The organism is Mediterraneibacter massiliensis (assembly GCF_001487105.1).
In the GTDB taxonomy this organism is placed as follows: domain Bacteria; phylum Bacillota; class Clostridia; order Lachnospirales; family Lachnospiraceae; genus Mediterraneibacter; species Mediterraneibacter massiliensis.
The window spans coordinates 57,672-113,004 of record NZ_LN913001.1 but is presented as its reverse complement, the minus strand read 5'-3'; the positions used below and the strand labels follow the sequence as shown (position 1 = coordinate 113,004).

The 55,333-nt window shown below is 41.0% G+C and carries 60 protein-coding genes and 1 tRNA gene (1 of these 61 running past the window's edge); 36 read left to right on the top strand and 25 right to left on the bottom strand.

The genetic code is table 11. From position 1 onward, the window contains the following. Positions 1-490: GDSL-type esterase/lipase family protein (locus tag BN3282_RS04805; RefSeq protein WP_082667474.1), on the top strand; the 490-nt coding region annotated here is incomplete at its 5' end. A gap of 153 nt (positions 491-643) precedes the next feature. On the opposite strand, the gene BN3282_RS04800 is transcribed toward BN3282_RS04805, so the two are convergent. After that, complete coding sequence (locus BN3282_RS04800) at positions 644-1,249, bottom strand: HD domain-containing protein (RefSeq protein ID WP_059067058.1); 606 nt, start codon at positions 1,247-1,249, stop codon at positions 644-646. A 734-nt stretch (positions 1,250-1,983) separates the two neighbouring features. Next, positions 1,984-2,928: a DDE-type integrase/transposase/recombinase gene (locus BN3282_RS04795; protein ID WP_059067056.1), complete on the bottom strand. Its 945-nt coding sequence runs from the start codon at positions 2,926-2,928 to the stop codon at positions 1,984-1,986. 823 nt (positions 2,929-3,751) lie between these two features. On the opposite strand from BN3282_RS04795, the gene BN3282_RS04790 reads away from it, so the two are divergent. Continuing rightward, a tRNA-Arg gene (locus BN3282_RS04790) sits at positions 3,752-3,825 on the top strand. Positions 3,826-3,988: 163 nt separating this feature from the next. Here the strand turns inward: BN3282_RS04790 and BN3282_RS04785 are convergent. The 3 genes from BN3282_RS04785 to BN3282_RS04770 all read right to left on the bottom strand — a co-directional run bounded on the left by BN3282_RS04785 (position 3,989) and on the right by BN3282_RS04770 (position 6,327). Further along, positions 3,989-5,386, bottom strand: coding sequence for a site-specific integrase (locus BN3282_RS04785; RefSeq protein WP_082667473.1), 1,398 nt, complete (start codon positions 5,384-5,386; stop codon positions 3,989-3,991). Positions 5,387-5,397: 11 nt separating this feature from the next. Next, entirely contained in the window at positions 5,398-5,610 is a 213-nt protein-coding gene (locus BN3282_RS04780; RefSeq protein ID WP_059067054.1) for a helix-turn-helix domain-containing protein, read from the bottom strand. Positions 5,611-6,015: 405 nt separating this feature from the next. Then, positions 6,016-6,327, bottom strand: a complete 312-nt coding sequence (locus BN3282_RS04770; RefSeq protein ID WP_055158141.1) for a helix-turn-helix domain-containing protein — start codon at positions 6,325-6,327, stop codon at positions 6,016-6,018. 190 nt (positions 6,328-6,517) lie between these two features. On the opposite strand from BN3282_RS04770, the gene BN3282_RS04765 reads away from it, so the two are divergent. The 12 genes from BN3282_RS04765 to BN3282_RS04715 all read left to right on the top strand — a co-directional run bounded on the left by BN3282_RS04765 (position 6,518) and on the right by BN3282_RS04715 (position 16,833). Then, positions 6,518-6,703: a hypothetical protein gene (locus tag BN3282_RS04765; RefSeq protein WP_059067051.1), complete on the top strand. Its 186-nt coding sequence runs from the start codon at positions 6,518-6,520 to the stop codon at positions 6,701-6,703. Positions 6,704-7,074: 371 nt separating this feature from the next. Continuing rightward, a complete protein-coding gene (locus tag BN3282_RS04760) occupies positions 7,075-8,217 on the top strand; it encodes a hypothetical protein (RefSeq protein ID WP_059067048.1) in 1,143 nt (380 codons plus the stop codon). A 13-nt stretch (positions 8,218-8,230) separates the two neighbouring features. Next, positions 8,231-9,268: a YqaJ viral recombinase family nuclease gene (locus tag BN3282_RS04755; RefSeq protein ID WP_059067046.1), complete on the top strand. Its 1,038-nt coding sequence runs from the start codon at positions 8,231-8,233 to the stop codon at positions 9,266-9,268. After that, a complete protein-coding gene (locus BN3282_RS04750; protein WP_059067045.1) occupies positions 9,268-9,669 on the top strand; it encodes a DUF7768 domain-containing protein in 402 nt (133 codons plus the stop codon). The genes BN3282_RS04755 and BN3282_RS04750 overlap by 1 nt, the downstream gene beginning before the upstream one ends. Then, positions 9,647-11,890, top strand: a complete 2,244-nt coding sequence (recD2, locus tag BN3282_RS04745; RefSeq protein ID WP_059067043.1) for an SF1B family DNA helicase RecD2 — start codon at positions 9,647-9,649, stop codon at positions 11,888-11,890. Before BN3282_RS04750 ends, recD2 begins: the two co-directional genes overlap by 23 nt. Before the next feature lie 92 nt (positions 11,891-11,982). Beyond that, positions 11,983-12,921 (top strand): hypothetical protein, encoded by a 939-nt coding sequence (locus BN3282_RS04740; protein ID WP_059067041.1) that lies wholly within the window; start codon positions 11,983-11,985, stop codon positions 12,919-12,921. A 51-nt stretch (positions 12,922-12,972) separates the two neighbouring features. After that, on the top strand, positions 12,973-14,160 hold the full coding sequence (locus BN3282_RS04735; RefSeq protein WP_205408525.1) for a DNA primase: 1,188 nt from the start codon (positions 12,973-12,975) through the stop codon (positions 14,158-14,160). Positions 14,161-14,208: 48 nt separating this feature from the next. After that, entirely contained in the window at positions 14,209-14,991 is a 783-nt protein-coding gene (gene srtB, locus BN3282_RS04730; RefSeq protein WP_059067039.1) for a class B sortase, read from the top strand. A gap of 2 nt (positions 14,992-14,993) precedes the next feature. Continuing rightward, positions 14,994-15,119, top strand: coding sequence for a hypothetical protein (locus BN3282_RS15400; protein ID WP_278308707.1), 126 nt, complete (start codon positions 14,994-14,996; stop codon positions 15,117-15,119). Positions 15,120-15,166: 47 nt separating this feature from the next. After that, positions 15,167-15,403: a hypothetical protein gene (locus BN3282_RS15300; protein ID WP_242866601.1), complete on the top strand. Its 237-nt coding sequence runs from the start codon at positions 15,167-15,169 to the stop codon at positions 15,401-15,403. Positions 15,404-15,536: 133 nt separating this feature from the next. Then, positions 15,537-16,469 carry a ParM/StbA family protein gene (locus BN3282_RS04720; protein WP_059067037.1) on the top strand — a complete coding sequence of 311 codons (933 nt, stop codon included), beginning with the start codon at positions 15,537-15,539 and terminating at the stop codon, positions 16,467-16,469. A gap of 4 nt (positions 16,470-16,473) precedes the next feature. Further along, a complete protein-coding gene (locus BN3282_RS04715) occupies positions 16,474-16,833 on the top strand; it encodes a hypothetical protein (RefSeq protein WP_059067036.1) in 360 nt (119 codons plus the stop codon). A gap of 133 nt (positions 16,834-16,966) precedes the next feature. Here the strand turns inward: BN3282_RS04715 and BN3282_RS04710 are convergent, their stop codons facing one another. After that, positions 16,967-17,329 carry a helix-turn-helix domain-containing protein gene (locus tag BN3282_RS04710; protein ID WP_055055831.1) on the bottom strand — a complete coding sequence of 121 codons (363 nt, stop codon included), beginning with the start codon at positions 17,327-17,329 and terminating at the stop codon, positions 16,967-16,969. 409 nt (positions 17,330-17,738) lie between these two features. Here BN3282_RS04710 and BN3282_RS04705 point away from each other — a divergent pair, with 409 nt between their 5' ends. Both BN3282_RS04705 and BN3282_RS04700 read left to right on the top strand, forming a co-directional pair. Then, positions 17,739-18,182 carry a sigma factor-like helix-turn-helix DNA-binding protein gene (locus tag BN3282_RS04705; protein WP_059067033.1) on the top strand — a complete coding sequence of 148 codons (444 nt, stop codon included), beginning with the start codon at positions 17,739-17,741 and terminating at the stop codon, positions 18,180-18,182. Further along, a complete protein-coding gene (locus BN3282_RS04700) occupies positions 18,182-18,370 on the top strand; it encodes a helix-turn-helix domain-containing protein (RefSeq protein WP_055055833.1) in 189 nt (62 codons plus the stop codon). Before BN3282_RS04705 ends, BN3282_RS04700 begins: the two co-directional genes overlap by 1 nt. Before the next feature lie 72 nt (positions 18,371-18,442). Here the strand turns inward: BN3282_RS04700 and BN3282_RS04695 are convergent, their stop codons facing one another. Then, entirely contained in the window at positions 18,443-18,637 is a 195-nt protein-coding gene (locus BN3282_RS04695; RefSeq protein ID WP_059067031.1) for a hypothetical protein, read from the bottom strand. A gap of 122 nt (positions 18,638-18,759) precedes the next feature. On the opposite strand from BN3282_RS04695, the gene BN3282_RS04690 reads away from it, so the two are divergent. The 20 genes from BN3282_RS04690 to BN3282_RS04595 all read left to right on the top strand — a co-directional run bounded on the left by BN3282_RS04690 (position 18,760) and on the right by BN3282_RS04595 (position 38,180). After that, positions 18,760-19,401 carry a helix-turn-helix domain-containing protein gene (locus tag BN3282_RS04690; RefSeq protein ID WP_059067029.1) on the top strand — a complete coding sequence of 214 codons (642 nt, stop codon included), beginning with the start codon at positions 18,760-18,762 and terminating at the stop codon, positions 19,399-19,401. A gap of 79 nt (positions 19,402-19,480) precedes the next feature. After that, positions 19,481-20,164: a response regulator transcription factor gene (locus BN3282_RS04685; protein WP_059067028.1), complete on the top strand. Its 684-nt coding sequence runs from the start codon at positions 19,481-19,483 to the stop codon at positions 20,162-20,164. A 59-nt stretch (positions 20,165-20,223) separates the two neighbouring features. Then, positions 20,224-21,198 carry a sensor histidine kinase gene (locus tag BN3282_RS04680; RefSeq protein ID WP_059070280.1) on the top strand — a complete coding sequence of 325 codons (975 nt, stop codon included), beginning with the start codon at positions 20,224-20,226 and terminating at the stop codon, positions 21,196-21,198. A gap of 132 nt (positions 21,199-21,330) precedes the next feature. After that, on the top strand, positions 21,331-21,996 hold the full coding sequence (locus BN3282_RS04675) for an ABC transporter ATP-binding protein (RefSeq protein ID WP_059067025.1): 666 nt from the start codon (positions 21,331-21,333) through the stop codon (positions 21,994-21,996). Positions 21,997-22,008: 12 nt separating this feature from the next. Beyond that, positions 22,009-24,657: an ABC transporter permease gene (locus tag BN3282_RS04670; RefSeq protein ID WP_059067023.1), complete on the top strand. Its 2,649-nt coding sequence runs from the start codon at positions 22,009-22,011 to the stop codon at positions 24,655-24,657. A gap of 52 nt (positions 24,658-24,709) precedes the next feature. Then, positions 24,710-25,396 (top strand): ABC transporter ATP-binding protein, encoded by a 687-nt coding sequence (locus BN3282_RS04665; RefSeq protein ID WP_059067021.1) that lies wholly within the window; start codon positions 24,710-24,712, stop codon positions 25,394-25,396. Beyond that, the gene (locus BN3282_RS04660) at positions 25,386-27,947 is read left to right on the top strand and encodes an ABC transporter permease (protein WP_059067019.1); all 2,562 of its coding nucleotides are present in this window, start codon (positions 25,386-25,388) and stop codon (positions 27,945-27,947) included. Before BN3282_RS04665 ends, BN3282_RS04660 begins: the two co-directional genes overlap by 11 nt. Before the next feature lie 27 nt (positions 27,948-27,974). Next, positions 27,975-30,605 (top strand): ABC transporter permease, encoded by a 2,631-nt coding sequence (locus BN3282_RS04655; protein WP_059067017.1) that lies wholly within the window; start codon positions 27,975-27,977, stop codon positions 30,603-30,605. Positions 30,606-30,792: 187 nt separating this feature from the next. Further along, on the top strand, positions 30,793-31,053 hold the full coding sequence (locus BN3282_RS04650) for a winged helix-turn-helix domain-containing protein (RefSeq protein WP_059067015.1): 261 nt from the start codon (positions 30,793-30,795) through the stop codon (positions 31,051-31,053). Between the two features lie 203 nt (positions 31,054-31,256). Continuing rightward, positions 31,257-31,931, top strand: coding sequence for a response regulator transcription factor (locus BN3282_RS04645; RefSeq protein WP_059067013.1), 675 nt, complete (start codon positions 31,257-31,259; stop codon positions 31,929-31,931). Continuing rightward, positions 31,919-33,097: a sensor histidine kinase gene (locus BN3282_RS04640; protein WP_059067010.1), complete on the top strand. Its 1,179-nt coding sequence runs from the start codon at positions 31,919-31,921 to the stop codon at positions 33,095-33,097. Before BN3282_RS04645 ends, BN3282_RS04640 begins: the two co-directional genes overlap by 13 nt. A gap of 89 nt (positions 33,098-33,186) precedes the next feature. Beyond that, entirely contained in the window at positions 33,187-34,062 is an 876-nt protein-coding gene (locus BN3282_RS04635) for an ABC transporter ATP-binding protein (RefSeq protein ID WP_059067008.1), read from the top strand. Next, positions 34,059-35,132, top strand: coding sequence for an ABC transporter permease (locus BN3282_RS04630; RefSeq protein WP_059067006.1), 1,074 nt, complete (start codon positions 34,059-34,061; stop codon positions 35,130-35,132). Before BN3282_RS04635 ends, BN3282_RS04630 begins: the two co-directional genes overlap by 4 nt. Positions 35,133-35,138: 6 nt before the next feature. Beyond that, positions 35,139-35,600: a winged helix-turn-helix domain-containing protein gene (locus BN3282_RS14595; RefSeq protein WP_205408524.1), complete on the top strand. Its 462-nt coding sequence runs from the start codon at positions 35,139-35,141 to the stop codon at positions 35,598-35,600. 213 nt (positions 35,601-35,813) lie between these two features. After that, on the top strand, positions 35,814-36,473 hold the full coding sequence (locus BN3282_RS04620; RefSeq protein WP_055158072.1) for a recombinase family protein: 660 nt from the start codon (positions 35,814-35,816) through the stop codon (positions 36,471-36,473). Between the two features lie 45 nt (positions 36,474-36,518). After that, on the top strand, positions 36,519-36,740 hold the full coding sequence (locus BN3282_RS04615) for a DUF5348 domain-containing protein (protein WP_055158070.1): 222 nt from the start codon (positions 36,519-36,521) through the stop codon (positions 36,738-36,740). Positions 36,741-36,749: 9 nt separating this feature from the next. Further along, on the top strand, positions 36,750-37,061 hold the full coding sequence (locus BN3282_RS04610) for a hypothetical protein (protein WP_059067004.1): 312 nt from the start codon (positions 36,750-36,752) through the stop codon (positions 37,059-37,061). Positions 37,062-37,063: 2 nt separating this feature from the next. Then, the gene (locus BN3282_RS04605; protein ID WP_059067002.1) at positions 37,064-37,522 is read left to right on the top strand and encodes a hypothetical protein; all 459 of its coding nucleotides are present in this window, start codon (positions 37,064-37,066) and stop codon (positions 37,520-37,522) included. 99 nt (positions 37,523-37,621) lie between these two features. Then, positions 37,622-37,885 (top strand): type II toxin-antitoxin system prevent-host-death family antitoxin, encoded by a 264-nt coding sequence (locus tag BN3282_RS04600; protein ID WP_055158065.1) that lies wholly within the window; start codon positions 37,622-37,624, stop codon positions 37,883-37,885. Further along, a complete protein-coding gene (locus BN3282_RS04595) occupies positions 37,878-38,180 on the top strand; it encodes a type II toxin-antitoxin system RelE/ParE family toxin (RefSeq protein ID WP_118977225.1) in 303 nt (100 codons plus the stop codon). Before BN3282_RS04600 ends, BN3282_RS04595 begins: the two co-directional genes overlap by 8 nt. Before the next feature lie 94 nt (positions 38,181-38,274). Here BN3282_RS04595 and BN3282_RS04590 read toward each other — a convergent pair whose 3' ends face one another. From BN3282_RS04590 to BN3282_RS04510, 18 genes are all read right to left on the bottom strand, one after another. Next, positions 38,275-38,856 carry a hypothetical protein gene (locus BN3282_RS04590; RefSeq protein ID WP_059066999.1) on the bottom strand — a complete coding sequence of 194 codons (582 nt, stop codon included), beginning with the start codon at positions 38,854-38,856 and terminating at the stop codon, positions 38,275-38,277. Continuing rightward, on the bottom strand, positions 38,856-39,119 hold the full coding sequence (locus BN3282_RS14990; RefSeq protein ID WP_205408523.1) for a hypothetical protein: 264 nt from the start codon (positions 39,117-39,119) through the stop codon (positions 38,856-38,858). The genes BN3282_RS04590 and BN3282_RS14990 overlap by 1 nt, the downstream gene beginning before the upstream one ends. Beyond that, complete coding sequence (locus tag BN3282_RS04585) at positions 39,088-39,717, bottom strand: hypothetical protein (RefSeq protein WP_059066997.1); 630 nt, start codon at positions 39,715-39,717, stop codon at positions 39,088-39,090. Before BN3282_RS04585 ends, BN3282_RS14990 begins: the two co-directional genes overlap by 32 nt. After that, positions 39,714-39,956, bottom strand: coding sequence for a hypothetical protein (locus BN3282_RS04580; protein WP_059066994.1), 243 nt, complete (start codon positions 39,954-39,956; stop codon positions 39,714-39,716). The genes BN3282_RS04585 and BN3282_RS04580 overlap by 4 nt, the downstream gene beginning before the upstream one ends. Before the next feature lie 16 nt (positions 39,957-39,972). Further along, a complete protein-coding gene (locus BN3282_RS04575; protein WP_059066992.1) occupies positions 39,973-40,500 on the bottom strand; it encodes an AbrB/MazE/SpoVT family DNA-binding domain-containing protein in 528 nt (175 codons plus the stop codon). 61 nt (positions 40,501-40,561) lie between these two features. Continuing rightward, positions 40,562-41,272: a hypothetical protein gene (locus BN3282_RS04570; protein WP_059066990.1), complete on the bottom strand. Its 711-nt coding sequence runs from the start codon at positions 41,270-41,272 to the stop codon at positions 40,562-40,564. Positions 41,273-41,290: 18 nt separating this feature from the next. Then, positions 41,291-43,366 (bottom strand): vWA domain-containing protein, encoded by a 2,076-nt coding sequence (locus tag BN3282_RS04565; protein WP_059070275.1) that lies wholly within the window; start codon positions 43,364-43,366, stop codon positions 41,291-41,293. Positions 43,367-43,401: 35 nt separating this feature from the next. Further along, positions 43,402-43,659 (bottom strand): helix-turn-helix domain-containing protein, encoded by a 258-nt coding sequence (locus tag BN3282_RS04560; RefSeq protein WP_055158158.1) that lies wholly within the window; start codon positions 43,657-43,659, stop codon positions 43,402-43,404. A gap of 8 nt (positions 43,660-43,667) precedes the next feature. After that, entirely contained in the window at positions 43,668-45,485 is a 1,818-nt protein-coding gene (locus BN3282_RS04555; RefSeq protein ID WP_059066988.1) for a P-loop NTPase family protein, read from the bottom strand. A gap of 14 nt (positions 45,486-45,499) precedes the next feature. Continuing rightward, complete coding sequence (locus BN3282_RS04550) at positions 45,500-46,291, bottom strand: hypothetical protein (RefSeq protein WP_059066986.1); 792 nt, start codon at positions 46,289-46,291, stop codon at positions 45,500-45,502. 95 nt (positions 46,292-46,386) lie between these two features. After that, positions 46,387-47,019, bottom strand: coding sequence for a single-stranded DNA-binding protein (locus tag BN3282_RS04545; protein ID WP_059066984.1), 633 nt, complete (start codon positions 47,017-47,019; stop codon positions 46,387-46,389). A gap of 332 nt (positions 47,020-47,351) precedes the next feature. Beyond that, positions 47,352-47,789, bottom strand: coding sequence for a hypothetical protein (locus BN3282_RS04540; protein WP_059066982.1), 438 nt, complete (start codon positions 47,787-47,789; stop codon positions 47,352-47,354). A gap of 12 nt (positions 47,790-47,801) precedes the next feature. Next, complete coding sequence (locus tag BN3282_RS04535) at positions 47,802-48,488, bottom strand: hypothetical protein (RefSeq protein WP_059066980.1); 687 nt, start codon at positions 48,486-48,488, stop codon at positions 47,802-47,804. A gap of 14 nt (positions 48,489-48,502) precedes the next feature. After that, positions 48,503-49,084 carry a sigma-70 family RNA polymerase sigma factor gene (locus BN3282_RS04530; RefSeq protein ID WP_059066979.1) on the bottom strand — a complete coding sequence of 194 codons (582 nt, stop codon included), beginning with the start codon at positions 49,082-49,084 and terminating at the stop codon, positions 48,503-48,505. Positions 49,085-49,098: 14 nt separating this feature from the next. Continuing rightward, positions 49,099-49,509 carry a zinc-finger-containing protein gene (locus BN3282_RS04525; RefSeq protein WP_055158042.1) on the bottom strand — a complete coding sequence of 137 codons (411 nt, stop codon included), beginning with the start codon at positions 49,507-49,509 and terminating at the stop codon, positions 49,099-49,101. A gap of 159 nt (positions 49,510-49,668) precedes the next feature. Beyond that, positions 49,669-49,941 (bottom strand): hypothetical protein, encoded by a 273-nt coding sequence (locus tag BN3282_RS04520; RefSeq protein WP_055158040.1) that lies wholly within the window; start codon positions 49,939-49,941, stop codon positions 49,669-49,671. A gap of 492 nt (positions 49,942-50,433) precedes the next feature. Continuing rightward, the gene (locus BN3282_RS04515; RefSeq protein ID WP_059066977.1) at positions 50,434-54,411 is read right to left on the bottom strand and encodes a VaFE repeat-containing surface-anchored protein; all 3,978 of its coding nucleotides are present in this window, start codon (positions 54,409-54,411) and stop codon (positions 50,434-50,436) included. 53 nt (positions 54,412-54,464) lie between these two features. Then, positions 54,465-55,333 carry the 3' end of a TraG/VirB4 family ATPase gene (locus BN3282_RS04510; RefSeq protein ID WP_059066975.1) on the bottom strand. 2,368 nt of this gene lie beyond the right edge of the window, so only the last 869 of its 3,237 coding nucleotides appear in the window; the start codon falls outside the window, past its right edge — the gene reads right to left on this strand; it ends in the stop codon at positions 54,465-54,467.

Here is a 55,333-nt window from a genome sequence, read left to right as displayed (position 1 = left end):
TGGAGGAGACAGAACTTCATCTCTTCTTCATCGATTTAGGGCAGATGCTGTTCAACTAAAACCTAAAATAGTAGTTATAATGGCAGGAATTAATGATTCTTGGGATTTGGAGTTTGATTATTGGAAGCAGGAAGAAGGAAAAAGATTAGAAAATATTCTGCAAGAAGCTCTGACAAATATGGAAAAAATAGTAAAGATTTCTGTAGAAGAACAAGTATCTGTAGTGCTTTGCTCTATTTTACCTACTTGTATGGAATGGACAAACCACGAACGTGACAGACAAAAATATGTGCATTTGTATAATCAGGAACTGAAAAAAAAGGCACAGAAATATGGTGTTGTTTTTGTAGATTATTATCCATCTTTTTTGAATGAAGACGGATATTCTCTAAGGAGAGAATTGAGTTTGGAAGGTCTTCATCCTAATGTATTTGGGTATGATATAATGGCAGAAATTTTGAAAGATACACTTCGGTTTTTTATTAAGTAAAAAATTTTGATAAAAGAGGTACTGACGAGAATTCAGAGTAATCATTTTCAATCGTTTGTACTTCTTTTTTTATAAAATATATCTTGACGTGCTACACTGCCTGAAAGGAATGTATCACGAGATATACGGATGGGTATACATCTTAAAGGTATCTTAGCTATAAATACATTTGTCTATATTCGGTAAAAGTGTATATACAGACGCTCCTAGCATTTTTTCAAAATATTCTTTATATTGGTATGTCTGCTTCCAACGGTCTATCGTAAATGGATATATACCGTATCGACATGTCGTATCTACAAATCTTTTTTCCAAAATACAAAAACCTTGTGCATCAGCAAGAGAATCACAAAGTATGATCAATTTGTCATAATCATCATACTCTGTTTCTTCTAAATAGCGCTTCATAAATTGGTATTGTTTTTCATTGATATCTGCTTTCGATATATCTGTTGTGATGTCTTTGACCGGAAATGAGTGAGTAAGACATATCCTTGCCACACTATTCCATCCTTTGGACATAGCATATTCATATCCGTCTATGGCATGCTTTAAAGCAGATTTGCCATTTCTTCGTCCTATATCATGCAAAATGCCGCAAATATAAGCTTTTTCCACATCTAGCGTTTTGCACGCTTCGGCAATATACTTTGCTGCCGCTCCTACATGATAAGAATGGGCAATCCATAGTCCGGGATTTTGCCTTTCAGCTATTTTTAATTCTTGTTTTGCGTCAGAGATTGTTATAGGATCTTTCATGATATGTCTTTCATCTCCTTTATGTTTTTAAAGAATACTCTATTTTTAACTATAAAATAGCATTTCCGTGATTGAAAACATCTGTTTATTTGTCTGCATAGTATCATATTTTCTTGTATTTAACAATTTGTAAATGTATAATAATGAAAATAGTATAGAATTTTGTTGAATAATCATAGTCCAGTGGTGTGATGTAAAATGAGAATGGATAATAAAAACACATATTTTCTGCTATGTTTCATGAAAATAAAAAGCACCTGCCTAAGCTCTGTCGACCATGTTTTTTTATAAGCAGGGCGTAGCTGATCAGCAAGTAGACGAATTTATCTTGCCGGATAATATAGACGATTGTATTTGAGCAGTGCAAAAACCAATCGCACAAATTTACGGGCAGTTACTATGAGTACATGTTTGTGTTAATGCCTGTTTACCGCTTTATATTTGAGGTAGTAAAAGTCAAGATATATCTTTGTTGCATCTTATTAAGAGAAAATGCTGCTTCGAGATCAAGCGGAACCGTGCCAAGGGAATGAGAAGTCATGGCAGAGATAAGGCTGCAAATTATAGGGGTTATGGAAAGTCTTACAGACAATGAATGTTTTTTAATTCTTTTGGAATCAATTTAATGAAAATGGAAGTGGGATTGTGGCTATGTACTTGTTTAAACTATGATCATGCATGACCTAAAAAAAGAAAAAATTAGTGAAAAAAACTTGGCAGAAATTGTAGGTTTGTCAAACATATGTTACACCCTGCTCAATAAATTCTCTCAAGACAGTTTGTGGTGATTTCCACCCCAAAGATCTCATGGGAAACTGGTTATACTCTCTACGGTTATAGGTTTGAAGTTGCTTAGAAAAATCCTCAAAGGAATAGAAAGTATGGGAGGCATAAAAACGTTCATTATCCTTGCGGTGGCTGCGTTCCACTTTTCCGTTATGGCGTGGTGTAAAGGGTCGAATCAGTTTATGTTGGATTCCCAGTCCTTTTAAAGTCCGTTGAAATAAAGTCAATGTTTCTTTACCGGAAGTGGAAAAGCGCTTTGTAAACTCCATGCCGTTGTCTGTCTGAACGCATTCGATCGGCATAGGAAAGCGTTGAATCAGATGCTTGAGGAACTGTGCAGATGAATAGGTGCTGTGTTCTTCAAAAGCTTCCACATACCGCCAGCGGGAGTACTCATCAATCGCGGTATACTGATAGAACTTCTTTCCTTTCGCATCATTAACAAGACAACATGTAGAAACGAATTTCACATCGATCTGAATACGCTGTCCAGGATAGTCCATTTGCTCATAAGGCTTCGGAATATATTTGGGATTAGGAAGTTTTTGAGCCATGATTCCTTGCTTTTTCAGGAAACGGTACAAACCAGGGATGGAACGTTTATATCCGCGTTGCATAAGCTTTACCCAAAAGACAACCAGACCGACATGCGGATTGCGCCTACGCATATCTTGGATCAACTTAATTTCTTCAGGTGTATGCTGATTGGGATGGTAATGAGGACGGCGTGAGCGATCGCGGAGTGACTCTATTGTGCCGTCATAGCGGCGTTTCCAACGATAAATATACTGTCGGTTTGTCTTATATTTAATAGCTGCTTTTGAGACACCATGTTTTTCAGCGAAACGAATCAGGGATAGACGATACCTCATATCTTGTGTTATACTTGCCATGCGGGAATACTTCCTTTCTTAAATGATTTAGGTTTGGTCGCTTAAAGCATAACACAGAAAAGGTATTTCCGCTTTTTAATTATTCAGTTGTAACACATGTATTGTAATCCTACAATTAGTAAAAAAAACTTGGCAGAAATATTGTTGAGAAATTTAAATAAATATGTTATATTGTTAAATGTGTTCTTTTAGATAAGCGAGAAAACTTCAATAAAATATTAGCACAGCATAATATCTTTTGAATACGGTAAATACAAGGGTTGTAATGGTTTCAGAAAACCGTTATAATATATAAAGTATATCTGTAGCTCAGTGGATAGAGTGATGCCCTCTTAAGGGCTAGGTGGAACAGACTCTTTTTGATATGATAACTAGCTAAAATTGAATAGATTTTTAAGAATGTCCCAGTACATCAGCAGGATAGCGGGTTCGCCTCCTAAGAAAGAACTATGGCTGTCACATCTAAAAAACAACTATGAGTTCGATTTCAGTTGGTCTTGTGAAAAATTGACACCGAGGTGTACACCTACTAGGATAAAATCTTACTGTCACTCATTTGAAAAATAAAGTAATTAACAGCATAAATAAAGCTGATAATTAAATATTGGTTGCCATCCGTAAATCCAGAAAACTGCATGTTTTCAAGGAAAAATGGCATTTGTCTCGTTAGTTAAATGGATATAACATGGTCCTCCTAATTGGCAGATAGTTCAAATCCAACGCTAAGGTTCAATTCTAAAATATTAGCACAGCGTAATATCTGGAAAACGCTGTAAATACAAGGGTTGTAACGGTTAAATAAAACTGTTATAATATATAAAGTGTCTCTGTAGCTCAGTGGATAGAGCGATGCCCTCCTAAGGCATGCCAGCGGAGGTTCGACTCCTCTCAGGGACGCTAGAAGCGCCATAAACACTAGGTTTTATGGCGTTTTTCTTTTGAAAAACGTTCTTAAAATCTGTTGAATTTCCTGCTAAGAGGAATCGAACTATTTTTCCATGTCGTGCTAATAAAATTGACATCGTGCTAATTAGAAAAAAGGATAGATTTTTTGCTAATACTATTTTGCTAAGAGCTGGGCGAGTGTAGATGCCAGTTCCGGTGAGTTTTGTAGTTGCTGTATCAGTGCATTTACGTCAAAGGCTGCCGGATTTGTTTCTTCTGTAACATTTGTTGTATTTTCGGTAGGCGGATTGTGTTTTCGTAAATCGGTACCGCCATAGAAAGCAGCTTCAAATTTTTGAGCATTGATTTTTCTGTCTTCATCAAGGATATGCGAATATACTTCTGTAATCATATCTGTCTGGGCATGTCCGGTATCTCCCTGAGTCGCTTTAATATCTCCGTGGTTTAGCTTCAGCTTATAAGTTGTGCTGGAGTGTCTGAGCGAATGAAATACGACATTCGGAAGTTTTGCTCTGGTTCTCAATTCCTCAAATGATTTCAATAATACTCTTCCTTCACATGGACGTCCATTTGCAAGAGCTATTACGAGATTAAAATCTTTGTATTCTTCCCCTAGAAATTCTTTTAGTTCATCCTGTCCTTTTTTCCAATCTCTTAAAATATAAGCCAATGTTTTTGGAATCCATACGCGCCGGATACTGCTGTCTGTCTTTGGCTTTTTTAAAACAACGCGTGTTGAGGTGTTTGGCATAAGCGGAGGAAAGATATAGTAAACATCTTTCTGATCCAACTGTTCGAGTGCGCGTTTAGAAGCTCTTGTCAATTCCTGCTTAATATCAAGATAAGCGTTGTCTGAAGCAATGTCTTCATCAGAAATATGCACGTTATCCCAAGTAAGTCCTAGAATTTCCCCTTCTCTCATCGAGCAGGCGAAAGCAAGGTTGATTGCAACGTACAATTTTCCATCCCGGCATTCTTGTAATGCTTTATTGATGGTTTCAGCATCCCAAATGTCACGTTTTTTGTATTTTATTTTTGGGAGTGCATCACTTAATTTAAACGGATTTTTTCCAATAAGCTCCCATTTGACTGCCTGACCAAAAGCACATGACAGTAACTTGAAAATTTTTTCAATCGTTTGTGCAGGTAAGTATTTACTTTTTGGCTTTTTATTGCGAACAATCACCGGCGTTGTTTTTTTCAAAGTATTATAATATTGATCAACAAATTTTCGGTTCACATTTTGGATAGGAACGGAGCCGATGATAGGATTGATATAATTACTGATAAGACTCAGGTTACCATCATACGTGCTAAGACTCCAGTTTTTCTCACCATATAAAGTGACGAAATCATATAAGAATTCTTCTACAGTCTGCGCTGTTGGTGCAATGAAGGTTCCATTCTCTTGCTGACTCTCGACTTCTATCTTTCGTTTGTTCGCGTCTTTGTAGGAAGTAAAACTTTCCCATTTCTGCTTTTTCTCACCGCTTTCATTTTCATAATAATAAACTACAGAATAATTTTTTTTGCGTTTAATAATTGTTGCCATACGTTTTCTCCTTAATCTGGTTTGGCATTCATCCAATCCTCAAAGGAGTCTTTGTTGATTCGTATAATTCTGCCGATCCTTTTGGTGATAAACAAATTCTGTTCACATAGTTTGTAAGCAGTCTTTTTGCTGACACCTAAAATCGTAGCAATCTCTTTTACGGAATAGGTACAGGGACTCTCTGGAAGAACACCTGAATATTTCTCATTCTTCTCAACTGTCATATAAAATCCTTTCTCAACGACAGTAGGGAGAAAACGTATCACCTAAGCATAGCTCTATTATACGTTTTCCCCATGTCATTGTAAAATGTGAATATAAAAAAATTTTTATTTGCGATAATGTGGAAAACTTCCGAAGAATCGTTTCCTATGCCCTGTTTCATGCACGTAGAAGGTGATACTATGTAATCATCAAGCGGCAGGCGAGCGTCTATGCACACTATCTGCAGCACCTATATACCTTCTCCGGAAGGGTATGAAGTTATCAAGGTACAAAATCGCAAAAGCGATTTTAAAAAGGTTTTCAATAAGTAATTAACGAAAAAAATGAGAAATTGGGTAAATTTGAAAAAATTCTTTGAAAAAATGAAAAAAGCTGCCAATCGGCAGCTCAAATACAGTAATATACTATTTAGAAGTGAGACGATTTAAGAGTGGAATCAGTGCAAGAAGATCGTCGTCATCCAACTGTTTGATAAGATCAGATGCTTTTGTATGAAGTGGTGGATTTGTAATATCCGGATCAAAGAATTGCGCCGGGGTAATCTCAAAGTATTCACAGATCTCCAGAAAATTTTCCATGGTCGGATTATTTCGCCCAGAAGAAAGAGACTGGATATAACTTTTGTTCCTACCCAGATCCAAGCTCATTTGATATTCCGATACATTCTTTTTCAGCCGTAGTTCCGTAATACGGTTGGCAATAAACATCTTGTCCATAGCTTTACACCTCTTGATTTATTTTAAACTATTTACGGATAGCAAATTACGGAATAAAATAGAAGTATTAGAATAAATAAAGTAAAATATACGGAATAAAAGCGTAATTTCATGTTTTAAAACAAAGATTGAGTATGTGAGTACTTTTTTTGATTGTGGGAATGATAGAAACAAAGGAAGTGGAGTCATTATGAAGATTGAGGGAACAAGGGAAGAAATCGCCTGGGTGAAAGAGGCAATCAAAAATAGCTGCAGCCGTTGTCCGTTTCTGGAATCCTGCAATCAACAGGCGAACGAAGAAGGTTCAAATGGAAACCTAAAATCATGTGAAGAATTTTTATGGCACAAGATAGAGTATGTTGTAGAGAATGAATAACTATATATAGAATTATATAAATTGACAATTACTATATCTTGTGCTAGTATAATGGCATAGTTTGTTTTTATGCATACCCGTTATGGGGAGTTTGTGGATTTGTCAGAATCCCAAAACTCAAGGACGGCTGAAAAAGCTGTCTGCATAAGTTGTTTATGTTTGTATAAAGTGTCACTATCTGTCTGTTATGGACAATAGCGGCACTTTTGTTTTTTAGGTAAGAATACCAGTAAATCAGGAATGAGCAGAGAATATCAGGTTCTCTTTTCATTCCTTTTTTTGTGCCTAAATATAGGGCATTTTAGAAAATGCCAGATACAGCATGGGCTGTTTATGGATAAAACATATTTTAAGAAAGGTGGTACACACAAATGAATGAAACAAGAATCTATGCGGATGCCTTTGAAACGACATTTGCAAACACAAAGGAAATGCTGGAATTTCTGGCAGAACGGGCGAAGGCTTCCCAGTGGATCCGTAAGCCGACCAGGATGCTGCGGCTGATTCCCCTTGAGAAAGAGGCGGAAACGATTGAGAAAGCCTGTACAAAGCAACTGGAAGGAATTGTAGAGGATACGGAGAAGAATACCCAGTTGGTATTAAAAATCAATGGGGAAGTGTATCCTGTCCGGGATTGTGCTATGCACACGATCTTGAAAAGAGCCGGTGTCAGCGGCACAGGCTTACGGAAGCTTGAAAAGGCTACTTATGCGAAAGTAATCAATTATTGCCTGAAAGTCGCAAGAGGAGATGCACTGATTAAAATAGCAGATGGGAAGGTATCTGCTGTACATGGAGGGGATGAGCATGATTATTGCGTCCTTGATATGGAGGCGGTATTTTCTATGACCTGTGATTATCTGAAGGCACATTTTAGTGGCAGCGCTTATCTGGAAGGTTCCGGAACCTACGACCATTCCATTGCATCCGCTATGTGGACATTGGAAGGAAATCAGGAACTTTTGGATATCTACCGACAGGCATTAAAGGATCATGACCTGGAAGATAAGGCTCTTGCACCGGCACTCAGGCTTACTACTTCAGATGTGGCAGCCAGTGGTGCAAATCTGTATCCGATGATGACATCAAAAACCAACAACCGCACGATTAGTCTAGGGAGTCCGATTAAACTGTCTCATGACAAGGGAGCAACACTTCAGGATTTCCGGAAGAATCTGGACAAAATTTTTTCCAGGTATCAGGAGGCAATGAAAGGAATTTCTTCTTTGATGGATATTGAAATTGAAAATCCGGTAAATTGTCTGCATCTGGTAATGAAGGAAATTAAGATTAGCCAGAAGATTCGCAACGAAGTAGTAGAACAATATGTTGTCCAGTATGGAGAAGATCCTTGTACGGCTCATGACCTTTACTATGCCATCAATGAGGCATCTTTCTTTGCAGCTTGTGAAGGTTTTTCCGGAAGCCGAATTCTAAAACTGGAAGAAGATATTGCCAGAACATTATCTATGGATTGGAAGGCATTTGACGTTATTGGAGCAATCAAATTATAAGGAGGACAAAGAAATGAGTTTAGCATTGAATTATGAACCGGAAGTTGTTGTGAATATTGAGCCACTTACAAGAGAGGAATGGCTGGATTACCGAAGACTCGGGATTGGTGGAAGTGATGTTGCCGCTATTATGGGAATCTCACCCTTTGCAACCATAAAGGATCTCTATTACGACAAAATTGGTGTAAAACCAATGATTGATGAAGAAGAAAGTAACTGGGTGGCAAAAGAAGTGGGACATCGTTTGGAAGATCTGGTAGCCATGATCTTCTCAAAAAAGACTGGATTAGAAGTTTTTCCTGTCCGGAAGATGTTCCGGCATCCCTTCTATCCGTTCATGCTTGCGGATGTAGATTATTTTATCCGGTTTCCGGATGGAAGTATCGGAATCCTGGAATGTAAAACTTGTAATTACAATGCCAAAGATAAATGGGCAGATGACGGGATCCCAGAAAACTATGTTCTTCAGGTAAGGCATTATATGGCAGTGATGAACATCAAGAAAGCCTATATCGCCTGCTTGTACGGAAATAATGAGAATGAATTTGTTTACCGTTCTTTGGAGCGTGACGAGATGGAAGAACAGGAACTGATTGACCAGGAAGAGTACTTCTGGAATGAGTATGTGGAGAAAAAGGTGGAGCCGCCTTATAACGGGAAAGCAGATCTGGTTTTAGCCAGTATCCGGAGGTACAAAGGTTTTGCGGATAAGACCATTCCCGAAATCACGATTTCCGGGCTGGAGTCAAGAAGCTTGGAGCGCTTTCTGATGTTAGCGGAGGAAAAATCACAGTTGGAACGAAGAAAAAAGGAAATTGATGCAGAGCAAAAAGCATTGAGTGTTCCTTTTGTGGAACTTCTCGGTCAGGGCTGCAAAGCAGTGATGGAGGACGGAAGCTCTCGTTACAAGATCACATACAATCCAACCATCCGTACCCAGATTGGAAAAGAACAGATGGAGAAATTAAAGATCCAGCATCCGGATATTTATGAGGAATACGCCAGTACCTCAGAGAGCCGGACATTTCGGATTAAGAAGGAGGCAGCGTAATGTTAGATGGAAAAAGAGCATATATCTGCTCCCCGCTGTCTGCGACTACAAAAGAAGTCAGACAGCAGAATATGGAAAAAGCGAAGTTTTATCTGATGCAGATCAAACGGCTTTATCATTGTCGTACTTTTGCATCCCATGCACATCTTCCCATTATGTTGGATGATGAGATTCCAGAAGAACGGGAGGCAGCGTTACAGATTGGTATGATCCTGCTTACGTTGTGTGATGTGTTGGTTGTCTGCGGACCGTATATAAGCGCCGGAATGGCAGGCGAGATAAAGGCGGCATTTGAAAAAGGCAAGGAGGTGTACTGGTACGACGGAATCAAGTATCCCGGTGAATTGATAAAGATAGAAAATTGGAGGGAAATAAACGATGAGGTGCAGATACATACGTAAGATTTTTCAAAATGAGGAGAATGGGTATACCATAGCTGTTTTTTCTACCCAGGATACCAGCGTTCCTTTGTCTGCCAGAGACAAATTCTGGTCTGCAAAGAAAGTCATTGCGTTTACTGCCATCGGTTATGATCTTCCGCTTTCGGATGAAATTGAAGTGGAGATGGAGGGAAACTGGGAATCCAGTACTCATGGACTTCAATATAAGGTGGAAAGCTTTTTGGAAGTTGTACCAAGAACCAGGGAGGGTATCTTAGGATACCTCTCCTGCGGTTCTGTAAAAGGTGTTGGACCGAAAATGGCGGAACGTATTGTCGATCAGTTTGGATTGAATACGTTGGAAATTATGGAAAAGACACCGGAGAAGTTACTGAAGGTACGGGGGATTTCAAAGAAAAAGCTGGATGGCATCATGGAATCCTTTGGGAAGAACCAGGTATTCCGGGAATTGATGACCTTTTTAGCTCCTTTTCATGTGACACCCAAGAAGGTAAATATGATCCTGAAACAATATCAGGATCGTTCGATGGAGATTATCCGCAAACAGCCGTATGCCCTGTTTCATGTCAAAGGCTTTGGCTTTCTTACAGTGGATGCGATTGCAAGACAATGCGGAGCATCGCCCAATGATCCCATGCGGATTTCCGGCTGTATCAGTTATGTGCTGAACGAAGAAATGCGTCAGAACGGACATCTGTACTTGAAACAGGATGCACTGATCAAAAGCGTCTTAAATCTTCTCAATGAAGACCAGACACTTGATCAGATCACAGAGTCGGAAATAAATGGTGTTTTGTATCGGTTAGCGGTACAGCATAGTATTGTTGTAGATGATGACCGGATTTACCGGGTAACACAGTATGAGGAAGAACGAAGGACAGCTATGATGATTGCAAAGAGACTGATGAAACAGATTCCGGCTGAATCCATAGAAAAAGAACTGGAAGAGGCACAGAAGGTTCTGGGCATTACGTTATCGGACTGTCAGAAAGAGGCGGTTCGTATGGTATTTAGAAGTCCTATCAGCATTATTACCGGAGGTCCGGGAACCGGCAAGACAACGGTTTTAAAAGTCATTTTGTATATCCATAAGGAGAAATACAAAACGGAAGTACAACTCATGGCACCGACAGGACGAGCTGCAAGAAGGATGGCAGAAAGTACAGGACATGAAGAGTCCAGCACAATGCACATGGCATTAGGGCTTTATGGCGATGAGGAATATGAACCGATGCTGGAGGAATTATCCGCAGAATTTGTAAACGTAGATGAGTTTTCCATGGTGGATATGCACCTCGCCTATGAATTTTTCAGCAAGGTAAAGCCAAGTGCCAGAGTGCTTCTGGTAGGAGATATCCATCAGCTTCCTTCTGTTGGAGCTGGAGAAGTGTTCCGTCAGTTGATTCTGTGTGGGAAGATTCCGGTAACCACTTTGGATTTAGTGTATCGACAGGGGAAGAACAGCAACATTGCGCTTAATGCAAAATTGATGCAGCAAGGACGTACTGACTTGATAGAAGGGGAAGACTTCCAGATGATTGCCTGTAAAGGTGCAGAAGAGGCAGCTCAAATTGTTAAGGAATTGTATGTAAAAGAACTTGCAGTACATGGCATGGATCAGGTGCAGATTTTGTCACCTTATAAGGTGAGAAGTGCCGCAGGGGTAATAGAAATCAATCGGACCATACAGGATTTAGTAAATCCGCCCATCTCTGGGAAAAAGGAACTCCATATCCATGACCATATCTTCCGGGAAGGGGACAAAGTTCTCCAAAATAAGAATACGGAAGTTGTCAGTAATGGGGATATGGGGATTCTTACCGAAATATCTGAAGATGAGGATGGGAACCCACTTGCCAGAATCGTATTTCCGGACGGACGCAGTGTGTTATATGAAGCAGACCAGATGGATATGGTGGAACATGCAAATGCAATCACCATCCATAAGAGTCAGGGAAATGAGTGCCAGGTAGTGATCATTCCCTGGGTGTGGGCATTTTACAAGATGCTGAAACGAAATATCCTGTATACCGGAATCACCAGAGCCAAACAGAAGGTTTATCTTGTAGGGGAGAAAAAGGCGATTACGGTAGCCATCAAACAGGAAAGTACTGGTACGAGGAATACCATACTGGCAGAAAGGATCCGATATTATTGTGATACCTATCAAAAGCCGACGCAACGTCAGCCGAAAATGGAGCAATTACGACTGGCAGTTTAAAAATTTTTTCTAAAAATGACCAAGATTGAGAATCGGCAGATAATTATTATATAGAGAGATCATTTCTGCCGGTAAAAAGAAAGGAGTAGGCAATGACCGAATTATTATATAACAAATCAAAGGCAGTAGCAGCATTAAACAAGGTAGAGGGGTTCAATCCGCTGGAACTTGCCCGGAAAATTTCTAATGAGGGAGAGGCGGAACAGTTATATCTGGATGTGAAATATCGGAAACTTTGGTTCCGGCTTTTAAACCCGACTGGGAAAATTATCAGTAACATCATTAGTCTGACAGAGAATATGGCAGTTGTGGAGGCAAGAGTCTATCTGGATAAATGTGACCAGAAGGAAGATTGTGTGGGAAATTCTTACGCACAGCGGTTTCGCACCGCAGATCCGAAGTTTGGTGATAAATTTCTGGAACTTGCAGAGACAGCAGCTACCGGACGTGCATTAGCAGATGCCGGATATGGTGTACAGTTTGCCGATGTGGGGGAAGAAAATGATCCCCTGCAAGTGGACGCAGGTATTCCAGTGCCACCGAATCTGGAAACTTTGCAGCCAAATGGAACCATGCAGATGCCGGTAAATTCCGGACAGACACCAAATAATGGGATGGCAGCCAATGTGGCACAGAATATGGGAACCGGACAGGCAGATGCTTATGCGACACAGCCAGTTCCTCCGGCAACACCGCCAATGCAGGGGACAGCTCCTATGATGGAGCAGTTTTATCAGAATGCGCAGGCAAATGGAAATACCATTGGTGGAATAAATGGTATTCCGGCTGCACAGAACCAGATGGTGGAGTCAAATCTGCCAGTAGAAGAACTGATCAACCGTATGACTTATGAACAGGCACTCAATGTGACGGTTACTTGTGGGAGATTAAAGAATAAGACGATGGGACAAGTTGCAATGGAGAGTCCATCCAGTTTAGGATGGTATGCCAATGAATATAGTGGAAAAGACCATTTGATGATAGCTGCAGCGAGGGTGATTCTTCAGAGAGCATTGCCGATGGCTGGTTAATTATGCTTCCCACAGCCTTAACAGGCTGTGGGAGAAAGGAGGAGACAGAGAATGTACGATATGACAGGGTTTGATTACGATATCTTTGATGTAGTCAACTTGTTAAAACTACAGGTAAGACATAAGAATTCTGTCTCTCTGGATGTGAACTGCCCTTTTTGTGGGGAAACAAAAGGAAAGATGAATGTCAACCTGCGAAAAAATGTATTCCGGTGTAACCGATGTGATGTATCCGGCGGTATGTTGGATCTGTACGGAAGGCTTTATGGTGTGAATACTTCAGAGGCAAACCGGCAGATACGTGAAGCACTTGGAAAAGGAGAATATCGGACAGATTACATCGTGGCAGAACAAAAAGAAATAGAACCAGAGATCATGCTTGCGGAACTTGCGGATGCTGAAACGATAGACCGGACTTATTCCCGGATGCTTTCGCTTATGATTTTAAATGAACAGCATAAGGAAGATTTGTTAAAACGAGGACTTACTTTAGAGCAGATTGAAGGACAGCGGTACCGAAGTGTGCCATTGTTTGGAATTAGAAGTCTGGTAAGGAAACTGCAGGATGAAGGGTTGGTTATTAAGGGTGTCCCAGGATTTTACGAGGGTGAAAACGGAGAATGGACCATCAATTTTTCTCCAAAGAACTCCGGTATCCTGATTCCAATTCTGTCCATGCAGGGAAAAATCCAGGGCTTTCAAATCCGGTTAGATCATGTGGTCGAGGGAAGAAAATATATCTGGCTATCCAGTGTAAAATTCAAAAATGGTGTATCCTCCGGAAGTCCGGTACATGTGATTGGAGATTTGAATGCTTCTGAGGTCTATCTGACTGAGGGAGCATTAAAGGGAACCATTGCACATTTTCTGTCCGGAGATACCTTTGTCTGTGTGGCAGGGGTAAACCAGTATCGTAATGCAAAACCGGTGCTGGAGGCATTTAGACAGCGAAATCTTCAGCATCTGTTTGAAGCTTACGATATGGATAAGAAAATGAAAGTCCTTTGTGATGGGAATTACAGCAAATGTGAAAGCTGCAGGCAAAAGGGCAGAGACGGTTACTGTCAGCACAAATTGCAGAAACGACAGATTATCCAAAATGGGTGTAAGAAGGTGTATGAGATTTGTCAGGAACTATCCATTTCTATGAGCCGTATGGTCTGGGATATGGATGCCTCCGGAGAATGGAATGGACAGATCAAAGGAATTGATGATTATTACTATTCAAAAAAGAAATGATAAGAGGACAGTCGGGGCTTTTGCTCCGGCTGGAAAAGGAGAATTTACATGAAACGAAATAAAATCTATATGATATGCATGATATTAGCAGGAATCCTGTTCTTTGGTTCCGTAGGTGCGATTATACGTATCTATATGAGTTACCGAGAAGGAGAACAGGTCTACGAAGAACTTGAAGAATATATCCGGGAGCCTGAAAGTACCAAAGAGCCGGAAGGGGAGAAGCCTTCAGAGAAAAATTCAGTATTTCCATTTCTTCAGGTGGACTTTGCGAGTCTGCAAAGCATCAATCCGGAAGTCATTGCCTGGATACAGATTCCCGCGCTTGACATCAGTTATCCGGTGGCAAAAGGAACGGACAATGCCTACTATCTCCAGCACATGATCAATGGAGAAACGAATAAAAGTGGCAGTATATTTATGGATTATCATAATCAGGAGGATTTTACGGATCGGAATACCATCATCTATGGACATAATATGCGGGACGGGAGCATGTTCGGAACCTTGGAAAAATATCAGGATCCAGGAGTTTACGATGTGTATCCGAAGTTTTACGTTTATGTGCCCGGCTATGTATATGAATATCACATTTTTTCTTGTTACGCAGCTCCGGTAAATCATGCAGCGTACACATATTCTTTTACGGATGTGAAAGATTATCAGAAATTTTTAGGGGTGATACAGGCAAGCTCAGAATATGATACGGGAATATCGGTATCAGAAAAGGACAGGGTAATTACGTTATCTACCTGTGTAAATACGCGGAAAGACTATCGGTATTTGGTACATGGAAGACTGGATCAAAAAATTAGTGTGGAGGAATCATAAAGATGTTAGATTATGAATACATAAATGCGCTGGCAGATATTCTTTTGGATGAAACGTGCGGCGAAAAAGAACGAAAGCTTCGGTTTGAACTTGCAAAAAAATACAAGGAAGAGCGCAATATTATTTAGAAAGGGGCTTCATACCACAATTGGTAGAGGCTTTTTTTGCGGAAAAAATGGAAGGTATATCAAAAGTGTTTACGCAAAAAGATGCAGAACTTTTTCTGAAACCAAGCACTCCGCAAGTGCAGTATGGCGATATTACGACACCGAACCGACCATTTTATTCTGAAGCGGAAGAACTGATGCTTTGGTCTGAAACATCTTATCGTGGTCCTTTGATTCCTGCGGGTAATAAGCGGTATCAGGAATTGTTTCAGAAGATATTGCCAAAAGAGGCAGCATTTTTGTAAAGTTTGTGTAAGAAAGAAAAGGGTATCCTGTCTGTGGTATGAACTGCAGGCGGGATATTTTTTTGTAATAAGTTGCGCTATACGGAATCTATACGTACAGAATAAGTATCAAGAATAAAGGAGAGATGCTTTTATGATAAGAAAGTTACGAATTGCAGTTGACCATGGAAACAAGAATATGAAGACCTGCAATCAGGTTTTTACTACAGCACTGATTACACAGGATAAGAAACCTGCCAGGGGAGAGGAATATATTTTCTATGAAGGAAAATATTATCTGCTCAGTAACAGGAGGATTCCTTACCAGAGGGACAAGACAGAGGATGAACGCTTTTTTATACTGACCCTGTTTGCTATCGTCAAAGAACTGAAGAAATATCCGCAGATTGTTCCGGAAGATGTATTGCAGATTGATTTGCCAATCGGATTACCGCCAAAACATTTTGCGGATTTGTGTGAGAAGTATGAGTGTTACTTTAAAGGGGAAAATAAAGTTCACGAAATTATAACGGAAGGCGGTACATACCATGTAGCAATCCATGATGTAATGGCTTTTCCACAAGATTATGCAGCAATGATGACTGTTATTGATCAGCTGCAGGATATTCCCAAGTCCATTGGTATTGATATCGGCGGATTCACAACGGATTATCTGCTGATGCGAAAAGGAATGCCGGATATGGAATCGTGCGATTCTCTGGAGCGTGGCGTTATTACCATGTATAATCAGGTGATTTCCGGTGTGAATAGTGAGTACGATATTCTACTGGAGGAATGTGATGTGGACAGTATTCTGAAGGGAAATACGGAGTTTTATGAAGAGGCAGTTGTAAAAATGACAGAGGGGATTGCCCAGGATTTTGTAACCGATCTTTTGAGCAGCATCCGGGAGCGCGGGATTGACACAAGGTCTACTTATACCGTATTTATCGGTGGTGGAGCAGCATTATTGAAAAAACTGATCAAGAAATCAGATCGGTTAGGGAAATACATGTTCATCGAAGATATTTGTGCCAATGCGAAAGGATATGACAAGCTGTATCGGATGATGACAGCAGAGGAGTGATTGTGTGGAAAAGAAGAATCCATTTAAGTTTACTTTGGGATTTGATAAAACGAAGGCTTCCCATATCCGAGCTGTAGAGTTGTTAAATTCGGTGAAAGATAAAGCGGATTTGATTGCAGAGGCAATTGTTGCACATGTGGATGGTGTACAGGAAAGTAATACTTTCAGTAATGAGGTATTGCAGGCAATCATTCAGGAAACTGTCAGACAGGAAGTGCATAAAGCAATGCAGTTGAATCGTATGGAAAAGAGCGAAAAAGAACCGGAAATAACGATGACTTTTCCAGAAGAAACTAAGGACACCATTGATCCAAGGGTGGTAGAAAATGTGAGAAACGCAATGAGTGCTTTCCGCAGAAGATAGCATAGAAAAGAAGCAGTTTTCTCACATGACTGCTTCTTTTTGAAGTTACAAAATATTATAAGCCACAGGATTAGCACAGGTTCTGCACAGTTTTATCACAGATTGTGCTGATACACTAAAAACTGAGGTATTGTCAGAAATGTGGTTTATTGATTTGGTCTTTTTCTTTAAGTGCTGCAAGTAATTCCCGTAAAGTACGAAGAGCAATCAGACGATCCTCTTCTGAGCAGTTTTGCAGTTCTTCCAGAATCTGATAGGTAGTATGGTCTGTTTCTAGTGGAGCTTCGTGAATAATTGCATCCAGGGAAATCTTCAGATATTGGGCAAGAGGAATCAACGTTGCAAGTTCCGGATTGCCGTTACAAGTTTCAATATCTGAGATGGTCCGGATGGAAACACCTGCCTGTTCAGCCAGGGCTGACTGGGATAATCTAAGGTGTTCACGTTCGTTCTTTACCATGTAACCGAGTCTTTTCTTGACGGTATCCTTTAGCATCCGTATCACCTCACTTAAAGCATATTTTACCGTAGTTTTCTTACAAGGAAAATGTGTTAAGGCACATAGTGTCGCGCAATATAATGCATACAACAGAGGTGATGAGGAAGAAACTTCGGAGAAATAAGTCTTGTGAAACAAAAGAAAAGATATGGAAATACAGGTAGTTCATTAAAAAAAGTTCTTGTCAGAGAGAAGAATATCAGGATATTCTATACGCAGAATATGCGTTAAAGAAAAAGAACGATCTGCATTATCCCACATGGACGATATATTTGGTCGGACCGGCAATTCGCTGGCTCGGCCTTTTGTTTTGTCGAAAAATGTTGAATTGCGTCATTGCAGGCTGCAGATCCCCGCCCCTGAAATTTGGAAACTATGAAAATTTTCAAATTTCGGAGGTAAGAAGATGAACGAAGAACATACCTATAAAGGTTCCAAAACAAAAAACTATTTTTCCGCATATCTGTTGGCATCTGTACAGGGACGGAGAAAACGGTATCTGGAAATACAGCAGAAGATTCGGTTTGCAGAAAATAATTCAGACGAACAGGAATATACGGAGGCAGATCTTTCCATGGAGGAACATCTGGAACGAAAGAAACGGGAAGAGTTGCTGTTAAATGAAGCGCAAGGAATTTATCCAGAGTGGAACGAAATGGAAGACAAGCGGTTGATACAGGCAATGCACCTTTTGAATGAGAAAGAACGTGAAGTGATGTATCAGCGTGTATTCGAGGAGCGAAACTTCAAGGAAATAGGCGAATTGAACCAGATGACGGAAGATCAATGCAAATGGATGTATTATGGTGCAATCCGAAAAATCAGAAGAAAGATGGGAGGAGAAAAGTAATGGAATTTAGGGAGCTTTTATACCGGGCGAGACTGGGAGATCAAGAATCTATTATGGAAATCTTTGAAATGTACCGCCCACTTCTTGTCAGAAATGCATTGGTAGACGGTTTCTTTGATGAAGATCTGTACCAGGAATTGATTGTAGAATTTTTAAGATGTATCCGGTTTTTCCGGGATGTTGAATAAGTGAATAACTGAAGGATGGGGCGTGGTAGTATTGTGACCACGCCCTTTATCCTAAAAGGGTGAAACGAAAAGTCAGACAGATACAGCGGCAGACGGAGCTGGTGAGAAATTCAAAGTTCCAATCTGCGCAGAGTATCTGCTTTTCGTACCTGTATAAAAACAGAAACATAGTCCTGCAATGCTGACTAAAGCAATACCAAATGCAGTGGTTCCATTAATGTTAATATTCAGTTTCACATCCAAAGTTTTTCTCAGTTCATTATCCATATTCGGACCTCCTAGTTTTTTGAAAATATTTATGAGAGCTTCTTGGTTTGCATTATAAGCCATGTGGGTGTAAAATACCATTACCAAAAACGGTCAAAAATGTCCGTATTAGGAGGCGGAAAATGGCAAATAAGAAATCTAAGAAAGAACCATTTCAGTGGGAACGGTTTCTTGCAGCTAAAAAAAGAGCTAAAATCAGTATTACGAAATTAGGATCAGAAGAAGATGGCATCGGATGGTCTGAAAAAACAATCCGGCGTGCAAAGGCGGATGGAGAAATAAATCCGGAAATATTAGAAGCGCTGGCAAAACGACTGGACATAGATCCCGACTACTTGCGGGGAAAGTATGATCATTTTTATGATCTTATAGCTGACGGTTTTGACGAGAAACAGCGGGAAATTTATTTAAAGGAAATGCTGGATCCTGGATACTATCCATATTATAGGGGGAAGAATCAGATAAAACTGTATGAAGGTTATATGGATGGAATTCTAATGCTCCATGGCATTTCTAGTCGCCAGTATGATGAATTATCACCGGAAAAGAGGAAGGCATTTCAAATAGATATAGAGAGGGCAGTTGGAGCTGTCATAGAAAAATATTTTGAATGTGATGGTCGGGGACAGCGTGGGATTCCAGATTTGTATTCTTTAATGGCACAAATAGAGTGCTATGAGCCTGAACAACCGGAAGAACCAAATGATAGGACATTCTTTGGTTATAAAGATAGATTTAGTGAAAGAGAATACAATGATAAATAAAATCGAGAGAAAAAGTTTTATTTCGTGAGGTTTCTGTGACATTTGGGTGATACTCTAAAAAGAAAAAGGATGTGATACGATGCATATTTTAGTAGTCGAAGATGACCACTTATTAAATAATACGTTATGCTACAACTTAAACGCCACCGGTTACAAGGTGGATTCTGCGCTTTGTAAGAAGGAGGCAGAACATTATATTGAGAAACAGAAATATGAATTGATCGTACTGGATGTGAACCTGCCGGACGGGAATGGATTTGATTTCTGCAAGGAGGCAAAGGAACGCTGTCCGGAAACTGCGGTGATTTTTCTGACCGCAAACGATATGGAAAGCGATATGTTAAAGGGCTATGAACTGGGAGCCGATGATTATGTAACGAAACCATTTCCCATGAGTGTGTTTCAGAAGAAGCTGGCGGCATTACTAAGCCGCATTGCAAAGCAGTCGGAAGAAGATCAATATAAGGACGGAACACTGTTTATAGATTTTAAAGAAATGACCGCTTCGCTGGCGGGGAACGCATTGGTGTTTACTCCGCTGGAATACCGTCTGCTTAAAATCTTTACGAAGAATCCACAAAATGTTTTAACCCGGCAGATGCTTTTGGAAAGGCTATGGGATATTGACGAGAACTTTGTGGATGAGCATGCGCTGACGGTAGCAGTCAGCAGAGTGAGAAACAAGATTGAGACCAACGGACAGCAGTATATCAAAACCGTTTATGGCATGGGATATATGTGGGTGGGAGGTGTGCAGAAGTGAGACGAAAAACGTATCTTTCCATCAATCATATCTGCCTCTTCTTAGGACTGGTGTTAGGGATGACAGCCATGGGGAGCAGCATATTGGTACTATGGATCACCCGAAATGTAACGGCTGCCTTGTGTGTGCTGGGTTTTGGCGCGTTTGCCTTTGGATGCGGCGTGTTCTTTGTATGGAGTATCCGGAAAAAGTTGGTCTTGTTTTCGGATCAGCTTTGCGAACTGCTGGACGGGATGATGTCTGGGAAAGAGGAACTGCAGGAAGAAAGACAGCAGGAAGAAGGGCTGTTTTATAAAATTCATTATCGTCTGAAGCGATTATATGAAGTCATGCAGGAGAACCGGAATCATATCGCAAAAGAACGGGAAGATTTGCAAGAGCTGATTTCCGATATTTCCCATCAGGTAAAGACGCCCATTGCTAATCTGAAAATGATCAACAATACGCTGTTGGAGCAGGAAGTTCCTGCACAGAAACAGCAGGAATTTTTAACAGCGCAGAGCAGCCAGTTGGATAAATTGGATTTTCTGATGCAGGCAATGATCAAAACCTCCCGGTTGGAAACGGGTGTGATTTCTCTGGAACAGAAAGAACAGTCGATCTACGAGACATTGGCGGCAGCGTTAGGAGGCATTTTCTTAAATGCAGAGAAAAAGAGGATTGACGTGCAGGTGGACTGCCCGGAGCGCCTGCTGGTTTCCCATGACCGGAAGTGGACGACAGAAGCCTTATTTAACATTTTAGACAATGCGGTAAAGTACACACCGGCGGGGGGAAACATCCGGGTATCGGTGGAATGCTGGGAAATGTATGTAAAGATCGACATTACAGATAATGGAATTGGAATTTCCGAGGAACATCAGGGAACGATCTTCAAACGGTTTTACCGGGAAGATACGGTACATGATGCGGAGGGAATCGGGATCGGATTGTATCTTGCCCGGGAGATTATTTCCCTTCAGGGCGGGTATATTGTGGTGGCTTCCGAGCCGGGAAAAGGTTCTACGTTTTCCGTGCGTCTCCTGAGAAAATAGAAGAGAAAGTTGAAATGTCACAAGATTGTGACATTTCAGCCCCAAAAACACCGAAATTTCTTTGTTTTCGTGACATTTCTGTGAGGTTTGGTTGTTATGATAAGGGTAACAAAAAGAAAGGACGGTGTTCATATGAATATCTTAGAAACGATGGAACTGAAAAAATATTATGGGGCAGAGCCGAATATTACAAAAGCATTGGACGGAGTGAATCTTTCCGTAGAAAAGGGAGAATTTGTTGCCATTGTTGGAACATCAGGCAGCGGTAAGTCAACTTTATTAAATATGATCGGTGGTCTGGATGTTCCGACTTCCGGGAAAGTTTTTGTGGATGGAACAGAGTTATCAAAACTCAATGAGGAACAGCTGACCATTTTCCGAAGAAGAAAAATTGGATTCGTTTTCCAGAACTACAATCTGGTGCCGGTTTTGAACGTGTACGAAAATATCGCGCTTCCGGTAGAACTGGACGGAGGAAAGGTAGATAAAAACTTTTTAGAGGAAGTTGTGGGATTTTTGGGACTGAAAGAGAAACTGAACAGTATGCCAAATAATTTATCCGGCGGTCAGCAGCAGAGAGTGGCGATCGCCCGTGCACTCATTGCCCGCCCGACGATCGTGTTGGCTGATGAACCCACCGGTAACCTGGATAGCAAGACCAGTATGGACGTATTAGGTCTGATGAAAACAAGCAGCTACAAATTTAAACAAACCCTTGTAATGATTACCCATAATGACGAGATTGCCCAGCTTGCTGACCGGATTATCCATATTGAAGATGGTAAAATCGTACAGTAAGGGGGCGGGGCTATGAGTGATGTTCTATTTGGAAACAACAATAAAGCAGTAATTAAAAAGGTAGCAAACCGTAGCTTTCACAGCAATAAGAAGCGGAATATCCTTGCAGTCATCGCTATTGCACTGACTACATTTCTTCTGACCGCGGTGCTGACCATTGGGTTTGGTGCAAAAAATACGATGCAGTATAGTGAGGCGAGATTATTAGGTAGTCAGGCAGATGCTTTGGTGCAGGGAATGACAAAAGAACAGGCGGAGCAGTTAAAAGAAAACGCTATGTTTGAAAAAGCAGGAATTCAGATCGGAATTGCATTTTTGGAGAATACAAAGCAGCTAAATGTGGAACTGGATTATGCAGATGAGACATTGATGGAAGTCTGTTTTATGACACCGAGTATTGGAACCATACCTAAGGCTGAGAATGAGGTACTGGTATCTGCAAATGTGCTGGAAGATCTGGGAATTCCGAAAAAGGCAGGGGAGACGATTCCGGTTGAGCTAAAAGTAGATGGAGAAATCGAACATTTTGACATGAAAGTGTCCGGTATCTATGAACCGGTAAAAAATGATGTGGGATATGTTATGGTGTCTCAGGCATTTTTAGAAGAACAGGAAGAAATGGTTTCGTCTCTTCGGAAAGACAGAGAAAATAGAAACTACTATAATGCCCAAGTGATTTTGAAAGATCCGGCAATGGCAGAAGAGCGAATTGGAGAATTTATTCGCAGTATCGGAGGAAATCCGGATGATCCGGAAGCGGAAAACTATATCAGAATTGCACCGACACCAGTTGCTGCACAGAGCGATGGGAATCTGGTCGTATGGCTGGCAGCAGGTGTATTTGGCATTCTGTTTATGTTTTGCGGTTATCTTCTGATCTACAACGTATTTGATATGAGTGTGACAAATGATGTGAGACAATACGGACTGCTCCGAACCATTGGAATGACACCAAAGCAGGTAAAAAGTCTTGTGCGAAAACAGGCAATGTATTTGTTCCTGAGTGGTACGCCGATCGGAGTGATCCTGGGAATCTTACTTGGAAAAGGAATACTCCCGGTAGTGCTCAAAGCGTTTGTGGTTGATTTTGGGGGAAAGAACGTGGTCGTCGGTTCTCTGCCATATTTGCCGATTATTATCGGTTCTGTTCTGTTTTCTGCACTGACCGTATGGATCAGCACAATGAAATCGGCAAAGAAGGCATCGCGTGTTTCTCCGATTGAAGCTGTCCGATATGTAGAACAAGGAGCAGGAAAGATCAAAGAACGCAAACATATAAAAGGGGCGTTGCTTCCGCGTATGGCGAAGGCGAACGTGCAGAGAAATAAGGGACGGATGATTTTGGTCATTGTTTCTCTGATGCTGAGTATTCTTCTGTTAAATTCTGTAGTTATCTTTACGGGAAGTTTTGATGAAGAGGTGTATGTGGAACGTCAGATGAGAAGTGATTTTGCAGTCTATACAGCAGAGGCAGGATTGATGCAGAAAGGGTTTACCGGACATAGCGCTGCATTGCCAGAAGATGTAGCAGAAACAGTTACACAGCGTTCAGGTGTCAAAAATATGACAAAAATGTACCGGAATACCTATGAGGATAATCACATTTCTTGTGATTGGGGTGTGACATATGGGAAAATAGATAATACGTATCGAAACAGTATTCCAGAAAGCATGGATGTAGGATGGACTGATGATGGTAGTCATGCAGCCTTGAGTCAAGATGGTAGACCACTGGGAAATATATATGGAATTTCCGAGAATCTGATTGATAAGTTAGATATTCTAGAGGGAGAGAAAGATAAATCCATCTTGAAAGAAAAGATTCAAAACGAAAAAGGAATTATTTTAATGGCCGGATATAATGACAATGGAGAATTTACTGAACTTTCGAAAACGAAATATGAAAATATTCAAGTGGGAGATGAAATTCAGTTTTATGAAAATGGTGTTCCGACAGAAACATTTACGGTACTTGCTAAGGCGGTTACAGAAGATATGGAAGCAGGTGGCTTATCTGGATCAGGAGATAATATAATTTCAGATATTGGCGGACCTATTATGTACATGTCTGAGGAGCATTTCAAAGAGATTTATGAAAATCCGTCGCTCTATTGTGTTCTGTTTGATACGGCAAAAGAGTATGAACAGGAGATGGAAGACTATTTATCAGAGTACACAACCCAGAAAAACATGGATGTTCTCTATCAGTCAGTAGATAAACTGGGTGCTACTGTTCAGGCAACGAAAAATGCAGTTCTTTTGATTGGTGGTCTGATCGGAGGAATCTTTGCATTGGTTGGTATTATCAATCTGATGAATCTGATTATGACGAGCATTGTGACAAGGCGGCATGAGTTTGCGTCTATGCAGAGTATCGGAATGACAACAAAGCAGCTTCGTAGAATGGTGATGACAGAAAGTCTTTCCTATGTGCTGCGGGCAGGTGTAATTGGAACTGTGGTTGCAGTGATTCTGGGAGTAACAGCGGTGAAACTTTTAGTAGAAAATGGTCCGATTTGGTATATGACTTTCCATCTGACCATCCTTCCGGCAATTTTGTTATCTGTTATTTATATCGTGCTGGCGCTTATCATTCCGATGGTTGCGCTTCGATTCCTGAACCGACAGAGTATTGTGGAGCGTTTGAGAACTGGAGAATAACCTACAGCAGCAATATAACAAATGAGAAATACAAAATGGGAGGTCTTTCGATATGGCAATACTTGAGACAAAAGAGTTACGAAAGATATATGGCAGTGGAGAAAACGAAGTGCGCGCACTGGATGGGGTATCGATTTCCGTAGAAGAGGGCGAATTTGTTGCAGTAGTCGGTACATCGGGCAGCGGCAAATCTACACTGCTCAACATGATTGGCGGTTTAGACCGCCCTACTTCGGGAAGTGTTACAATCCGGGGAAAAGAACTTCTGAACATGAAAGATGAGGAACTGACGATTTTCAGACGAAGGAATATCGGTTTTGTCTTTCAGAACTATAACCTGCTTCCTGTCCTCAATGTGTATGAGAATATTGTATATCCCATTGAGATTGACGGTGGCAGGACAGACACAGACTTTGTGAAAGAGATTATCCATGAGCTTGGGTTGCAGAAGAAACTGAGAAATATGCCAAATAATCTGTCCGGCGGTCAGCAACAGAGAGTTGCGATCGCCCGGGCTCTGGCAACAAAGCCTGCGATTATTTTGGCTGACGAACCTACGGGCAACTTGGACTATAAAACAAGCATGGATGTGATTCTGCTGATGCAGTCACTCAGTCATGAGTTCGACCAGACGATTCTGATGATTACTCATAATGAGGAGATTGCCAGGATGGCAGACCGTATCATTCGCATTGAAGATGGTAAAGTCGTTTCGGGAGGTGTGAGGTATGCACGCTAACCGGAATGAAAAAGCAGTAAAGCGTGTGGAAAGAGGAATGATGAAAGCAAATCGCATTCGGAACTTGTTTGCGGTATTTGCCATCATCCTCACCACATTTATGATTACCACCGTATTCAGCTTGGGTATTAACTATGGGGAGAACATGAAGTTAATGCAGGTCCGCACCGCAGGAACAACCGCAGATGTGTCCCTTGCGATGCCGACGAAAGCGCAGGAACAGCAGATTCAGGACTTGGAATACGTCAAAACGGTGGGAACACAGTACATGGTCGGCTCTGTTGCAGAGAAGAATGGCGAGGGACGGGAACTTTCCATCGCGCTTCAATATTACGACAAGACGGAATGGGAAGAACATTATCAAGAAGCAATTAAAGATTTGGAAGGGAAATATCCTTCCGAGGAAAATGAAATCATGCTGTCAGAGGATGCCCTTTCACAGTTAGGAATTACAGAACCGAAGTTGAATATGGAAGTTTCTCTGTCCTACTACGATAAAAACGGTCAGCAGGAGAGAACATTCACCTTGAGTGGATGGTTTCATTCCTACACAGGCACAGGAATGGGATTTGTTTCCCAGGCGTACTGCAAAAATGCAGGCTATACAATGGCAGAGGATGGTGCCCTTTCTTTATCGCTGAAGAAAATGCCAGATGATTTTATGCGCATTCAAAGAGATGTGGAGTTAAATGAAAATCAATCTTTTAGCGGTGCGGTTTCGATGAAATCATCAAGCGGTTCTGTTATTGCAATGGTCATTCTATTGGTATTCTTTATCATCGGCAGTGGCTACCTGCTCATTTATAATGTCCTGTATATCTCTATTTCAAAGGATACCTGTTTTTATGGCTTGATGAAAACGATGGGGACAACGCAGGCGCAGATCAAATCGCTGGTGAAAAGTCAGGCAGTGAAGTTTGCCTGCATCGGGATTCCTATTGGTATTTTGTTAGCGACTGTTGTTTCCTTTGGAATTGTTCCCTTTGTTTTGAAGCAGGGATTTGAGGAAGGAAAGTCGGTGATGGATGCAGAGGTGTTCTTTCACCCGATGATCTATATTCTGTCCATCCTCTTTTCAGCAATAACAGTTTGGATTGCCTGCAATGCACCGGCAAAAGCGGCTGCGAAAATTTCACCAGTAGAGGCGCTGAAGTTTCAGAACTTTGCACCAAAGAAAATGAAAAGCAGAAATTCCACTAATGGTGGCAAGCTGCATGTAATGGCATTTCATAATGTCTTCCGGGATAAGAAACGTGCAATCCTTGTATTTATGTCCTTGTTTATGGGGATCACCATGATTTTAGGTGTAAATGGAGTCATAAGAAGTATGAATGCCGAAAATTTTATTAAAGCAACTCTGGATTATCATTTTGAATACAGCGATATTCAGTTTGAGCAGCCGGAACAGCTTAACAAAGAAGTACCACAGTTTGATGAACACTTTGTGGAGCAGATTAAGCAGATTGACGGAATTAAGAACGTAGATATTTGTAAGACAGTCTGGGCGGGCATTGATTTTGATGAGGCGGCATTGGCAGATTTTATGAAAATCAAATATGAGGACAGCGGTTATAAATCACAGGGAAAATCCTATGAGCAAATGCTGACAGCGTTAAGAGGATATGCAGATGCCGGTGAGTATGGTTGTTACATTACGACGCTTAATAATGAGGAAGCTTTGGAAGAATACAATGCAAATCACCCGGATAAGCCGATTGACATAGAAGCGTTTAAACGAGGTGAAACAGCAATTTCGGGAACGGATAACGATTATTATACGCCGAATGCAGCCTTAGTCGGAAACACGCTGACGTTGGCTGCCGACAGTACAGATGGAAAGGCAACTGATTTTCTCATTGACGGAGCATTCCGATATGATGACTATGAGGATAGGCTTACCGAAGGAATTGGTAGACGTAAGAATATTGAGATTGTACCGAATATTATCTTTGTTAGCGAAGCAGGTATGGAACGCCTGACAAAAGAACCAATCATTTCAGCAATCGGCGTTGACATTAAGGATTTAAACGATTTAGAGCGAATTGACAGTGAATTACAGGCAATCAACAGTACCTTAACCACATCAGAATGGCAGCTTCTATCTGCTGTGAATCAGAAAGAACTATTTAATCAGACGTTCTATTCGATGAACCTATTGGGAAATGGTGCGGCAGTCCTGCTCATTGTCATCGGCTTGGTGAATTTCGTCAATGTGATGCTGACAGGTGTAGTGGCAAGGAAAAATGAATTTGCCATTATGGAAAGTATCGGTACCACGAAAAAGCAGATCAAGAAGATACTGACCTTAGAAGGCGGTATTTACGCGCTGATTTCTACTCTGCTGATTATGACCTTTGGGAATGCGTTTCTGCTGCTGGTGGCGGATGCTGTTCCCCATCTGGCAAATTATGCAGTATTTGAATACCCGGTTGCTCTTGTGATCGGCTTGATCACAGCAATCTTTGTAATCTGTCTGAGCGTTCCGGCGATTGTCTATAAGGCAATTTCAGATGAAACGGTGATTGAACGACTGCGTAATTTTGAGAATTAAAGGAGTTGAAAGAACAGGAGGGATCACTTGAATGATATATTATTTGGCAATAACAATACGGAAGTAATCAAGCGGTTATCCAAGCGGTATTTTAAGAAAAACAGAATCCGGAATCTTGCGGCGATACTGGCGATCATGTTGACTGCGTTTCTATTTACTTCCATTACTTCGCTGGTATTTAGCATGTCCTCCTCCGTTCAGCTTTCCATGCAGATGCAGAAGGGAAGCAAGGCGGACGGGGACATCCGGTATCTGACAGAAGAACAGTATGAAGAGTTACAAAATAGTGATTTTATCAAGGAGGCAGGATGCAGGCGGTTTGTTGGCTTTGCATCCAACGCTTCCGGACATATGGTTGAGATAAACTATGCAGATCCGGTACAACAGGAACTGACCTTCTGTACGCCCACACATGGAAAGGCTCCAAAGGCGGCAAATGAGATTGCTACAACAGATCAGGCGCTGGAGGCGTTGGGAGTAGAGGCAAAGGTGGGAGAAACCGTTCCGGTGGAATTTACCTTACGTGGAGAAACCTATCAGTATGAAATGGTTGTTTCCGGCTGGTGGGAAGCTGCCAATGATACGGGAAGTTTGTTGATTGTTTCCGAGCAGTTTGTGAAAGACAATCCGGAAATATTTGTAAATACTTATGCAGAGGACCGGGAGATTGCAGGAACGTATATGGCAGATGTGCTACTGAAGGATCAGCGGCAAATACAAAAGCAGTTACAGGAATTTGCACGTTCCGTGGGCGGAGAACCGAAACAGATGAATGCAGACAATTATATTGCCTGTTCACAAAATCAGGTAGGAAATGCCATGCTTCAGCCGGGCATGATGCTGTCAGCAGTTGTATTTGTACTGTTGTTTGTCGTGAGTGGGTATCTGTTGATTTATAATATTTTCGATATTTCCGTGATGCAGGACGTAAGACAATACGGTCTGCTCCGAACCATCGGAACATCCACAAGGCAGATCAAAAAGATTGTGAACCGGCAGGCACTCTGGCTGACGCTGATCGGTCTTCCGCTGGGATTACTCTTTGGATTTCTGGTAAGCAGGATGCTTCTTCCGGTTGTGATGAGGTTTTTCCAGGCAAATGCTTTGAATGCCATGAAAGTGTCCGTGTCGCCCCTTATCTTTCTGATTGCGGCAGTGTTTACGATTTTTACCGTAATGATCAGTACACGGAAACCAGCAAGAAAGGCGGCGCGGATATCCCCTCTGGAAGCCATCCGTTATACCGGGCAGGAAAAGAAGAAAACGAAAGAGACAAAACGGACACATGGAACAAAGCTGTCCTATATGGCATTTTCCAATCTTGGCAGGAACAAACGGAGATCCGTTTTTATTGTCCTATCCATGCTGTTGTGCATTGTTTTATTTAATTCGATTATTGTGATCACACAGAGTATGGATGAAGAAAAATGGATTTCCCGTTCTACGAAAACAGACTTTACCGTTTACAATTCCGTGGCAGTCAATGGAGTTTCTCCATTCCAGTATCGAGAAGACGGACTTCCGGCTTCGGCAGTAGATCTGATCAATCAGAAAAAAGGTGTGGAAGAGGAAAGAATTCTGTACCGGAATACACGGGATGATAGTGATGTGACGGTAGATTATAAGTTTGAAGATCTGGTTTGTATCGCGGAGGAGGCAGAAGAAGATTCTGTCAGCAAAGCGTATGAAAACGGATTGTCTCTGCGGGTAGTTCCGGGAACAGAAGATGGATATTTTGGAAATGTGTTTGGCGTTTCGGAAGCATTCTGGGAGGATGTCACGATTTATGAAGGTGAGAACAATCCGGATATTTTGAAAGAGAAAATGGAAACCGGAGATTATGTGATTGTCGGAACGATCATAGACCGACTGACCGGAGAGGCGGAAGAAGAGACACAGCTACAGCAACAGCTTCAGGTAGGAGATTCGATTACATTTTCCAAAGATGGAAAAGAAGAAAAGACTTGTACGATTTTAGCAAAAGCAACGGTGGTGGCAACGGAATACGAAACCTATGCAGGTGCAAATGGAGCAACCTATATTGGCGGCGATGCACCATTTCTCTATATGAGTGATACAAAGTTCAAGGAACTTTATGAAGAGCCAACGATTTTCAGTTACAGCTTTAATGCAGAAGAAGGGCAAAAAGAGAATCTGGAGGGATTTTTAGCGGACTTTACGGGACAAAATACTTCTGTTGCCTATACATCCACCAAGCTGTTACAAGAGCAGCTTGCGTCCAACCGGAATATTGTTCTGCTGGTAGGAGGTATGATCGGAGTGATTTTGGCATTTGCCGGACTGATTAACTTTACCAATATGATGGTCACCAATATCATTACCCGCCGCCATGAATTTGCAGCAATGCAGAGTATCGGCATGACGAACCGTCAGCTTCGCAGACTGATTGTGGATGAGGGCTTATATTATGCGGCAGGCGCAGACGTGATCGGCGGTCTGCTTGCAGCAATTTTAGGGATGACGGTCTTGAAAAACGTACTCAATTCTCCGTCCATGTGGTATTTTACCCTGCGGTTTACACTGGTTCCGGCATTCTTCATCGCAGTGATCTATTTGATCTTGGCGGCAATCATTCCAGTGGTGGTGTTGCATTTCTTTAATAAAGGCAGTGTGGTAGAAAGGCTGCGGACAGAATAAACAATCAGAAAGAATCAAGGCAGGTGATGCGGATGGGAAAATCGTAATTTTATCTGTTCCAGACACCAAAGAAGATATACTGAAGAAAATCCTGAAGATAGTAGAAAGTTCTGCTGACGTAGAGGAGAGGGCGTTACCTTCAGAAAAAATAGAACGTGCTGATCTTGAGATTTTACTTCCAGAAAAGATGGTTTATCGGAATGGAAAAGAAATGCAGCTCAATAGACATGAATTTGATACTTTAGTTTATCTTGCCAGACATCCAGGTTGGGTACGATCCAAAGAACAAATCTATGATGCGGTTTGGACAGAAGAAGTCGTGGACTATGAGAATGCAGTCATGTGGTGCATCAGCCAGCTTAGGAAGAAGCTGGGGAATAACCCGAAAGGAAGTCCTTATATCAAAACCATTTGGGGTGTAGGCTATAAATTTAATTCTGGGATTTAAAAGGAAAGCGGTACTGGTTGAAAAAATCAGTGCTGCTTTTGCTAATAAGGAAGAACTAGGTGCTTGCTAGTACTCTTGTGTTCACTCTATACAAACATAGCATATAACAAGGATGAGAATAAGTTAGTTGAGGAGTAAAAAAACAGAAAAGTAGATAAATAATTGAAAAATGGATGTTATGATATAGTAGGAGGTGTATAAAATTGAATGCCAAAATATTGATAGTTGATGATGAAAAAGATATTGTTTTAATGCTTAGTAGTTTTTTTGAAAGTAAAGGTTTCTGTGTTCTATCTGCTACAAATGGTGCTGAAACATTAAAACAAGTAGAAAAACAGCCTAACATTATTTTACTGGATATAAATATGCCGGGAATGGATGGGTTGGAAGTCTGTCAGCGTATCAGAAACTATGTAACTTGTCCTATTCTTTTTCTAACAGCACGAATTGAAGAAGCTGATAAAGTAAAAGGATTTTCTATAGGTGGAGATGACTATATTGTAAAACCATTTTCACTTGCGGAACTCGAAGCAAGGGTATGTGCTCATCTACGTCGGGAAAAGAGACATAGTTTTGAAACGCAAATTAAGTTTGTTGGAGAACTGACGATTGATTATTCGGAGCGTTGTTTGTTTTTTGATAACAGGCGTGTGGGACTTGCAAAAAAAGAATTTGATATTGTAGAGTTGCTTTCTCAAAATCCGGGACAAGTATTTGAGAAAGAACGAATCTATGAACGTATTTGGGGCTATGACAGTGAAGGGGACAGTAGCGTTGTGGCTGAACACATCCGTAGAATACGGACAAAAATTGCAAAATATACAGACTGTATATATATTGAAACCGTTTGGGGGTGTGGATATAAATGGATCAAATAAATTCTCAGCGACATGATTTGTCTCTACGAAAAAGCCTTATTCTTTATATAATTGTCTTTGTTGTACTTGCACTGATTCTCTCTGTAGCGACTTTTTCTGTATGTGGTGTTGCCGCCGAAAGAATTAGATCATCTTATCCTACGTCTGGTGAAAAATATTATTTGACGAATGAGCAAGGGGAACGGTTTGGTGAGGGTACATACATCGGGACGTCTCCTGCTCTGCTGTCTGAACAAGATGAGCGTATAATCGCTATGTTAGAAACACTTCCGGTAGTTGTTGCCCCTGTATATTTTTCAGTGTGCATTATTGCCGCAGCGTTATTTTTTTATAGGAACAGACTGAAAAAACCGCTTACCGAATTACGGGAAGCGTCTGAAAAAATAGCGAACAATGATTTAAATATTTCTATTCACTATGACAGAGAAGACGAATTAGGGCAGCTATGTACATCTTTTAAAATTATGAGTACAACCTTGGAAGATAACTTTTCTAAAATGTGGAGGCAAGTCGAAGAACGAAAAGAACTCAACGCAGCCTTTGCTCATGATTTGCGTACCCCTCTTACCGTATTAAAGGGTTATAACGAAATGCTGCAAAGCAGTGACAATCCACAAACGCAGAGAATTGCTATTACAATGGGAAAGAATATCTACCGCATGGAAAATTATGTGAGTAGTATGAGTAATCTTAGACGTATGGAAGATACGTTACCAGAATACAAAATGATTCCTTTGCAGTCATTCCTATCTTCAGTGTATGAAAATTCAAAAATTGTATGCATGAAAAACGGGAAAAAATTGCTTTTAGAGAATGAGATATCTGTTTCCGAGCTATCACTCGACAGTACATTTATTTCACAGGTATGCAATAATTTAATCTCCAATGCTGTTCGATATGCTCAGACTACAATAACATTATCGTTTTCTTTGGTGGATAATGGTATGTTGCTTTCTGTATCAGATGATGGGAAAGGTTTTGAAAAAAGCAGTCTTCAGAAGGCTACAAATCCATACTTCACAGAGGAAGGCAACCGTTCTGAGCATTTTGGACTTGGACTTTATATTTGCAAGTTGCTTTGCAAACTTCATAATGGGTATTTGAAAATTGAGAATACTACAACTGGAGCAAAGGTGTCGGCATATTTCAAAACTCCTGATTTGTAGATAAAAAGTAGATATTTTCCCATTATACTCTCCATAAAACACATGGAGAGTATTTTTTCGCTCTTTATGAAGAAAGGAGTTTTTATTATATGGAACTTAAAATCCTTGGGCTAACAAAACAATATGGCTCAAAAACTGCGGTAGACCATTTGAATATTACTTTATCAAATGGGGTGTATGGCTTGCTTGGTGCAAATGGTGCGGGCAAAACTACATTTATGCGTCTGCTATGCGATATTCAGACCCCGACATCTGGGAAAATCATGCTTAATGGGAAAAATATAGCTATGCTTGGAGAACAGTATAGAAATTTATTAGGATATTTACCACAAGATTTTTGGTATTATCCAAATTTTACTGCATGGGATTTTTTATTGTACATTGCCGCATTAAAAGGTTTGAGTGAAAGACAGGCAAAGAAAAAAGCAAACGAATTGTTAGAAACAGTAGATTTGGCAAAAGAGAAGCATCACAAAATCAAGACGTTCTCTGGCGGTATGAAACAACGATTAGGGATTGCACAAGCGATGTTAAATAACCCGCATATTTTGATTTTAGATGAGCCGACAGCAGGACTTGATCCGAAAGAACGTGTGCGTTTTCGAAATTTAATCGGTGCATTTTCAAAAGACAGGATTGTTATTTTGTCTACACATATTGTTTCAGATGTTGAATATATTGCCGAAGAAATTATTATGATGAAATCTGGTCAGATTTTGCATTTTGGAAAACCACAGGAAATCACTGCAGAGATTGCCGGTCAAGTTTGGGAATGTAATATTCCTACTGCGGACGCAGAAAAGTTTGCTTCAAAATTTAATGTTAGCAATTTAAGAAATCAGGAAAATAATTCTACATTACTTCGTATTATTGCAGATCATGCACCGGTTTCAAATGCAATAAGTGTACAGCCGAATTTAGAAGATTTGTACTTGTATTATTTTAGAGGGAGGAATGATCAATGAGGAAGATGATACAATTTGAATGCCGGAAAATTTTTTCCAGACGATTATCTGTTATTGCTTTTATTGTTGTAGCCGCTTTTTCCATATTGTTGACCATGATAACTTATAAAGGAATGTATGCTTCTGACGGAACAACAGATGGAAAAGGAAGAACCGCTGTTGAAATTGATAAAAAAATTGCCGATAAATACGAAGGGAAATTGACTGATGAAAAAGTGAAACAGATATTGACAGAATTTGCTCCCAAAGTAGATTTGCATGGGATGAATGCACAATATCTTTATCTAAATGCAATTCAATCTGCAGCGGTTTCGCGGTTTGCTGATGCGAATGGAGAATGGAATGGGGCAACGGTTTCAGATGTTTTTGGCAATGCAGAGATAAAAGTTGGTTATATAAATGGATGGCTTAATACCAGTCAAAATAATGCAAAAATTTTCATAGCACTTGCCTTTGTCATCATTATTATGCTTGCTCCTGTCTTTTCGGGAGAATATAACGGTATGGATAACATTGTTTTGACCAGTAAATATGGAAAAACAAAATGTGCTACTGCAAAGGTAATTGCAGGTATTATATCGGCTACGGCTGTCACTGCAATGATTACCATATTAAATATGGCGTTGGCATTTATATTTTATGGAACAGATGGATTGGATTGTAGTATTTTATTTTCTTCTAATGATTTTGTGGAAGGATATATACCATTCAATATTTCATGCGGCACAGTGCTGAAATATCAAATACTTTTAGCTTTTGCTGGAGCTATCAGTATAGCAGGTATTACATTGTTTTTTTCTGCTGTTTGCAAAAATGAAATTATATCTTTGGTAGTTTCTGCAGCAATTTATATCGTTCCTATTATGTTACCTATTTCTGAAAATAGTCCTTTGTTTCGGTACGTTGTACTTCTCCCAATATACTGTGCACAATACATTTCAATAATGTCAATAGAGCAAATGGATAATGGGATGCTGTATGCCATTTGGGTAGTTCCCGTTGCAATTACCTTTTTATTACTTGGTAGTATTCTTTCACGTAAAATTTTTGCAAAACATCAAGTTTCATAAATAAGTTTGTTTTTAGTAAATTATTACAGAGGTGATGCGTATGGGAAAATTTTAATTGTATCTGTATCAAAGAATGAAGATTATATACTGGAGAAAATCTTGAAGGCAGTAGAAGATTTTGCTGATGTAGAAGAATGGATATTGCCTTCAGAAAAAATAGAACGTGCGGATCTGGAGATTTTACTTTCAGAGAAACTGGTTTATCGGAACGGGAGAAAAATTTATCTCAGCCGACATGAATTTGACACGTTGGTTTATCTTGCCAGGCATACAGGCTGGGTACGATCTAAAGAACAAATCTATGAGGCGGTCTGGACAGAGGAAGTGGAAAACTATGAGAATGCAGTCATGTGGTGCATTAGCCAGCTTCGGAAGAAGCTGGAACCGAATCCGGACAGACTTCAGTACATCCATACTGTAAAAGGTGTAGGTTATAAGTTTGAGTATAGGAAAAACAGAACTGAATAAAGCAGAGAAGGCAGGGCAGAAATGTTCCTGTCTTTTTTGTTGCGGTTTCATGTCAATCTCCGTACAGAAGTAGTGAAAGCTATCTCCCAAAAAGTATGCTTTTTGAGAGTAGATGCTGGAGGCTATTTTTTACTCTCAGAAAGTATATAAATGGAGTTTTGGGATATGCCAAAAGATTTGTGAACTTTTTGGGAATGTATAGGAGGAAGAGATATGGCATATTACGGGTATCACAGGACCAGTACCAAAGAACAGCATTTGGATAGGGGGATTATAGAAATTCAGAGATTCTGTGAGAGTCAGAATATAAAACTGGCAGGAATTTTCACAGATAAGCTGACAGGGAAAAACTTTGACAGACCACGATACACTGTTCTGGTTGAAGATGTTTTACGAGAAGGAGATACGCTGATTATCACAGAGCTTGACAGACTGGGTAGGAATAAGCAGGAAATTTTAAAGCAGCTGCAGATTTTAAAAGACAAGGGAGTACGGGTAATGGTATTGGAACTTCCGACTACACTGATTGATTTGTCACAGATGGACAACGCTTTAGCAAGGCTGATGATAGAGACGATCAATAATGTATTGATTGAGATTTATGCATCTTTGGCACAGGCGGAGATGGAGAAAAAAGAAAAGCGTCAAAGGGAAGGTATGGAGGCAAAAAAACTTCGAGGTGAATGGGATGAAGTGGGAAGACCGAGAGCCATAGAACCAGAAAAGTTCAACCAGGAATTTCTGCGGGTAATAGAAAAGGAGGTGACGCCAACTCAACTGCAGAGAGAACTTGGGCTTACAGCTTCTACGTTCTATCGTTACCGGAAAGATTTTTTTGAGAAATTTCCTCAGTTTGTCCAATTTCAGAAATAAATTGATAATTATTATATGAAGAGAAAAAAGATGGGAGGTAGTAATATGAGTAACAAAACAGAGGGAACTTTATTTTTTGATCCAGAAAGTGGGCGATATGATATTCGATTTGGAATGGATTCGTTTTATGGCGGATTACATTGTGGAGAATGCTTTGAGGTAAAAGTAAACAATACCTGGGTTCCGGTCAGAATTGAAATGGGAGACGACTGGTATTTGGTCGGTCTGCCTGTTGCAAAACTGTCGGGACTTACAGTACGGATGTAGGAGGCGTAAATGGAAGCAGAGAAAGAAAAAGTGTGTGAAGGAGCAGAGTATGCGTTTATAACTGATATTCGGATTACTTTGGAATGTCTGCATGAGGCATATCAGATGGAAGGGGATTTGATAAAATCTGGAAAAAATATTTATGCAACAATGATCTACCCATTCATCCGTATGATCAAGGAACAATGCAGTACAATGGAATTGTGTGAGGAGGAACTTCATAAGGAATTATGGAGAACCTATGAAACAGAAGAAGATAATGTAAAATTTGTAGATGCGGCTTGGCGTTTTTTAGAGTCACGTCAAAGAGAGGCGGTTTGAATATGTACGCTACACGAACAAAAGATACAGAACAATCAGCACGCTTGAGAGAAAATTATAAAATTGTGTTACGGAAATTATGGAAAAAGAGAGATTTGGAAACGTTATTATTTTTACGAGTCGCTTATGAAACAGGGATACGTGGGAACGATATATTAAAAATGGATATGTCGTGTATAAAGGGACGTCAGGTTATATTGGTTGAAAGCAAAAGAGGATCAGCGTATTTATATCATCAGATAAACGGAAATTATCCACAGGTGTCTCGAAAAACCCTGCGGATTATGAAAGCTCTACATAAAAAACAAGGAAACTTCTTCTGCGATTCGCGAGAACATTATATATGGAAAATAAAGAATCTTTGGGAACAACCTAAGTTTTCTTTTTATGACTTCCGTAGAAACAGGAGAGAGTTTGAATTATTGACTCTGAAAGAACAACTTCATAAATGTAAGAAATAAAAGTGAGTAGTAGCTGAGTAGCTGAGTAGTACGGTTTATTACATTGCGAAATGTACATAATTATGTTATAATAACGTACAAAGAGAGGAGCGTGGATTTATGCCAGTAATTAAACCGATTACCGAATTGAGAAATACAAATGAGATTTCAGAGTTATGTCATCAACAGCAGGAACCAATTTTTATAACAAAAAATGGATTTGGAGATTTAGTAGTGATGAGTATAGAAGCGTATGATAAACTGATGAGTGAAAAAATAATAGATAGAGCAATACATGATGCAGAGCAAGAGGTTGCCGAAGGAGCAGAACTTTTGGATGCCAAAGAAGCTCTTTCTGTTTTGAGGAGAAAACATTTTGGATAAATATACAGTTAAAATGTTCCCGCAGGCATACCGGGATTTGGACCAGATTTATGAACAGATTGCACTGAATAGTAATTATGATAGCAGTGCAATGGATATTGTAGATCAAATCGAAAAAGCCATTCTTAGTCTTGATGAACAGCCCTACCGAGGGGCAGAACGTAAACGAGGATTTTATGCCTATAAAGGTTATCGGCAGCTATTTGTTTCTGGATATATTATTGTTTATGAGATATTAGAGCCAGAGAAAATAGTAGCTGTTGTAACAGTTAAATATAGCAGAAATGAATTTTAAAGTAGCAAAGCGGCAGTAGAAACTATTTACTGCCGTTTTGCTATGGTATAAGACATGAAAAGAGCCGTCCATCTGGGCGGCTCGAAGTATTTCGTTAGATGTATGGATTTTCAAACTGGTGGATCCAGATTTCATAGTCTTCTGTCAGCAGTTTTAGCTGCTGGTAAGAGTCAGCCGGATATCCAAGGTCGTGAAAACGCTGAAGAAGGGATTCTTCTGATGAGAAACATTCTTCTATTTCTACACGTTGTCCAAGTGATTCTCCGGAAGGCGTAATGTAAGATTCATTGCAATAGGTCACACAATATTCATCTGGGAAAAAATCACCCGTAAGATCGGTATTATAATAGATTCCACAGCCAGGTTCTATACTTTTCAGTACAAAATGAATCTGGTATGTTTCTGCAATTATTTGATATGCATCATAAAGAGGTGTCCATGCAGTTGACAGTGCAATGAAAACGCTATGTTCATTTTTGTCCATGTCTATAATATTTCCCCGTAAGTATATATTCTCAGTGGGAATTTCTTTAAAAGCAAACCAGTTTCCCAGCCAGGCGTTAGACAAAGGAGTGTTGAAAGAAATAGCTTTGTTTAAATCGTCCCATAAGGCATTCAAGCCGTTTGGATTGTCCGTAGAGTAAAAGTAAACATCATCACAGCAGATATTTGCCATCACTGCACCTCCTCTATCATTTCTTCTACCCGGTCAATTACGCAGTCCAATGTATCATTATAAGCAACATTGCAATCTTGTATTTTCTGATAAATGGTATATGCAGTATTTAAGAGTTCCCTGTCTTCCGACAGTGTTTCATAGGGCAGATTACAGCGTCCAATACCGCTATGTAGTCGGTCTGAACAGCGATTGATAAAGTCTGCTTCCCAATAAGACCGGTGTTGATATTCATAAATGCGATCCTTGCGTTTTTGTATCATATTCTGAAGGAATATGTAGGGAAGGTATTGGTTTAGATTCATTTTGTAACATCTCCTTTTCTGATTGTTGAGGACTGCCGTTATCTGGTTTTATAAACAAAAGGAATTTTCCTTGCAGATCCAGTTTGCGGTCAACCCATTGGTCATTTTCATAAACTTTTCGGGTAATGGTGTTATAGATGATCGGAGTATCTTCGATATGTTCCATATCCACTACCAAACAATCTTTGCGTGCAATATAAGGATAGAGTGCATCCTCAATGCATCCCCTGAGCTTTAGAGCCTGCCTATGCAGGAGTTCCACATCATACGTTTGGGACAATGAATGGTTCATTTCCTTTAGCATTCCGGAAGTGTTGATGATTTCCTGTATAACGGAATATTGTTCTTCTTTCTCTTCATCCGGATTCATTAGAAGTTTTGAAAAAACCACTTCTTTAACAAATGCGGTGGCGGTCTCGTTGATCTGTCTGATCAGAGCCTCGTAAGGCACTTGGTATTGTGTCTTTAGAATATGAAGAGGCACCTGTTCCCGATTTTTCTTTAATGTAGAGAGCAGCTTGCATAGGCTGCTCCCCAATTCATATACATGACTCAAGCACACATCACTTCCGAAACTGGTTCAGAGGTATAGCTTAAATGGTAAATGGTGTTTTGCGTTTCAAATACCACACCATCTGCAGATACTTCCTGAATAGTGATAACTCTGGATGTTATCATAGAACGTGATCCGGTTCCGATAATAACGGCACGTTCCCCAATACGAAGCGGGAAACAGATCTGTCCGGTGAGTAATGTTTCTTTTTTGCAATTAGTATTTATTTTCTGATTCATCATGGTGTTTACACTCCTTTCACTGATTGATATAGCGTGTGATGGCGGCTGCTGTCATTTTTGCACACCCCAGTTCCATTTCGCTGAAATTACGGTCATTGATCGGACAAAGCAGTAATCCAAGTGCCGATCCATATCTGGTTTCACCGGGGATTGGGAAAAAGGCAGATACTGGATACCTGCCGGAAGGAATCGGATAAACGCCATCCTGCAGAGAAAATAACTGCATGGTTTCCTTCTGGACAAATTGACGTATGGTTTCCGTTACCGGCATGTTCAGTGCGGCATGATAATTTTTTACTGCAAGTACTTTTGTTTCATTGCAAAGCAGAATGCGACTGGGAACATTGGCATGAAGAATGTCTAAAAACTCCTTTAGACCTGCATTCAGAGGAATGTATGCGGTCTGTTTACGGAGCAGGATATTCTTTTCATTTGCTTCCAGAGCGAGTAAATCGCCTTCCTCAAGTTTCAGGGCTTTCCGGACCTGAATGGGAATGACGATACGCCCCTGTCGATCCATGTTCAGTAAGGTTGCATATTCCATAAAGTCCTCCTTTCTTTTACAAAAAGAGCAGCCATTGAAGACTGCCCTTTCTAATGTTCTATTACGCAACGTAAAAATTTGGTTCTGCGTATTGTCCTTGGTTATATGGTGCTGCGGCTGGCTGTTGTGCCTGTCTTTGTTGGTTCAGCATCTGCTTACCGTTTATGATTAAGGTCGGTGTATAGGCTGCCTCCCAGTTGGTGATGTAGGAGTCCACTCGTTTTAAAAGGGTATAAAGATCCATATCTGTCAACTGTATGAAAGCAGTTTTTTCTGAAACAAAGCTTTTTGCCTGCATATAGGAACCACCATTTCGATTCTGTTTTTTAATTCCTTTCCCGTTGACAATCTGGATTCTCCAAGGACTGTTCTGAACTTCCTGTTTGCTGTTATACACATGGCGGGATATAAAGAACTGCTGTGCAGTAGAGTATCCGTTCGCATCTGGATTTCCAAAGATTTTGCTCTGACTCCATTCAAATTCCGGGAACCCGGCTGTAATTCTGGTTAAGAGAAATTGGATTTGCTCTGGTGCGAGATGAAATCGGGTAATGATATTCCGATCTCCTGTACCACTGGAGTAATCCTGAATGGAAATCCCAATGAGAGAGTGTGCCTTGTGTCCATTTTCCACATATTCTCCTTTAGCGTGTAGCTGGGCAAAGGAGTTATAGGAAGTAGTAAGCAGTTTGTCGTAAAACGCAATCAGTTTTTTATCCGTTTGGATCTTGCAGATTTGGTCTGTGATACGGTTCTGATATGTTTCATTCATTTTAGTTATCCCTTCTTTCTATTTAAGATATTGTTTTACAAGCTGTGTCATGTTCTTTGGCAGATCCTCTAATCTGGTTATGTCTAAGAAACCATCCTTATAAATTCGGCGTATGTTCTCCTTATCATCCCCAATGGCTGCCGCAAACGTGATTACCCCACGCTTTTGAAATTCTTTCTTGATTCCGCGAAGATCTGCTTCCGCTGCTGTACCAGAGTATCCACCTGCAGCCGGTTGACCGTCAGAAATGATGATCAACAGCTTTCTTGTTTCCGGACGTTTTGCTAAATGCTCTGCCACAAAGCGAAGAGCAGCGCCATCCCGGTTACCTCCTCTGGCTGACATATCCATCAGACGATAACGGTCAGATGCATCCAGAGAATCAAATTCGGCGTATGAATAAAGATCCACATCATCATAACCGGTGGAATGTCCATAAATTGTAATTGGAATTCCCAGGCTGATGCAGAAATCATATAAAACGATTGCTGTTTTTCTTGCATGTGTAATCCGGTCACCCCAGTCCATAGAACCGCTTTCATCCACCAGTAATCCAACTGCCAGTCGCTGTTCATCATTTGGCAGGCGTGTACGGGTAAAGATGGTTCCGTCTTCCCGGTGCAGGACGCGCATATCCAGACGTTTTCCAAACATCAGATTCTTCTGTTTTCCACCTTCTGCTTCATCCTTCAGCAGTGGCAAAATGGAATTTTGCAGACGTTTGGATGCCCGTAAAAGCGGTGTGGCAATCTGACTGTATTCCCGAATCAGGAAATCGGAAACGGTATTCATCCGGTGGACCGTAACGTGGATACCGGCATGTGCATTTCCATAGTTGATTTCATCTGCAGTTTTCTGGAGTTCTTCTGTTAGCTCCTGTTCATACTTTTCTTCCGCAATCCCTGTTGCCACATCTGTTAAGATGCGGGCAAGATCAGATGCGGCATGTTCGTAGCTGGAACCAGAATACTGATTTTCAAAGGTAATCCCCGGATTATTGCCATCCATAATATTTGTTGTTTTGGCAAGTTCAATCCTCCCGCCTTCTTCCTGAAACACCTTCTTAGCAGCTTCCATTAACTCTTGTCTGCCCTTTGGGGAAAGATCCACACCTGGAGCAGAGCCGTTGGAAGGTCCGCCAAGATTTTTGGGGATGCCTCCGTTTTTTCCGATAGGGAGTGGGCTTGCACCGGTTAATTCATTTCCAAGTATCTTTTCTAAGTCATTCGCAGCGCTTTCTTCATCTTGCTTTTCCAATTCTTCCCGCATTTTATCCACCAAAGGTTCAATGTATTTCCAGCAGATGACTGCCAAATGGTTACTGGCTGCCATACGGGCTTTCCCTTCTGGTGCATTTAAGGCTTCATCAATGTATTCGGTGCAGTCCATCAGTGTATCCATATATTCGCCGGAGTAGTCGGTCCGGTTGTTGATGTTGCCAGTCCGGCAGTAGGATAACAGAAGATTACTCATAATAGAAAAGGGTTGGTATCCTTGAGCAATCTGATCGTGGATGTCCGGAATCAGTTCAGTCATGCGGAAATGATTCATCTGGATTCCCTGCTTGAACGTGCCGGGACAGTCTTCACACATACGAGCTTCTATATAGATGTCTTCTAGGATGTTGTTAATTTGTGCAGCACAGCGTGAGAGTGTTAAGCATACAGCTCTATCTTTTTCTTCCATAGCTTCGGTAATGACATCCAGGTTTCTCTGATATTCCGGATAGTTTATTTCCGGTGGTTCAGGATAAAAAATCCCCTGTTCCAATTTTGTAAGATAGAGGTTAAGGGAAGTAAAATCAGAATATCGAAGATGTGCGGTCTCATGCCCGGTAAATCCGCTGATACTCAATGCCCGCAAAAAGCGGGAAGGGAAACTTTGTGTAATGGGGTTCCCGGCATTGCAATGGATTTTATAGTTATCGGTATAAGCAACTCCGGCATCTTCTGATGTATCCCAGTTTGTGATAACCTGTAACCCATAGCGAGAACGGCCAGTAGCCGCTTTCGCCAGGGAAGTCTGGTGCTTTTGGAATGCTGCTGAGAGGAATAGTTCCTCATCTGAAATCTGCAGTTTGGTATCCTGAATCATTCGTTTTAAAGTTTTTTGGTTACTGTTCAATGTATTCACCTTTCCTTCTTTCGCATATTTGTGGTCAAAAGCTCCTCTACTGTACAGCCGTAATAATTCGCCAGGCGAAGGACTGCGTATGCCATGGGAGTAGCTTTGCCATTTTCATAATTCATAACAGTTTTGGTTGGAAGCTGTAGATACCTTGCCAGCGCTTTTTGTGACAATCTGTTTTTCCGGGATTTCCGAAGGAAGACCAGATTTTGTGCCAGTGTAAGGCGAAGCTCCTCTTCTGGATAATTTCGTTTCATCATAACATCACCTATGCCGCAATTACGGTTTCCAGACAACTGCCTTCAATCTCCAAACGGCTTTCTGTATCTGCCGTTACGGAAGAAAGGATCGTATAATGTGCGGCTTCCATTAAATCACCGCATATCATAAAGGATTGTACCCATGCGATTAGTTCTCGGATTCCACAGCATCCATCAGTAATCAGGTTGTCCTGACAATATTGAGCAATGGAGCGTACAATCTGTGCCATGGTGCGAACAGATTTTTTATCTGAGCAGCCGGTAATGGCAAGCACGCGTTCAATCATGGTGTCTTCATCTGGTTCATCCATATCAATGACTAAGTTCATTCTGGAAATGACGGATTGATTCATTGGACGACATCCTGCATAGTCATTGTTGGTTGTAACTACGATGACTGTATCTGAATGGCGTTTGATAACTTCTCCGTTTGGTAGAAATACGCTGTTGCAGCGATCCAAAAGAGAATTTAAACCAACCAGAACACCAGGGTTTGCAATGACCGTAGGCTCTTGGATTTCTACCAGATACCCATTACGGATTGCCTCTACCAGTGGGGTATCCACATAGCGGAAGCGTTGGCTTTTGGATGTTTCTGTATATTTCTGGTGCATTTCTTCAAAAATGTGATCCACTAATGTCTGATAGACTATATCTTCCGTTACTGTTTCATCATAGGTTCCGGTCAACTTTTCGTAGGCAGTAGCCGGATCCAGCATAATGTCCTGGAATGAAGGGAGTTCTGTTTGAATGGATGCCATTTTCCCATCTACATCTGGGAGAATCTGACCAAGCAGATCAAAAATCTCTGTGTTTGCAGAGCAGGTAATACAGCGGTATGGCAGATGCATACCGGCTGCGATTGCCTTGGCACCTTCAGTTTTCCCGGTTCCAGCAGGTCCCCGGAGGAGAAAATTACGCATTGGCTGATTGGTGCTGGTAGTTAATTTGGCATGTTCGCAGATTCTTTGGATTTCCTTTGGTATGATGTACCAGTCTTCAAGGATTGGAACTGTTAATTCTTCTTGGGGAGTGAGTGTCCGGGACTCGGACAGAATGTATTTGCTGACAAAATCACTTTGTAAAATGGCGGTGTGGCTGCGTTTGTAACTGACTCCGCTTTTTAAGACCTGAAAGGTTCCCTGTATCACATCAGTAGGTGCAAATACACCCTTTTGGATGTTTAGAGGAGTAAGTCTTTGAATCAATCCTTTTGCCGGAATATCATTTTTGATATTTCCGGAAGGAAGTGTATCACCATAGCGGATCCGGCGATAAACATTATCGCAGAGAATAGCGGCTGTCTGAGCTGCTTCATCCATATCCGGATACCCGCGTTCCCGTTGCTCTTTCAATTCCTGATATTTTTCACTGAACTCTTCGTCACCAAGGAATGTTGGCATGAGAGCAAAATACAGAGCAGAACCTGAGTTTCCTGTTTCCGTAAATTGGTAAGCTTCGGACTGGGTTTCCAGATCCAGAGGCTGTTCAAATTTACCAGCAATAAACTTTCCAGTGATGCGGTTATAAATCACCACATGGAGTTGTCCGGTTCGGCTTGGATATTCTGCAATCGTAAAATTATTGGACTGACTTCCGATAGCTCCTAATTCTTCCGGAGTTTTTCCGGCTGGAGGATTTTCCAGATCCATATAGGTAAACACTGCCTGTAAAGTTGCGGCGTGGAGTGTTGCCTTTTTTTGTGGCTGGGTACAATATCTGGAAGAAATATTTTTAAATACAGCACTACTGCCTGAATATACATCAAATGGTTCTGGCAGTGAGCGCTGAAAAGTCCATGTTGGTACTAATTTTGTATTTGACATCTTTTGATCCCTCCTTATTCTTTGATCCAGGACAACTCAAGTGCCTGATCTGTTTCTTTTGCGGTCAGATCCTCTTTCTGGAAAAGTGTGATTAAAACATCCCAGTAATTGCGGGGTGGAAAATAGTCAAAGTGGTCTTTAATTTCCGGTGTGTCCCTGTTCTGAATATAAATCTGTCCGGATTCATTGATATAAAGTTTCTTATGTCCTTTGGCATGTAACTGCCCAATGAGATTTTCCAGCTTAACTTTTCCTATGAGAGTATACCAAGACTCTGGATCGGCTTCTGGTGTATCTCCTTCTTCAGAATGGATGTTCGATTTCTTTAAACTGGAAATTGTGAGCATCTGAAGTTCCAGGTATCCATACGGGTTCATGCGAACTTCTGCAAAATTATAGTCCTCTGTATGAAAGGTACGAAGCCGTATGGTATAGCCACTTAGTAGCTGCTCCATAGAGGGGTGTTTCTGAAACTCCCAAGTGGCATCTGGAAAGGCAGCTTGTAGCTTATCTGTAATTTGATAACTAATTTGTCTCCAGAGAAGCTTTTCTGCATCAGTGACCGGTTCCGTATTTTTCAGCCACGTCCAGGGTTTTTGGTGTCCTTTTGTCCGGCGATAAGACAGTTTGCGTGAAAGTCTTGGAAAAGCCGGAAGAATCAGGGAACCAATAACCAGGAAAAGACCAGAAATTCCGATACCTGCAAGTAGGAAATGATTTTTACTGTTTGGAATAAAAAGCAGTGTTACAAATAGGATAGAAACAATCATACATAAAGTTTTAGGTGTTTTTCTTTTTGATTTCATGTGCGTTTTCTCCTTTCAGAAAAAAAGGAACTGCAGAAGGTCAGTATTACTGACCAGATGCAATTCCTCTTGATTTACAGTTCATTGATTTGTTTTTACGGGAATGGAAGCTGCTGTGGTGGCATGCTTTCCGGAATATTGGTAAATCCATCTCCAGAATAATTGCCTGCGACTGGTGCTGCATTTGCAGGATTTCCCTGTGGCATCGAATAACCAGCCTGTGTTTGTGGCATCTGCTGTCCCATTGCATTCTGCATGGTTGGGCTTGCGGGCATTGCCCCGTTCATTCCCATGGCAGGTCCACCAGGATATGCAGAACCCGTACCCGGTGCTGCAGGTGGTGGAGTAGTTCCGGCGGCAGGATTTGCAGTGCCTGCCATTGCATTTCCATCAGTGCGGTTCGCTGGTAAGAACTGCCAGTCTTTTACCGTAATATGAGCGTCTAAACCCGGCTGACCGGCACGTTCCCCTTTCTGATAAAGAAATGGGCGTAGTTCCAATTCACCGTATACCAGTAAGCAGGTTCCTTTTTTGACACCTGCTTTCCCAAGACGGTCAGCAAGAAACTTGTTGCAGTAGCACTGATAGAAAACGGCTTCATCGTTTCCGTCGGCGCCTCTCTGGTTGGTTGCAAGTCCAAGGTTTATATATTCTGTACCTGTGGTTCTCCCTTGCTGTATAACCGGATCGGCAGTTACCCTTCCTGTTACTAAGATGATTGATGACATAAAAATCTCCTTTCTGCCTCTATGGGCGTTAAAATAATAAAATAGGTTAAAATAAAAAAAGTGCCATTATAGCACCGTATAAAACGGCAGTATAATGACACGATTTTCCAACTTAAACTGCATGTGTTCTGGATGAATGGTCCAGACTCCCGAAAATGGGAACACACAAAAACTCAAATACAATATTATACTAACACAAGATATAGATATAGTCAATGATACAAATACAAGATATGGATAAAATGAAAAATGGGTAGGAGATAAGAGAGTAAACAATAGAATGTTTGGAGCCATCTGACTAGAATATGACCAGGTGACTCCAAATATTTTGATTAAGATTCTAGATTTGTTTTGTCTATGGAAGAAAGCTCCTCATACCCCAATAGTTCCGGGCGGGGATTGTTCTCCATTTGCAATCCGGCTTGACGACGAAAATAAAGCCGGTAATGATGACCGGTTAAAAGTTTGGAGTGCTTATCCAGTGTAAAGCGGTATTCTGTTTGATCAGCAGTCTGAAATAAAATCTGTTGATGCTTAGTGAGGGGACTGACTTCTCTTTTGATGCAGGTTCCGATAAGTTCTGTATACGCTTGCTTTTTAGCGGTACGCAAAAGAGCAAGGACACGTATGATGCTGCCTACACCAATCAGAAGACTCATAATGAGGAAAATATGATCTTTGGTATGTAGTCCATAGACACATCCGAAAAGGACACAGAAAAAGCCGATTGCCCCTTGGACAATCAGCTTGGAAAGTAATGGTTTTGGCATTGCGGCTCCTTTCTATAGTTTTTCAAATGCAATTTGTTTGTTCAGATATAAATTAGTGACAGCCTCAAGTATTGGATATTGGGTATGATTTAGCTGCAGATTTTCGGCAACGGTATGAAAGGTGGCGTCAGTGCTGTCGTAAAGGTGGGATAGGAGCTGACGGTTATCTTTGGGAAACACACCATGTTCTACACAGGCAGCTAGCTCTGCAGTAGATATTTGCATCCGTTTTGCAATTTGCAGGACAACCTTTTCCATGGGCGAGAGGGGGACCTTTCTAAAGAAATATGCCATGTCGGTTTTCTCTATTTTCCGTTTGAGATAGAGATAAATGCAGGAAAACAGTTGAGTGGCAAAATTGTCTTTCAGTGGACAGAGATACAATTCACCTAAAAGCCGGTACAAGGCATCTATACGTGTAAGACCGTCTCCTTTCACTATCAATCCCCGAACAATCAGTCGGTTCAGATAAGGCTCCATAGGAATGTTTTCAGAACGGTTGTGGAGCTTTAAACGTTCTGAAAATGCAGTATGCAATTCGTGAATCTGGCGTATGTGAAATGCCAGACAGCTCCATAGGATAAATTCTTCTTCACTTAATCCATATTCTCGGTGATTATTTATAACTATGGGCGTTTTATGGTTTTTAAGGCAATCTTCAAATCGTAAGATTCCGACTGCAGTATATAGTGTCAACATGGCATCTTCTCCCTTCAGGATAGCAGGGCATACAAGGTGGCATCTTGTTGCAAGTATTTGCGGGCTTTACTCTTCCATGCTCTGACATGACTTGCCGGAACTCCATAATGTTTGGAAATTTCCTGACTGGTATAGCCGTTTTGCTGAAGCAATAATGCCTGTATTCCCTTTTTTATGGTGGTGCAGTTTACATTCTGCAAGGTCTGCAGGTATTCATAGATGGATCGGAGATTATGTTCCTGTTCCAAATTCTGCAAGGAAGAGGTATCTGCAAGGAGCTGCTGATAAGAGGTATCTGTTTCATTATCTGCGATAGCATCCATGGAACAAGTATATGTTCGCTCCTTTTGCAGGCTTCTCCAGTAATCGTAGATGGCATTTCGAATAACAACTTTTGCATAGGTTTCAAAAGGACGGTTTCCGTCGTAATTCATTGCTGCTTTACATAGAGCAAGGTTGCCGATCTGGAGAAGATCCTGGCGTTCATCATAGGAGACATACCTGCAACCGCAGGTTAAAGTTTGAATGACTTTAGCAACTATTGAAAGATGATCTTCCGTAAGTTTTCGTTCTATGTCTGTCATTGGTATAATCATAATCCCACCGCCTTTCAACTGGCAGCCCGAAGTGGGATGTGGTTATTGCGGAGGATTTTCATGGATTCACAGATGAGTTGTTCACACATATACAGATCAAACTCTCCGATATGGGCTTCTTTAGCAGTTAAACAAAACTTGTCGGCAATCCAACGGTATGCATCTGATTTGGAGAGAATGTGATTCTTCCAAATCTGGTCAAAAGTCTGATGTGCCTGGATACGCTTGAAACGAAGCTGCTTGTCGGCAAGTGTTCCTTTAGCGATATTTGTTCCCGGATGAACCCCTACATAAGAATTACATTCCGGATAGCGACTGCATACATAAACTTTTCCGCCTTTGGATTTGCTTCCATACACATAGGAAGCATCTTTTAAAATTGCTGTACTGCCACAATATGGGCAGCGAATTGGTTTCTGTTTCATAAAGATTCACCTCGCTTACGTTTTTAAAACGTAGAAAACATCTGAAATAATAGTTTCTTACGTTTTTTATACGTATATTGTAAGAAAGCGGGTGACGAATTCCCATGTATTGGGCAGTGAAACAGATCCCAGATACGAACCAAATGCCAGAAGCCGTTGCTAGTATTCCGGATAGAACAATGCTTTGATCAGTGGGAATAATCCACTGTCCGTAAAACGGGGATAGTTTACCGGAGTAAAAATAAATCCTGCACAAAATAACCGCAATAGATATAAGCCGACCAGAATTAAACATAAATAATAAAGGCGGCGGGTGCGGATGGTCCAAGGTCTGCGTGGACGAAATTTGAAATACAGGATGATAAGTGCGGGCAGAAAAATCAAGCGGGTAAATATCATATCCATCCCCTGTAATATCAGAATCAAGTTCATTCTACGTACACCTCCTTTTTTATTCTGTACGCAAGATTTGCGAAAATCGCAACTTTACTGTCACCAGTTATAATGTGCATTTTCCTGATACCTGAGAAGAGCGATACAAGGGCAGGGTTTTCCTGCTAGATGGATGGATTTTAGGTAGGAGCTGTAAAGAGCAAGAAACTCATCTAGTGTAATGGCATCGGCACATTCGCTTGGTTCAGGTATCCGGGAGAAGATTATTTCTGCGTCTGCCATGGTCAGGACACAAGGAATATCGGAGGAATCCAGATGATACAAAAAATGAGAGCCATTGCAAAAACTACGGGTATCACAGGAGACACAACGTACATAGACGCAGTTATGCCAGTTGCCGTTACACAGATCTAAAAAGTGCCGCAGATGTTTGGCATCGGCATTGATATGGGATTGTTTCATATTCATCACCTTAAAAACAGGCAGCCTGTGAAAGACTGCCTGTAAAAAATCATGGTTATCAGTTTGAAATTATTTTTTTCGTTTCTTAAAATACAAAACTCCAAATCCGATAGCAGTCAGAAGTGCTGTGCCTGCAAGAATGATAAATGGCAGAAGCGTAGTGTCATCCCCTGTTTTTACCGGTGGAGTCGTTTTTGGCGGTTCTTTAGGTGTTTCTGTCAGTTTGACGGTCTGTCCTTCGTCTTTGATGTCCTCGTGGGAAGTAATTTCAGTTTCGACATCACCATCTAAGAGGAAGAGTTTCTCAAAGACAACCACATCGTGTCCGTTTAATTCACTGGCATCAAAGGTAAATGTTACATCCACAGAACCGTCAGATTCTTTCGGAGAAAACTCAGTTTCGGCAGTTACTGTTTTTTCGTTTACGAGAATTGCTTTCCCCGTTTCTTTATCCATGAGGATTCCAACAAGTTTATATTTTGCTTTTGGAATCAAGTTTTTATAGGTTACGGTATCTATGATGGTAGCTTCTTTGGATGACAGAACTTCTTTATCATCATCTGCTCCATCTTTGGCTGTTGTTTTGATTTCCGGGAAGTAAATGCTCTGTTCATGGTCGTCAATGTCAGCGTGAACGGCAATTTCTTTTTCTTTGTAAGAAACGGATTCAAAAACAACGATGATTTTGCCTCTCAGCGCGCTGGCATCAAACGTAAAGGAAAGTTCCACATTCCCATCTGCTTTTTCAGGAGTGAAGGTTGTCCGGGCGGTAATTGGTTTTCCATCTACCTCCAGAGGTTTTTTCGTTTCCTTATCCATCAAAGTTCCGGTAAGTGTATATTCTTTTCCTGGAATTAGATTTTGATAGGATACAGTATCAATCAAAGTGATTTCTTTTTCCGGTTTTGCATAGTGATTGCCGGAAACGTTATCTTTCGCTGTCGTTTTGATTTCTGGGAAGTAAATAGTCTGTCCCTCATCCTTCAAGTCGGCGTGGACAGCAAATTCTTTTCCTTCATAGGAAACAGATTCAAAGACAACGACAGTTTTTCCAGCCAATGTGCTGCCATCAAACGTAAATTGTACGTCTACTGTACCTTCAGCGGTTTCCGGAGTGAAGGTGGTTTCCGCAGTTACCTTTTTATCGTCGATCACAACAGCTTCTCCGGTTTCCTTATCCATCAGGGTTCCGGTCATTACATATTCTTTTCCCGGAAGGAGATTTTTATAGGTTACGGTATCCACAAGTGTTACTTCCTTGTCGGCAAGAGAAAGATTGCTGTCTGTATTGGTATCCTTCGCCGTCGTCTTGATTTCCGGGAAGTAAATGGTCTGATCTTCATCTTCAATATCTGTATGGACTGCCAGTTTCAGATCATCCTGATACAGTTCCTCGAAGACAACGATTGTTTTTCCTCGAAGTGAAGTAGCATCAAAAGTAAATTTCACTTCAGTCGATCCAGATGTTTTCTTTGGCTTGAAAGTAGTTTCGGCAGTTACTGGCTTTCCGTCCACTTCAATCGGTTTTCCTGTTTCTTTATCCATCAAGGTGCCAAGAAGCTTATAGGATTGTCCTTTCTTGAGACCTTCATACTCTACGGTATCAATGATCGTGATTTTCTCTTCAGGCTTGCTCAGATGAGATTCCGTATCTTTATCGAGCGCAGTTGTGCCGATGGTGATTCGGTCGTCTGTTAAAGTACCCATGTCGATCACCACATGGTTACGATATACTTCCACCTCAATCTTCAAGAGATTCATTCCCTCGTTGGTTTCACAACGCTGCTCTTCCAAAATATAAGTATCGTAGATTAAAGCGCCTTTGGAATCATCCGGTTTAGAAGTGCCAAACCAGATGCCATCTTCCGAAGTTTCTCCACGATTGGTGTTTGCCGTATGCTTATTCCATTCTGCAGATGTACTGGCATATCCATTTTTATCGGTTACAATCGTATGGCTTTCTCCAGTTGTTTTGGAGGTGATGGAAAATGGCACGTTAGCTAAACGATTCAAATCACCATCAGAGACTTTGACAAATTCTAAATCCCCGCGGATGATCTGATTGAGGATTGCATGTTCTTTGGAAGTCAGGTCTATGATTTTACCATTTTCCTGAATGTCAAATTCTTGCGAGAGTTTACCTTCGTTTAAATAACCATCCGGAGCTTCTGTTTCGTCTATGCGGTAATGACCGTAAGGGAGAGCATCTTTAGCAGTAGCAGCGGCGCCACTCTTGTCTGTTTTCAGAGTCAGTACGACCTGTCCGCTTTCATAGAGTTTTTCATTTACGAGAACCGGATGAGTGCTTAAATTGGTAATAGTAAAAGTAGCACCTTCTAAAGTGGCGTTACCCTGCGGTTTTGTTTCACCGGTTTCAATATCCCGTTTTTGAACTTTTACCCCACCTCGGATCACCTGGTTTGCAATGGAAGTATCTTTGCTGGTCAGATTTACCATTTCGCCATCTTTGGTAATCTCAAATTCCAATGTTTTTGCACCATCTTTCAAGTAACCAGTAGGTGCTTGGGTTTCCTCAATACGGTAATGACCGACAGGAAGCGCTTTTTCTTCCGTAGAAGCAAGACCATTTTCATCGGTAATAATGGTAAGGCACATTTCATCTTTCTGATACAGTTTGCCATTTACCCATACTGGCTGCTCGTTTAATGTGGTAATGGAAAATGTAGCGCCGGCAAGAGTCGCATTTCCCTGAGACACAGTATCTTGTGTTTCCAGATCCCGTTTCTGTACCTTCACGCCGCCACGATAAACCTGTTCTTCTACATTGGAAGCATTGTATATGGATACACTTTCCTGACTTCCGGATCCGGTAATCTTCTGTACAAAGACTGTTTCATTTAGAAAATAGTTCTTTGGAGCTTTGGTTTCCTGAATGGTTACAGTTCCGATTGGAAGACAAACAGTCTTTTTATCAGATGCATAATAAAATTCATCTCCGGATACAAAATAATCCTTGGTAAAGTGCATCTCACCAGAAGCATTCGTTTTCATTACCCAGGTACGTACCGGTTTCTTTCCGCTTGCGGCAGGATCGGTATCAGAAAGCTCTGTATAAAACTTAATGGTGAACTCAGCATTTGCAAGAGAAGAATTTCCCTGTGGTTTTCCTTCACCCGTCTCCAGATCCAGTTTTTGCAGAATCAGAGAAATTGGATTGTTCTGTGGAATGTCACTTGATTTTACAGTGCTGGTTTCTTCTGGTTTGACGTTCACATCATGGGCGGTAGCATCCACGATAAAGCCGGCTGGTGCGGAAATCTCTTTCACTGTGTAACTGCCTTCTTCAAGTTCTTTTGATTTCGCATAGCCATTTTTATCTGTTGTTAAAGTCTGAATCAGCTTGTCCCCTTTGTAGATGCCATATTTTGCACCTTCTAAAGTATAATTTCCATTTCCATCAGAAATGGATGGATTAGCAGAAGATTTCTGAAGTTCTATCCAGCCGTTCGGAACCTGATACCAGCTTCCGGCAAAGGTTTGGTTTCCGCTTCCAGGAACAAGAAAAGCACGAAAATTTTCCGGTGGAGCAGGCAGTTCACTGATTCCCTGTACTACTTCCAGAGTTTTATCAATAAAGCTTTGCGGGGCACCATGGAAAGCACCAGTATCTCCCGTATTTCCAGCATAGATATATGCAACAGCCAGATGTCCGATAACATAAGCATTGTCATCGCTCCAGCCCTGGAAATATTTCTCTTTTGTTACGGTATCATATCCGTAGCCGCCATTTAAATAGTAAAGAGCTTTACGAAGAGGGGAAGTTTTTTCCAGTAGATTATAAGAATATGTTCCACTTGGCGGGGTGTGTTTTAGGGGTTCTACGCAGTATGCAGTATTGCTGCCATCAAAGGTCATTCGTGACGTAAAATAATCACCATAGGCGATGGATGGTCCGGCATGGAAATCGATAGTCCCATCAGCTGCATGGACAGGTGTGACTGACGAGAACAGAGCGCCGATTGCAATGAAAACTGCAAGTAGGAATGCAAACAGGCGGGTATATGGTAATTTTGTTTTTTGTAACATAAGTCTCCTCCTTTTCAAATGAAAACAGACAGCCAATAGGAGCTGCCTGTTTGTTACCCGGCTTTTTCATTCTGGCGTTTGAGAATTTCCAGAAGTTCCTGCCGGTCTGTGGTGATGAGTTCTTTTTCCAGATTGGAAGCTTTAAACTCCACCGTAATATTATTGTTATTTGTAGAAATCAGTCCGTTTCCTCGTTGGAAATGAGTGATGTTCATAACCTCTGTTTCAGAAAGGTGCAGGATATTTTTCACTCGCTGCGCCTCCTCGTCTTCCATATTGAGGATAATCTTGGTTTTACAGTTGTTGATGATACCTTTTCCGTATTTTCCATCATCCAGTGCAAAAAAGTCGTTTAAGTCCTGAGTGGCAAAGATGCCTGCACCAGAGTAGGCTCGGATGATTTTGGCGATTTCCAGCACGAATTCTGCAGCAAGGCGGTTACTGGAAGCACCGATTAGTTGCCATACCTCATCTACAAAAATGGCTTTTTCTTCCGTACGGTTTTCTTTGGCTTTGTCCCATACGAAGTCAAGGGCAACAAACATTCCGACAGTCAGCAGGTCGCTGGATCCGGTCAGCTCAGAAATATCCAGAACGGTATATTTGTTGGATAGATCCACATTGGTTTGCTGGTTAAAGGAAGATGCAGAACCATGTACCAGTCGGTTTAGAATGTGAGCGAGACGCTTGGTGTCTTCACTTTCCATCAAGACATTGTATACATCACCCAGGATTGGCATTTCCTTGTACTGATCCGGATGTTTCGGATCAATCAAGGACTCATTTTTATGAGTGATGCCTTTTCTTGCATAGGTCTTGATGAGAGCTTCATCCAAAAGTTGTTTTTCTTCGTGGCTCATATCAGGGATGAGCAGGGAGAAGAAAACATGCAGTCGTTGTATTTTTCCGGCTAAAGCAGAAG

What these genes read in the sequence shown, in the direction of transcription:
- BN3282_RS04800 (WP_059067058.1), bottom strand. Translation starts at nt 1,249, where the DNA reads ATGAAAGATCCTATAACAATCTCTGACGCAAAACAAGAATTAAAAATA.
- BN3282_RS04795 (WP_059067056.1), bottom strand. Translation starts at nt 2,928, where the DNA reads ATGGCAAGTATAACACAAGATATGAGGTATCGTCTATCCCTGATTCGT.
- BN3282_RS04785 (WP_082667473.1), bottom strand. Translation starts at nt 5,386, where the DNA reads ATGGCAACAATTATTAAACGCAAAAAAAATTATTCTGTAGTTTATTAT.
- BN3282_RS04780 (WP_059067054.1), bottom strand. Translation starts at nt 5,610, where the DNA reads ATGACAGTTGAGAAGAATGAGAAATATTCAGGTGTTCTTCCAGAGAGT.
- BN3282_RS04770 (WP_055158141.1), bottom strand. Translation starts at nt 6,327, where the DNA reads ATGGACAAGATGTTTATTGCCAACCGTATTACGGAACTACGGCTGAAA.
- BN3282_RS04765 (WP_059067051.1), top strand. Translation starts at nt 6,518, where the DNA reads ATGAAGATTGAGGGAACAAGGGAAGAAATCGCCTGGGTGAAAGAGGCA.
- BN3282_RS04760 (WP_059067048.1), top strand. Translation starts at nt 7,075, where the DNA reads ATGAATGAAACAAGAATCTATGCGGATGCCTTTGAAACGACATTTGCA.
- BN3282_RS04755 (WP_059067046.1), top strand. Translation starts at nt 8,231, where the DNA reads ATGAGTTTAGCATTGAATTATGAACCGGAAGTTGTTGTGAATATTGAG.
- BN3282_RS04750 (WP_059067045.1), top strand. Translation starts at nt 9,268, where the DNA reads ATGTTAGATGGAAAAAGAGCATATATCTGCTCCCCGCTGTCTGCGACT.
- recD2 (WP_059067043.1), top strand. Translation starts at nt 9,647, where the DNA reads ATGAGGTGCAGATACATACGTAAGATTTTTCAAAATGAGGAGAATGGG.
- BN3282_RS04740 (WP_059067041.1), top strand. Translation starts at nt 11,983, where the DNA reads ATGACCGAATTATTATATAACAAATCAAAGGCAGTAGCAGCATTAAAC.
- BN3282_RS04735 (WP_205408525.1), top strand. Translation starts at nt 12,973, where the DNA reads ATGTACGATATGACAGGGTTTGATTACGATATCTTTGATGTAGTCAAC.
- srtB (WP_059067039.1), top strand. Translation starts at nt 14,209, where the DNA reads ATGAAACGAAATAAAATCTATATGATATGCATGATATTAGCAGGAATC.
- BN3282_RS15400 (WP_278308707.1), top strand. Translation starts at nt 14,994, where the DNA reads ATGTTAGATTATGAATACATAAATGCGCTGGCAGATATTCTTTTGGAT.
- BN3282_RS15300 (WP_242866601.1), top strand. Translation starts at nt 15,167, where the DNA reads ATGGAAGGTATATCAAAAGTGTTTACGCAAAAAGATGCAGAACTTTTT.
- BN3282_RS04720 (WP_059067037.1), top strand. Translation starts at nt 15,537, where the DNA reads ATGATAAGAAAGTTACGAATTGCAGTTGACCATGGAAACAAGAATATG.
- BN3282_RS04710 (WP_055055831.1), bottom strand. Translation starts at nt 17,329, where the DNA reads ATGCTAAAGGATACCGTCAAGAAAAGACTCGGTTACATGGTAAAGAAC.
- BN3282_RS04705 (WP_059067033.1), top strand. Translation starts at nt 17,739, where the DNA reads ATGAACGAAGAACATACCTATAAAGGTTCCAAAACAAAAAACTATTTT.
- BN3282_RS04700 (WP_055055833.1), top strand. Translation starts at nt 18,182, where the DNA reads ATGGAATTTAGGGAGCTTTTATACCGGGCGAGACTGGGAGATCAAGAA.
- BN3282_RS04695 (WP_059067031.1), bottom strand. Translation starts at nt 18,637, where the DNA reads ATGGATAATGAACTGAGAAAAACTTTGGATGTGAAACTGAATATTAAC.
- BN3282_RS04690 (WP_059067029.1), top strand. Translation starts at nt 18,760, where the DNA reads ATGGCAAATAAGAAATCTAAGAAAGAACCATTTCAGTGGGAACGGTTT.
- BN3282_RS04685 (WP_059067028.1), top strand. Translation starts at nt 19,481, where the DNA reads ATGCATATTTTAGTAGTCGAAGATGACCACTTATTAAATAATACGTTA.
- BN3282_RS04680 (WP_059070280.1), top strand. Translation starts at nt 20,224, where the DNA reads ATGACAGCCATGGGGAGCAGCATATTGGTACTATGGATCACCCGAAAT.
- BN3282_RS04675 (WP_059067025.1), top strand. Translation starts at nt 21,331, where the DNA reads ATGAATATCTTAGAAACGATGGAACTGAAAAAATATTATGGGGCAGAG.
- BN3282_RS04670 (WP_059067023.1), top strand. Translation starts at nt 22,009, where the DNA reads ATGAGTGATGTTCTATTTGGAAACAACAATAAAGCAGTAATTAAAAAG.
- BN3282_RS04665 (WP_059067021.1), top strand. Translation starts at nt 24,710, where the DNA reads ATGGCAATACTTGAGACAAAAGAGTTACGAAAGATATATGGCAGTGGA.
- BN3282_RS04660 (WP_059067019.1), top strand. Translation starts at nt 25,386, where the DNA reads ATGCACGCTAACCGGAATGAAAAAGCAGTAAAGCGTGTGGAAAGAGGA.
- BN3282_RS04650 (WP_059067015.1), top strand. Translation starts at nt 30,793, where the DNA reads ATGGTTTATCGGAATGGAAAAGAAATGCAGCTCAATAGACATGAATTT.
- BN3282_RS04640 (WP_059067010.1), top strand. Translation starts at nt 31,919, where the DNA reads ATGGATCAAATAAATTCTCAGCGACATGATTTGTCTCTACGAAAAAGC.
- BN3282_RS04635 (WP_059067008.1), top strand. Translation starts at nt 33,187, where the DNA reads ATGGAACTTAAAATCCTTGGGCTAACAAAACAATATGGCTCAAAAACT.
- BN3282_RS04630 (WP_059067006.1), top strand. Translation starts at nt 34,059, where the DNA reads ATGAGGAAGATGATACAATTTGAATGCCGGAAAATTTTTTCCAGACGA.
- BN3282_RS04620 (WP_055158072.1), top strand. Translation starts at nt 35,814, where the DNA reads ATGGCATATTACGGGTATCACAGGACCAGTACCAAAGAACAGCATTTG.
- BN3282_RS04615 (WP_055158070.1), top strand. Translation starts at nt 36,519, where the DNA reads ATGAGTAACAAAACAGAGGGAACTTTATTTTTTGATCCAGAAAGTGGG.
- BN3282_RS04610 (WP_059067004.1), top strand. Translation starts at nt 36,750, where the DNA reads ATGGAAGCAGAGAAAGAAAAAGTGTGTGAAGGAGCAGAGTATGCGTTT.
- BN3282_RS04605 (WP_059067002.1), top strand. Translation starts at nt 37,064, where the DNA reads ATGTACGCTACACGAACAAAAGATACAGAACAATCAGCACGCTTGAGA.
- BN3282_RS04600 (WP_055158065.1), top strand. Translation starts at nt 37,622, where the DNA reads ATGCCAGTAATTAAACCGATTACCGAATTGAGAAATACAAATGAGATT.
- BN3282_RS04590 (WP_059066999.1), bottom strand. Translation starts at nt 38,856, where the DNA reads ATGGCAAATATCTGCTGTGATGATGTTTACTTTTACTCTACGGACAAT.
- BN3282_RS14990 (WP_205408523.1), bottom strand. Translation starts at nt 39,119, where the DNA reads ATGATACAAAAACGCAAGGATCGCATTTATGAATATCAACACCGGTCT.
- BN3282_RS04580 (WP_059066994.1), bottom strand. Translation starts at nt 39,956, where the DNA reads ATGATGAATCAGAAAATAAATACTAATTGCAAAAAAGAAACATTACTC.
- BN3282_RS04575 (WP_059066992.1), bottom strand. Translation starts at nt 40,500, where the DNA reads ATGGAATATGCAACCTTACTGAACATGGATCGACAGGGGCGTATCGTC.
- BN3282_RS04570 (WP_059066990.1), bottom strand. Translation starts at nt 41,272, where the DNA reads ATGAATGAAACATATCAGAACCGTATCACAGACCAAATCTGCAAGATC.
- BN3282_RS04565 (WP_059070275.1), bottom strand. Translation starts at nt 43,366, where the DNA reads ATGATTCAGGATACCAAACTGCAGATTTCAGATGAGGAACTATTCCTC.
- BN3282_RS04560 (WP_055158158.1), bottom strand. Translation starts at nt 43,659, where the DNA reads ATGATGAAACGAAATTATCCAGAAGAGGAGCTTCGCCTTACACTGGCA.
- BN3282_RS04555 (WP_059066988.1), bottom strand. Translation starts at nt 45,485, where the DNA reads ATGTCAAATACAAAATTAGTACCAACATGGACTTTTCAGCGCTCACTG.
- BN3282_RS04550 (WP_059066986.1), bottom strand. Translation starts at nt 46,291, where the DNA reads ATGAAATCAAAAAGAAAAACACCTAAAACTTTATGTATGATTGTTTCT.
- BN3282_RS04545 (WP_059066984.1), bottom strand. Translation starts at nt 47,019, where the DNA reads ATGTCATCAATCATCTTAGTAACAGGAAGGGTAACTGCCGATCCGGTT.
- BN3282_RS04540 (WP_059066982.1), bottom strand. Translation starts at nt 47,789, where the DNA reads ATGCCAAAACCATTACTTTCCAAGCTGATTGTCCAAGGGGCAATCGGC.
- BN3282_RS04535 (WP_059066980.1), bottom strand. Translation starts at nt 48,488, where the DNA reads ATGTTGACACTATATACTGCAGTCGGAATCTTACGATTTGAAGATTGC.
- BN3282_RS04530 (WP_059066979.1), bottom strand. Translation starts at nt 49,084, where the DNA reads ATGATTATACCAATGACAGACATAGAACGAAAACTTACGGAAGATCAT.
- BN3282_RS04525 (WP_055158042.1), bottom strand. Translation starts at nt 49,509, where the DNA reads ATGAAACAGAAACCAATTCGCTGCCCATATTGTGGCAGTACAGCAATT.
- BN3282_RS04520 (WP_055158040.1), bottom strand. Translation starts at nt 49,941, where the DNA reads ATGAACTTGATTCTGATATTACAGGGGATGGATATGATATTTACCCGC.
- BN3282_RS04515 (WP_059066977.1), bottom strand. Translation starts at nt 54,411, where the DNA reads ATGTTACAAAAAACAAAATTACCATATACCCGCCTGTTTGCATTCCTA.